Source organism: Weissella sp. ESL1156, assembly GCF_058505625.1.
Genome location: NZ_CP196372.1, coordinates 1,845,487 through 1,903,157 on the forward strand (window position 1 = coordinate 1,845,487; position 57,671 = coordinate 1,903,157).

The following is a 57,671-nucleotide window of genomic DNA, read 5'->3' on the forward strand; positions in this document are numbered from 1 at the left end:
TTTTTCGTTATTTTATTTACGCTTAATGGTTTATACAATCGACGTCGATTACGTAAGCAAGATACATTAACGTTACTATTGGCTAACAAACAAGTTAGTCATCCTAAGCCACATAAAGTATTGGATCCAGTGTTAGGATTTATTGGCTTAGGTCTATTGATTGCAAGTTATGTTCTGATGCCTGATATTGCTAAGGTTGGCTTAGCTGGCTTTATAGTTATTTTGGTATTAAATGTTTGGGGAACGTACTGGTTTATCAGTCGGACGCTGAAGATGGTGACAAATTGGATGCGTCACTCAAAGTATAGTATGCGTGGTTTACGTGCCTTTATTAATGGACAGTTAGCATTTCGGTTACCAGATTACCAACGTATTTTATCATCTATTGCGGTGATGTTTGCCTTGGCACTAGGTGCAATGTCTGTTGGACAAGGTTACTATCAGATGTTGCCACACCAAGCTGAAAAATCTTATCCTTTAACTGCAGCTTATGTGACAAAGCAGGTTAATACAGACAACCTAAAAGATGTTACTTGGCAACAAACTTATCATTACGTTGTTAAGGGACAAAATGTTTACTTTAATGGTGAAGAATTTAACACCCATAAGTTGCCAACCAAGGTTTATACATCAAACAGTTCAACCGGACAGACAAAATGGTTGACCGGTGATTATCTCCGGCAAACACCTGGCTCAGAATATACACTTGATGGTGTTGCCAATCAGATTTTGAATCAACGCTATGGTGCAAAAGTGATCATTACAAAAACATCAGCCGAGATGACAAAACAAGGAACTGTTAAGTCAGTTCAAATGTTTAAAGTAGCTGATATGATGGCAAACCAAAAAGCTTTATCGCACAATATGAAAATGCAAGCCAAGTTAGCGGATGTTGATCCTGAATTTGCTACGGGATCATTTGCAACTTATGGACAATTAAAAGGTGTTTTTGGTGGCATTGAATTTATGGGCATTTTCCTAGGAATAGGTTTCTTGGCAATGTTGGCAGCAACATTAATGTTTAAAACTTTGTCAGGTGTCGCAGATGATAAAAAACGCTATCGTGTGTTAACAATGATTGGAACCAGCAATAAGGTTGTGACAAAAACAGTCGCTAAAGATTTAGGAATTTTATTTTTTATTCCAATGTTAATCGGGACGGTAGATGTTATCTTTGGTCTACAAATGTTTGCACCATTAATGGGTGGACAAAAGAATGCTTATCTTGGCTTTTGGCCATCACTAATAATCATATTTATTCTCTACATAATGTATTATGTTTTAACGGTCTGGATGTATCGCCGACTAATTAAAAACTAATTCGCCATTTTTATGGATAATACGTTATAATAGGAGCATATTCAAAATGTTGTGGAGTAAATGACAAAAATTTGAGACATCGATGCCACAAACTAAAAAACGCCTATCTAAACGCGCAAGATAGGCGTTTTTTTAATAAGGAATAATGATGACAATGTTTTGTCCGAAATAAAGCATGATTTAAAATAATCTAACTACAAAAGCGTAAACGTTTGTAAGCCTTTAATAACAATATTTGTAACCGTTTGCAATTAAATCGAATATCGCTTAAAATATTTGTATACTAATAATTTAGGAGGAATTGCCAAATGGCATTACTTGGTGCAATTGAAGCAGGTGGAACAAAGTTTGTGGTGGCGGTAGCACCCGTTGATGATCCAGAGGCTGTTGTGGCTCGTGAGAGTTTTCCAACAGAAGATGGTGCAACAACAGTTAAGAAAGTACAAGATTTCTTTGATCAATATGAGGATATTGCAGCGATTGGCATTGCTTCATTTGGACCAATAGATGTTAAGCCAGAAAGTGCAACATATGGTTATGTTTTGGACACACCTAAGCGTGGTTGGTCTGGGTATAACTTTTTAGGGGCAATGAAAGCTTGGCGCGACATTCCTTACTATTGGACGACAGATGTTAATGCTGCAGGTTGGGCAGAGTATATATCAGGTGCGGCATCAGATGTGGATAATATTGTCTACTTAACGGTTGGAACAGGTGTTGGTGCAGGTATCATTGCTAATGGTCAATTTGTTGGTGGCTACTCACATCCTGAAGCTGGACATATTATGATGGCTAAACATCCTGAAGATCATTATTCTGGTCACTGTCCATTTCATGAAGATCGTTGCTTAGAAGGATTAGCTGCTGGCCCAGCAATGGAAGAACGTTGGGAAATTTCTGCAAAAGATTTACCTGATGATCATTTGGCATGGCAAATTGAGGCCTTTTACCTTGCACAAGCTGCAGTAACTTATACAGCAACATTGAGGCCAGAACGCATTGTATTTGGTGGCGGTGTTCCTCATCGAGAGATTCTTTTACCAATGGTGCGTGAATCATTTGCTGAACAATTACATGACTATTTATCAGTTCCTGATTTGGATCATTACATTGTATCTGTTGGTAATGGTGATAACGCAGGTATCTATGGCTGTTTCTACTTGGCTAAAGAACTGCTTGCTGATTAAACGAACGATGACTTTTTGGTAATTTGTATAATCTGCGTTATAATTAGTGAGTTGAACAACAAGTGATAAAAAAGTGAGAAGTAATATGTTAACAGTTATTAAGCGGTATGAAGATAGAGATGTAATTGTTTACGATTATTACATGGAAGATCAACAAGATGTTTATGCTGCAACTGGACATATTACCTTTAAATCAATGGGTGGCTCAGCAACTTGGCGTGCAATTAATGATCACAATGAATTTTATTTGAAGCAAGCTTTGACAGCACTCGTCATGAAAAGAAATCAAAATGGCGGTGTTTATCCAGAAATGATTAAAGTGTTATTAGGGGAAAAAGCGTTAGATAGTGATGAAGAGTAATAATTGTTGTTAAATTAAATTTGGGTTAGAAAAATGATTGAGTTTGTCATTTATTATGATATACTTAGCGTAAGTCATCAACTTTATTCATATTTTCTACTCTTAAATAGATGATGAATTGTGATTTCTTGTTACTTTGGTAGCATTGAAATCACTTTTTTTGATTAATTTCGACATTAAAGGTTAGTTTTAGTCAGATTTATATTTTTTTTAAGTCGGTACCTTTACTATAAGTATTGTTGATAAGGAAAGCCCATTCCTATCAATAGCCCACACTCATAGAAATTTACCTATTCGTTTAAAGTACGCTACTTTAAACAACCTACTCCTTAATAGATCGTTGGTTATTTGATAGCCGACTTGATCCGAAACACCTATCAGGATAATCTTGATGGGTGTTTTGTTTTTTAAAAGTTTTCTTTTTTTTATCAATAAACTTGATTTCATGAGATAAAACCGCTATGTTAGAGATTAATTAGAAAAAGTAGGCACACATAAAAGGAAAGCACTAATAATGAAGCACGCAAGCAAATGGCAAATGCTCTTTAAATGGGGGACCCTTTTAATCATTGTTTTGATTGTCCTTATTGGTGGTCATCATGGTTATAAGATATACAGAGAAGCACATCCGAAATTATTAACTGACACCCAAATAAAAAATAACTTAGGGGTTCATCTCAGTAATCAATTAATTAACTAGCAAAAAGGATTAGATAAAACATATACAAACATCGCGACGAATAAGAAATATACAACTAATAATATGTATGTGAAGGTTAATCCATATCGTACGTCACCATTAACGGCATTAGTTATTTTTCATACAGACCGTGCTGCAAAAGTTAGTTATACGGTTGTTGGTAAAACGGCACAGACATCGATTACTAATTCAGTAAACAAGCAAACAAAAAATCATCGTCTTAATGTTGTGGGGTTGTATGCAAACTATGCAAATCAAGTTAAGCTGACTATTACTTATAAAGATGGCCAAACTGAAGAAAAAGTTATCTCAGTACAGACGTCACCATTACCTAAGGCATTAGCAAACGTTAAAATAGCTGTCAAAATGGCAAATAAAGAACAAATGGCCATTGGGAAAAATGGGTTAACTGTTTTTATGCGGACAACAAAGCAACCTTTTGCAATTGATGCCGATGGGGCCATTCGATGGTACGCGACTTACTATAATCAACATATTTTTAAAACGCTCAAAAATGGGCATTTATTGATTTTGCAGAAACAAAATAATACAAAATTAGTGTATAACGATTTAGTTGAAACAAATTACTTGGGAAAAATATATCGCAATTATCAATTTAGTAATAAAGCGTCTTCAACTGAAAATATTAAATCAACAAGTAAATCTGATGGTGAAACAACGGCAATTCATCATGATGTGATTGAATTACCAAATGGGGATATCTTAGCAACTGTATCTGATGGATCAAAATTCACTGAGGATACGATGGTTGAAATTAACCGTAAAACAGGGAAAATTGTACGAGTCATTGATTTAAAACGTATTTTCCCAACAAAAACATATGCACAATATACAACAACAAAACGTTCTGACGGGAAAATTGACTGGTTGCATCAAAATGCAATTAATTATGATCAAAAAGATAATAGTATCATTATTTCATCACGTCATCAGGATCTTGTTATGAAATTAAGTTATAAAACGCTAAAGCCTGTTTGGATTTTATCAGGTAAACTTAAAAATGAATGGCCCAAAAAATGGCAACAATATGTATTGAAATTTGCTAAGGGGACGACTATTAATGGTGGCCAACATGATGCACGAGTCATTCCAGGTTCACAAAAGAATGATCAGGAAACAATCTCTATTTACGATAATAATTATGCAGTAAGCTACGGTGATAAAAAGACAACGAAAAAGTATTCGGCTGGTCGTAAAATTAAAATTAATTTAAAGACCATGACAGCAAAAGAAGTGTGGTCATATGGACAGGCGTTAGGAGAAGCTAATTTTACAGATCGTATTGGTTCTAATAGATTATTACGTAATGGTAATTTCTTAATTGATTTTGGCTATCTCAATGCAAAGAAGGGGGATGCTTCAAATATTATTGAAGTGACACCTCAGGGCTATCAAGCCTTTAATGTCGAATTATCTAATTTGCAGTCGAAGGGTTACGTCTATCGGGCTTATCGGATTCACATTCATTAAGAATTGTTGGATATATTGCATATTAGTTATTAAAGCGCTAAACTTAAATGATTATGAGAAAAAGGTGGTTAAAAAATGAGTGAAATTACCCAAGAACAATTAACAACATTTAAAAAAGCTGTGAATGAAAGCCCTAAGGCGGCAGTTTTGCGTGGTGCTGTAACCACCAATGGTATTTTGAAATCGGCTCGTAATAATCAACGTGCTGGTGAATTAACACCAACGTTTAGTGTTGATTTGGAAAGTTCACCAGTGGCTAATCAATTGCAGTCAGGTCGTTGCTGGATGTTTGCAGCGTTAAATACAATGCGTCATGATATGAAGTCAAAGCATGGATTACCTGGTGATTTTGAATTGTCACAAAGTTATACATTTTTCTGGGATAAACTAGAAAAAGCGAACTATTTCTACAATAACATTGTTGCCACTGCTGATCAGCCAACAACAAATCGTGAAGTTAGCTTTTTATTAGCAACACCACAACAGGATGGTGGTCAATGGGATATGATCGTTGCCATTATTGAGAAGTATGGTGTTGTACCACAATCAGCCTTCCCAGAATCACAAGCATCATCACATTCTGCTGAATTTAACCGTTTGTTTAATGGAAAATTACGCAAGGATGCTATTGTATTGCGTCAATTAGTTGTTGATGGAGCAACAGATGAACAAGTGTCAGCAAAAATTGCGGCATTTAACAAAGAAAATTATCACATGTTATCATTAACATTTGGTGAGCCACCTGTATCATTTGATTTTTCATTCCGTGATACAAATAATGAATATCATCGTGAACAAGCGATTACACCACAAGACTTCTTTAAAAAGTATGTTGGTTGGGATTTAAGTGAGTATATTTCAATCATTAATGCACCAACGTCTGATAAGCCATATAATCAAACTTATGGTGTTAAAATGTTAGGATCAGTAGTCGGTGGTCGTGAAGTTAAACACCTAAATTTGGACTTGAAGACATTTAAGGAATTGGCTATTAAACAATTGTCTGCAGGTGAAAATGTTTGGTTTGGTGTTGATATGGGACCAAAGTTGGATCGTGTTGCTGGTTTAATGGATACAGAATTGTATGATGAGGATAGCCTATTTGATATTGATTTTAGTATGACTAAAGCAGAACGTCTAGATTATGGTGATTCATTGATGACTCATGCTATGGTTTTGACAGGTGTTGATTTAGTAGACGGTCAACCAACAAAGTGGAAGGTTGAAAATTCTTGGGGCGATAAGAATGGTCACAAGGGTTACTTCACAATGTCTGATGAATGGTTTGATCAATTTACGTACCAAGTTGTTATTAAGAAGGAATTTTTGCCTGAAGAATTACGCAATGTGTACGAAAATAATACACCTAAAGAATTGGCTCCTTGGGATCCAATGGGTGCTTTAGCTTAAAATAGGGAAAAATAATACGAGTGTTTTAACTTGTTTGATAAAGGTCGAAGTTTTTCTAATACCTTATGGTAGGAGACTTCGACCTTTTGAATATCATTTATAAAAAGTAGGAAAAGATATGTTGAAAGAACAATTACAACAAATGATTAAGAAGTTAAATCAATCATTAGATGTGAAGTCATTAAATCAAATATTACGACCAATTTTAATGAAAGGTATGCGACAGGGGTATCGGGCAGCCTATTTAGAAATTGTGAGTTTAACTGAAGAAGTACTCATTGAAAATCAATCAGCTGAATGGATTGATAGCATCGAACATTTGGCAGATCAAAAATTTGAAAAGTTAGTGATGCAATCGCCACATGTTCAGCAAATTAACGGTGACCTAGAAAAGCAAATTGCTAGTATGTTGTCAGAAGAATACCATGAGGTGACAGCCCACAATAATAATCAATTGGTCATGGAAAATGTGATTATGCCTTACTTTAATGGCTGGTTCTTGGGATATTATTATGGCATGCGACAATTAATTCAAGCAACAAACGCTGCACAGAAAAAAACAGAAACGACACTGAAACAAGAAATTACTGAACAAGCAACTCAAGCTGTTGAAATTGAAAGAGCAAAGTTTCAAAGACAACAGTTTTATCAACGCGGTGTGTTAGCAGACATTTTATCAGTTTTGAAAAAGTAGTGTCGTTGATACGTTTACTTTTTGGATATATCACTATGGGATGCATAGTGATAAAAGATAGATGAAAATTATTTATTGAAAATTGATTGATCGTTATAGTTGTTTCGAGCACAATCATTGTAAATATTTATCAAGATTGGTATTGTCTAAGTAGTTATTGATTATTTGTTGTGCAATTATAGGGGGATTCAATGAAAAAGGAAAAAGCAAAAGCGAAAACAAGTTTATTAGAAAAAATCTCATTGATAGTCACTGTCGTTCAAATTCTTGCGAGTTTATATAGAACCTTGAGAAGCTATGCTCGTCGGAAACAAAACAGATAAATATTTTCAATAAAAAACGGTAAATTTTAGGAGACCAAATTGATTTATTAGATGGTTGACCAAGCTGGTCAATGAATTTGTTAACTTTATCAACCATTGCTTAAATGGCACCAATTAGTTCATTGAATAGTATAAAACGGTTATAGTCTCTTAGAGATTGAATATTTTGGGGCGTGTTTATAAATACGCCCCATACTTATAACAAGTGTATTTACAAGTACATTTATTAAACTAGTTGAGAGAGTACGAACATACACCGTGGTGGTTCCTTGTAAGTGACCACCATTTTTACAAACTTTAGGTAAACCGATACTTGTAAGAAAAAAATTTTGTACTTGAACAACTGTCATTTGAGGTACATTTTCATATAAAAATTCACAAAATATTAACGCATCTACTACATTGACAGTATATAAAAAGCTCGTAAGGTGTGCGAAAACATACAGGCGTCAAGTGTCCTAAGTTTAGAGTGTTAAGTGTCAGCGTTTAGAACGTTGGCGCTTTTCTTTTGGATGTTGTTTTATAAATAAAGTCTCACTAGATAAATATGTATGCTATTTTAGAGTTTTTTTAGACAAAATAGCAGATATTCAATCAATTTGTATTGATAAACAAAAAGCCTGTGGAACGACTAAATTAATAATCGTTCGACAGACTAAAATTATTAACTAACAAACTGAAGAATAATTCGGCACTAATTGCCACAAATCGTAGCATAAATGCCTTTATATCAACGTTTGTAGCTGGTATTAAATGGAGCCGAGGGGAGTTGAACCCCTGTCCTAACATTTTGCAACTGACACATCTACGTTCATAGCAAAATGATTTGAATTTTACTCACTGCACGCCATTTTGCTAAGCGATCAGATAAGCTAGTCTGATTATCCTCTTCTAAGTATCCACAGACGGCGAACACTCAGCGCAGGTTGCTTTTTTTGAGACTCATACAAGTATGCAACTAATACTAGTACAAGCAACGCCAGCTGTTTTTTAGGCAGCTAATGCGTAGTTATTGTTTGAATTTTTTGCAGTTAATTCTACTGAGTGGATTATAGGGCCACAACCCCTAAACGCAGTACCAGCCCAAACAATGCTAGTCGATTCCGTAACGACCCCGTAACGTAATCATCTTATTTAGTATAACAAGGATTTTATAGTTGCACAAATCGTTAAAATAAAATATTTTTATTGAAAATATTCGGTTTTGAGTTGTTATAAATGTTGTTTATTCTTTTTAGTTCGTGTATAATTTCTAGTTGGTGGTTAAAATAAAAGAAAATAATTAAAAAACACGAACTTTTATCATTAGGAGTATATAATATGGAATTCACAACAGTTTTTGATTATGAAGATATTCAATTAGTACCAAATAAATGTATTATCAATAGCCGTTCAGAGGCAGATACATCTGTTCAACTAGGAAAACACACATTTAAATTACCTGTTGTACCTGCAAACATGCAGACGGTTATTGATGATGCTTTAGCCATGAAGTTAGCAAAAGCTGGCTATTTTTATGTTATGCATCGGTTTAATCCAGAAACACGATTAGATTTTGTGCGTACCTTCCATGATGCTGGTCAAATTGCTTCAATTTCAGTTGGTGTTAAAAAAGAAGAATATAATTTCATTGATGAATTAAAGGTAGCTGGTTTAGTACCAGAATATATTACTATTGATATTGCCCATGGACATGCTGATTCAGTTATTGAAATGATCAAATATATTAAAGAAAATTTGCCCGAATCTTTTGTTATTGCTGGTAATGTTGCAACACCAGAAGCTGTACGGGATTTAGAAAATGCTGGTGCTGATGCAACGAAGGTTGGTGTTGGTCCTGGTAAGGCTTGCATTACAAAGTTGAAAACAGGCTTTGGTACTGGTGGTTGGCAATTAGCAGCACTGCGTTTATGTGCAAAGGCAGCCAAGAAGCCAATTATTGCAGACGGTGGTATTCGTTACAATGGTGACATTGCAAAGTCTGTTCGTTTTGGGGCGACAATGGTTATGATTGGCTCATTATTTGCCGGCCATGAAGAAACACCAGGGGATATTGTTGAAATTGATGGGGCAAAGTATAAAACTTATTTTGGCTCTGCTTCACAATATCAAAAGGGTGAGTATAAAAATGTCGAAGGAAAGAAACTGTTGGTACCTTATCGTGGTGCTATTATGGACACTTTAACTGAGATGGAACAAGATTTACAATCATCAATTTCTTACGCTGGTGGCTGTCAATTACGTGATTTACGTTATGTTGATTATGTTATTGTTAAAAATTCGATTATTAACGGTGATTCTTACTAAAATTTTTCATGACGCATATTTTGTCATGGGAAAGTTCTTCATTACTTTTAAAAAATCTGTTATTTCTGTGATAGTCTCTACTATTCATGTATGATATGGTTATTAAAGGAAGATGAAGGGAGTCATCTATGAAAATTTTACAAAAATGGCTGATCGATAATTTTGATTGGCAAGCCATTGGACTCGCTTTGCTGGTTGTTATTTTAACGATCATTGTCGTTAAGGGCGTTGTACGATTTGCTTTTTTTCAAGTTGAAAAAAGATTGCCAAAACGATTGGACATTTGGCAAGATGTTTTGAAGGCGTTTGAAACGCCAGCAAAGATTGCCATTTTATTTGCAGGTATTGTCTGGGCATTGAATATTGCGCAAGCACCCCATAAAATTTTACAGTTTGCTCATGAAATCAATAAGTCGATACTAATATTTAGTATTGGTTATGGCCTATATTCACTGATGTCTTCATTGACACAATTATTGCAACATTTTGGTGCAAAAATTCATATTGAAGTTGATTCAATTGTCATGCCATTTTTAAAACGAACATTGCAATTTGTTGTTATGGCATTAACAGTGACAATGATTTTGTCAGATTGGGGCATAAATGTAAATGGTGTCTTTGCCGGACTAGGATTGGCCGGCTTGGCTGTTTCAATGGCTGCACAAGACCCAATTAAAAATTTACTCGGTGGTATCGTTATTATTACAGAAAAGCCTTTTCAAATTGGTGACAATATTGAATCACCATCTGTTGCAGGTACGGCTGAGGATATTACTTTTCGTTCAACCCTGGTACGAACACTGGATGGCGCGTTGGTTATTGTTCCTAATGCGACATTGTCAAATGAACCGATTACAAATTGGTCGCGTGTGGCTTCTCGTAAAATTGCCTTAACTTTTTATTTGTCATTAGATACGCATACGAAAGAATTAATTGCAGTTTCAGAAGAAACGATGGCAAAATTAGCAACAGATCAGCGTTTTGAAGAAGATACTGCCAAGGCTTATATTAACCAAGTATTACCCTATGGCTATGAATTTGTGGTAAACGTCGCTCTGAAAATGGGACCAAATACTGATTTTCCTGGTGCTCGTGCTGATGTTAACATGGTTGTTATGCGGATATTAGCCGAGCATGATATTCATTTAGCAGTTAATACACGACAGATTAATTAGTTAATACTTGACTTCATTTTGAGAAATGGGTATAGTCTTATACGATATAGAATTGCTTTTTTAAGGATCAGACGAGAGCTGACTAAGGAGCGCGTCAAAAGATGAGAAAAACAAAGTTGATCGCGCCATGTTTGTGGTGCGATTTTTTCTGTAATTAGGGAGGATAAGATGGCGAAAGAATTTGGGCACGTGCGCGCAATTGGGAAAAACTATCGAACGATGTCAAATTGGGATATGTTTGCCACTTGGATAGGTGCTAATGCGAATAATGGGACATGGTATATCGGTGGTGTAATTGCCGCAGCAGGTATGTACACGGCATCAACGACATTAATTGTAACCGGTATTATTTCTTACATTTTTCTAGCGTTAGCTTCATATATGGGATATAAAACGGGTCTGCCAATGATGGTATTAACACGAGCATCATTTGGATTAAAAGGGTCTTTTGGTCCTTCAATTATTAATATTGTTCAATTCATTGGTTGGGCAGCTGCCAATACATTTATTGCGGCGATTTCTATTTCAGTGATTTTTAAAGATTTGTTTGGTTGGACGGCATATGCTAATGGCGGTAAGGCCGGTTTGGTCGTGGGTATTATTATCATGTCACTACTGCACCTAGCGTCTATTTCATTGGGTGAAAAATCTGTACGGATGATTGAACGTGTTGGCATTATTTTAGTCATTATTTTTGTTGTTTGGGAAGCAATTGTTGTTTTTCAAAATGTTTCATTAAGTCAAATTTTTTCTTGGCAAGCACCACATCGTGTCAAAATTTCTTCAGGGGCAGCCATTGATATATTAGCAGCCTTTAATTTAGCTTGGGTAACAGCTTCGTCAGACTTTTCTAGATTTGCAAAAAAGCAATCCGGTGCAACTGGGTGGTCATTTCTTGGTGCCAATGTTGGGTTATTCGGTTTTGCGTTTATTGGACTTTTAGCAACAATTGGTACGGCTGTTATGAACCAATCATTTGATCCAAATGATTCCGATCCGTCAACTATCGCATCAAAATTAGGGTTAGGAATTATTGCATTGTTAGTAATTGTTATTACGTCTACAACGGCTAATGCAGTTAATTTAATGGCAGCCGGTTCAGCGTTAACCAATGTCTGGCATAAGCTAAAGTTAACGCCAGCATTATGGATAGTGACTTTGATTGCCACAGCTGTATCATTTATTCCATTGTTATTTGGAACCTTCCTAGATGCTTTTACAGCCTTTTTGGATTATATTGGGATGTTTTTAGGACCAGAAATAGCCGTATTTTTAGTGGATTATTTTATCATTCGCAAGGGTCATTATGAAATCAGTGAAATCACTAAAGTTGACGGTAAATATTGGTATCGACAAGGTTTGAACTGGCTAGCGATTATTTCATGGGGACTAGGTGTTGTTCTATACTTTAGCTTGAAATCAGTCCTATGGATCAGTGATACGATTGGTGTGACCTTTGTTGCGATGATTTTGACAGGTATCATCTATTATTCATTAACAAAAGTATGCAATCATCAGGTAAAATAAAGTTGTTAATTCATGGCCAATTGAGGATATAAAACATGGCAAAGTATTTAATTGTGACCGAGAAACCTTCAGCCGCAAAAAATTTCATCAAAGCCTTGGGTGGTCAGTCGGGTAATTTTGCTGGTAATTATTACCATATTGTTCATTTGCATGGCCATATGATGGTATTTAAAGAACCTGAGGACATGGTTGCATCAGAAAAGGCAGCCATATATAAATCATGGGCAATGAAGAATATGCCTTGGAATTTGTCAGAAATGAGCTGGCAACGGACTTTTTTAAAACAATGGCAACCACAAACAAAAAGATTACGATCTACAAGATCAGAATTGCTGGCTTTAAAAGAAGAAAGTCAGCATGATTACGATGCCATTGTGATTGCAACGGATACTGATCCATCTGGTGAAGGTGATTTACTTGCTTGGGAAGTGATCGATGCAATTAATTGGCAAGGTCAAGTATTGCGAGCAAATTTTATTGATGAGGCACCAGATAGTATTCGACAAGCAATGCAAATGTTAACAAATGTTTCTGATAAAACCATACATGGTGCTTATTTAAAGGGTGAAACTCGTAGTCGTTGGGATTTTGCTTCGATGCAATTAACTCGGATTGCGACAACTGCAGCAAAAAAAGCCGGATTTAAAGTTGTTGCTCGTGAAGGAAGATTAAAATCAGTCATTGTTTGGAAAATTTATCAACAACAACAAGCCATTAAAAATTATGTTAAACAACCCTTTTTTGAGGTTAGATTTAAAGATACTACAGGGCATACTTTTAAACGGAGTATTACGAAAGAAAAAAAGGTCAATTGGCGCTATTTAGATCAGCAGCAAGCACAACAAGAGTTACAGGGTTACCAAATTGCAGATGTGGTTAATGAAAAGCACACGAGAAGACAACAAGCGCCTGATAAGTTATTAGATCTTGCAGGATTAGCAGCCATTTTGGCCCCACGTGGTTTTGATAGCCAAGAGGTGCTACAAACATATCAACGTTTATATGAGGCACAAATTGTGTCATATCCTAGAACAGATGATAAAACAGTGACCCCTGAGCAATTTTATGCATTATTACCTAAAGTTGATCAAATTGCGACTTTAGTAGGCGTCGATACAAAATTATTGACACATCGTAAACCACGATCGACACATGTGACAGCTACCGGTTCTCACGGTGCAAATCGACCAGGTGAAAATGTGCCGGCAGATTTAACAATGTTATTAAAATATGGGAAAAGTGCTCGTGCAATATACGAAATTTTAGCTAAAAATTATCTGGCAATGCTAGCAGAAGATTATATCTATGATCACGTGACAGCTAATTTGAAACAATATCCATTGTTTCAAACATCGTTCAATTTACCAATTTCCTTAAATTATCGATTGGTATATGATGCACAGGCAGCGTTACAAGATAATCAGAAGCCCAATAATTTGGAAAGTACTCAGCTTGGTCAAACGGCGTCACCGTTTGTTTTTGAAGGTGTTAATCCAAAACCAGTTTACCCAACAACAAAATGGTTAATGGCCTTTTTAGAGAAAAATAATGTTGGTACAGGGGCAACGCGTGTCTCAACATTATCGGATATCAGTCGTGGAACACGAAAGATGATGCAGGAGTATAAAGGACGTTTGACTTTAACAGACGTTGGAAATGTGTCAGCGGTCATGGTACAAGATACATGGATTGCATCACCTAAGATTACCAAACGTTTATTTGAAATTATGAATGAAGTGGGTGAATTTAAAACAGACATGTCTCAGGCGCTTGACTCAGTAACACAAGTTGTGCAACATGATATGCCAATCATGATTAATAATGCGCAAAAATTGGAAACGCTATTAGGAAAACCAAAAATACAAACAAAGCGCAAATCCCGAAAACAAGTGACTGAAAAAGTAATGGCCCACTTTGATGGACAAGAGATTAGTTTTTCTCGAATATGGAGTAATCATACTTTTTCAGATTCAGAGATTCAACAACTTTTAAGGGGGCAAACGATTCATTTTGAGACAAAGACGAAGCGTGGAAAACCATATATTGCTGAGGGAAAATTAGCGCAACAAACATACAAAGGACACAAATATTATGGGTTTAAGTTAAACCCACAAAAACATAAAAAAGCGTAGTCTTTAAGGAGATAATCAAATGTTAATCAAACAAGTTGTGATAGAAAATGCGCAAACGCGACAAGATGTTCGGATCATGAATGGTCAATTTGCAGAGATTAGTGATCATATAGAGCCACAACAGGGTGAGCAAATGATTGATGCAACAGGAAAGTTGATGATTCCACCTTTTGTTGATCCACATGTTCATCTAGACTCTACAATGACAGCTGGACAACCAGAATGGAATGAAAGTGGTACATTATTTGATGGTATCCGCATTTGGAGTGAGCGCAAACAAACGTTGTCTCATGAAGACGTTAAGGAGCGGGCAATTAAAGCGTTGAAGATTCAGGCTGCTCATGGACTGCAGTTTGTTCGTTCACATGTTGATGTCACCGATCCTAATCTGGTTGCGCTAAAAGCATTGTTAGAAGTACGTGAAGAAGTTAAGCCATGGATGACATTACAATTAGTTGCGTTCCCACAAGAAGGCATTTTGTCATTTCCTAATGGCAAGGCATTAATGACTAAAGCTGCAGAAATGGGGGTGGATGCCATTGGTGCCATTCCACATTTTGAATTTACACGTGAATATTCGGTTGAATCATTGCATTTTGCATTTGAATTAGCTGAAAAGTATCACTTGTTAATTGATGCGCACACAGATGAAATTGATGACCCTGCTTCACGCGGTCTAGAAACACTTGCAATGCTTGCATTAGAGACTGGCTTAAAAGAAAAAGTCACAGCATCTCACACAACAGCAATGGGATCTTATAACGATGCGTATGTATCGAAGTTGATGCGATTATTAAAGATGTCTGATATTAATTTTGTTGCTAACCCATTAATAAATATGTACTTGGGCGGTCGCTTTGATACCTATCCAAAACGTCGTGGTTTAACTCGAGTCAAGGAGTTAGATCAAGAAGGATTAAATGTTGCTTTTGGTGAAGATGATATTAAAGATCCATGGTATCCAATGGGAAATGGTAATATGATGGATGTCTTACATATGGGCTTACATGCAACGCAAATCATGGGTCATACAGAAATTATGAATTCATACCACTTTATTACTAGCAATGGTGCTCGTGCTCTCCAAGTAGAAGATAGTTATGGTATTGCAGTTGGTAAACCGGCTAATTTCTTAATTTTCAATGCTGATAATTGGTATAATGCGCTCAATGAACGTGTTGAATTATTGTATTCTGTTCATGAAGGCAATATATTAGTAGAAACAAAACCGGCAGAAATGAAATTTAATTTACCAAAATAAACATATGGCAACGTTCAAAGCGTTTGTTATGAACAAGATGAAACGTATCAGTCTCGTTTCATCTTTTTTAGTGTTTTTCTATGTATTTATATGACTTGAAAAATAAATCTCTCTTATTTTGGTATATATGTGCTTTTAGTGTTGCAGTTATGAAATAACTTATTAAAAAGTTTTAAGAAACATCGTTGTATAATAAGAGGTAAAGATTTACGAAAGAAAATAAGCGCTATTAATAGAATATAGGTAAGAAAATGAAACTGTTAATGATAGAAGATAATGCCTCTGTATCAGAAATGATGGGGATGTTTTATAAAAAAGAGAAATGGGATGTGACGAACGCCTATGATGGCGAAGAAGCATTACAATTATTTACTGAAAATGCTTCGGCATGGGATGTTGTTATACTTGATTTAAATTTACCAAAAATAGATGGTATGCAAGTAGCATTAAAAATTCGGGAAATATCAACAGATGTACCATTATTAATGTTGACTGCTCGTGACTCAGATTCAGATCAAGTACTTGGTTTTGAGGTTGGCGCAGATGACTATGTCACAAAGCCATTTAGTCCAATTACTTTAATTGCGAGAATTAAGGCCCTTCATCGACGTGCGACAATGCAACCAGCAAATCATGATGAAGATGCTGTTGATGATTTTGATATTCAGACACGCACATTTAAATTGAATTCACGGACACGTGAAGCTTATTTAAATGGTGTGCTGATTCCAGATTTAACACCAAAGGAATTTGATTTGCTACGTGTATTGTCAAAAAAGCAACGCCAAGTATTTTCACGAGATCAATTATTACAGTTGGTGTGGGATTATGAATATTTTGGTGATGAACGGACTGTTGATGCACATGTTAAAAAATTGCGCCAAAAAATTGAAAAAGTTGGACCACAAATTATTCAAACAGTGTGGGGAGTTGGCTATAAATTTGATGATTCAAATGTCCCTGAAACACCAATGAAATAAATGATTGAGATGAATAGATGAAAAATAAGTGGGCTAAAGTCTTGCCAGTAAGCGTTGTTATGCTACTAATTTTATTAATGATCATGCTAGTAGTCGATACAATGAAACTTGCCATTATTTTAATTGTATTAATAACCTTTGTGATTGGTCTAGTTAACGTAATCATTTTCCATAGACAAATGACTATTGTCGCACGACAGAAAGATGAAATAGCAACATTAAAAGAAAAAATTGCTACCCAAAAAAATGAAGAAGCAGCAATGTTGTCAAATGCTTCCCATGAAATGCGAACCCCACTAACAACAATTGCAGGTATTGCTGAAGGATTGCAGTATGGTGTTATTAGTCCAGAAGAGCAACAACATTCATATGACATGATTAAAGAAGAAGCTGATCGATTAACACGATTAATTAAATCAACACTATCGTACGAACGATTAAGACAAAAGCATATTGAAAATAAACCGGAAAAATTTTATATTTTGCCGGTGATTGAACGTTTAATGACACAATTAATGCAGCAAGCCGAAGAAGTTGGTGACGAAATTCAAAATTTAATACAGGATGATATTTGTGTGTACGCAGATCTAGATCAGACTGAGCAAATATTAATGAATGTTTTCGCGAATGCGATTCAATTTACAACGAATGGGATTATTACTGTAGAAGTTTATCAAAAAGATACACAAGCGCATATTGTGATTACTGATACTGGTATTGGTATGACGCAAGACGAGTTGTCTAAAATTTGGCAGCGATATTATAAAGCAGACCCATCAAGAACAAAGCGTGGCGAATCAGGCTTGGGTATGGCAATTGTGCAACAATTGGTTAGAGTAAATCAAGGTGATATTCAGGTATCGTCAAAATTAGGCATTGGCACAAAATTTGATATTTCACTACCAACAAAAGCAAATTAGTGAATACTTGTATCATTTACAAGTTCATTGTTATACGAGGTCTCTACCTAGACTATTTCTGTGGTTGAGGCCTTTTTTATTTTACGAAGTTCTAATCGTTATGAAAACGGTTTATTTATGTACAATTGTAAACAAAAGAATATGTTAAAATACAACTATATTGTAAATTTATATATGTTTATTTTAGGGGAATGAAAGAGGGAAATAAGATGACAATATCAGTTCATGAAATTGGTAAAATGCCAAATGGAGAAGTTGCAAAGCAAATTGTACTTGAAAATAAAAACGGTCATAAAATTGGTGTGACAACATGGGGTGCAACTTGGCAATTCTTTAAAACAAATAGTGGACAAGATTTAATGGTCGGCTTACAAACGACAGATAAACTTTGGGAGCAGCTTTATTCAGTTGGGGATATCGTGGGTCGTGTTGGTAATCGTATTACTGGTGCTACTTTTACATTAAATGGTAAAACATACCATTTGAAGGATAATGAATTAGGAAATGCTTTACATGGTGGTAAAGATAATTTCTCAAATAGAATGTGGGATTATACACTGAACGAAGCAGAAAATTCAGTGACATTTACAACAACAATGACTGAGGAAATTGATCATTTTCCAGGAACGATGCCAACATCAGTGACTTATAAGTTTTCAGACAATGATGAGGTTGTTTTGACATTTTGCGCAGAATCGGATGAAGATACACTATATAATCCAACTAGTCATGGCTACTTTAATCCAGCAGGTATTGATACTGATGCACGTGATTTGTATTTACAGATTCATTCACAACGTCGGTTGGAATTGCGTCCAGAAGATACGACGCCAACTGGTAATTTTTTGGACAATGTAAATACCCCGTTTGATTTTAACGAACCAACTAGAATTGGTGATAACCTATCAAAATTAGATGGTCCGTATGATGTAAAATTTGATAATGCATTTGAAATTAATCAAGTTGCTGGGCGACCAGCTGCTGTTGTTTCAGATCCAAAATCAGGACGTAGTATTGAAGTGTATTCTGATAGAAATGCAATTATCTTTTTCATTGCTGATCCAGCAGTTGCTTACCATGAAGGTGATCGAGAATGGTTTGACAAGCATCCATATAATGCTGTTGCATTGGAAGCACAAACATTATCAGATGCCATTAATCATGAAGGCTTTGGTGATATTGTTTTGCCAGCTGGTAAGAAACAAACATATCAAACGGTATATAAGTTTAATAATTTAGATTAGTATCAAAAGATTGTGTAAAATAATACATGGAAACTCTTTCATTTTTAATCGTTAAAAGTTATAATTGGTCTATACCGCAAAGAGAGATAGCGATAAACAGACAAACGATATAGAGGAAGAGGGATTTAATTATGACCACATTATCATTTGATACTTCAAAATTGGCATCTTTTGTTGGAGAAGACGAATTATCAATGATGCAACCAATGGTTAATGTTGCTGACGAATTATTACGTCAAGGAACTGGTGTTGGTGCTGAATACACTGACTGGCTACATTTACCAACAACATACGACAAAAATGAGTTTGCTCGTATTCAAACAGCTGCAAAAAAGATTCAAAAAGATTCAAAAGTGTTAGTTGTTGTGGGTATTGGTGGTTCTTATTTAGGTGCACGCGCAGCAACTGATTTTCTAAATGATTATTTTAATAACTATTATGGTGACGAAGATCGTGATTTTCCACAAGTATTGTTTGCAGGAAATTCAATTGCACCAGCATACTTAAATAGTTTGATCAAATTGATTGGTGATCGTGATTTCTCAGTTAATATTATTTCAAAATCAGGGACAACAACTGAGCCTGCTATTGCTTTCCGAGTATTAAAGCAATTACTAGAAAAGAAGTATGGTGTTGAGGGTGCACGTGAGCGTATTTACGCAACGACTGATGCAGCACGTGGTTCTTTAAAGACGCTAGCTGATGAAGAAGGTTATGAAGAGTTTGTTGTGCCTGATGGTGTTGGCGGTCGTTTTTCAGTATTAACAGCTGTTGGTCTACTACCTATCGCAGCTGGTGGTGGTGATATTGAGCAATTAATGGCTGGTGCAGCAGCTGGTGAAAAAGCGTATGCAGATGCCGATTTGACAAAGAATCCTGCTTATCAATATGCTGCTTATCGTAATATTTTGTATCGTAAGGGATATACAACCGAATTATTGATTAATTATGATCCAACACTTGCACAATTTGGTGAATGGTGGAAGCAATTACAAGGTGAGTCTGAAGGAAAAGATGGTAAGGGTATTTTCCCTGCATCAGGAAACTTCTCAACTGATTTACATAGTTTTGGTCAATATATTCAAGATGGCCGTCGTAATCTGTTTGAAACATTGGTTCGAGTTACTGAACCAGTTACTGATATTACAATCCCAACAATGGACGCTGATGACGGCTTGGGCTATTTGCAAGGGGAGCAGATGAGCTACGTTAATCGCACGGCTTCTGAAGGAACAATGCTAGCACACGTTGATGGTGGTGTACCAAATATGGTTGTTGAGATTGATAAGCAAAATGAATTTGCTTTAGGTCAAATGATTTATTTCTTTGAAGTTGCTGTTGGTATATCAGGTTACTTAAATGGTATTAATCCATTTAACCAGCCTGGTGTTGAAAACTATAAGCGGAATATGTTTGGTTTGTTAGGTAAGCCAGGTTATGAAGAATTAACAGAGTCATTAAAAGCACGTCTATAAAAAACATTTTAAAAGAATCGAAACATATGTTTCGATTCTTTTTCGTAGACTATGAAAAATATTTTCTTTATAAAAAAATAAAAGACACCTTGCTGAAAATAGTGACAATACTAGTTTTTAGCAACAAAATCTGATAGTATAATTCAGAAAGACATAAATTTAGGAGAACTCAATCATGGCAACTATTGGTATGAATGACTTGAAAACTGGTTTAACAATTTTGTATAACCAATCAATCTGGCGCGTATTGGAATTCCAACACGTTAAGCCTGGTAAAGGTGCAGCCTTTGTACGGTCAAAGTTGAAGAACCTGCGTACAGGTGCTGTTAATGAAGTAACATTCCGTCCTGGTGACAAGTTTGAAACGGCAAACATTGATCAGACAGATATGCAATACTTGTATGCAGATGGTGATCAACATGTATTTATGGATAACGAAACATACGAACAAATTTCTATTCCAGCAGATAAAATTGCTGATGCATTGAAGTTTTTGCTAGAAAACATGAATGTTAAAATTACAACTTATAATGGTGAGATTTTAGATGTTGAGCTACCTAAGACGGTTACGTTAACTGTTAAGGAAACGCAACCAGGTATTAAGGGGGCTACTGCCAATGGGGGTGGTAAGCCAGCAACAATGGAAACTGGCCTAGTTATTATTGTGCCTGATTTCATTAATGAAGGTGATAAGCTAGTTGTTAATACTGACAATGGTGGATCATATACTTCACGTGCCTAGTCTTTACTGACAAAATTGGGTATAATAGATATATTGATTTAGAAAGCGCCGACCGGCTGCCGGCCGGCGCTTTCGTATTTAGGAGGTCGGTTCCGTATGGCAGAAGAGGCAATCGTATTAACACACTCAGATGAAGACTCTGGTGAAACCTTGGTTAGTATGCGTGTATTAGAGATTATCGCAGGTTTAGCTGCGCAAGAAGTCAAAGGTGTTTCTCGTTTAAGTGGTTCATTATCAGAACGGGCACAAGAAGCATTTGGACGGCATGTACATGGTAAAGGAGTTGCGTTACAACAAACAGAAGATGGCCTCATTGTAGATGTCTATGTATACCTAAATTATGGTGTTAGTGTACCCAAGGTAGCACATGATATTCAACAAAAAATTACATCTCAAGTTGCAGCAATGACAGAACTCGTTGTGACATTGGTTAATGTTCATGTGCAAGGTGTTGTATCGCAAAAAACAACGAGTACTGTTGATGTGAACAATCTGTTTGATGAAGAACCAGACGTGGAAGGAACAAAATAATGAGCGAACTAAATCGACACCAAATTCGTCAAGCTGCTTTTCAATCACTTTTTGGATTAGCATTAAATGCAACTGCTGATGTAGACATGACAATTTCACAAGTATTATCTGGTGATCCCGAAATTGCTTGGCAGGATGAAATACCAGCAGATTTAACAGCTATTGTTTTAGGTGTTGTCGCTCATCAAGACGAATTAGACTTAATTATTTCTGACCATTTGACTACTGGTTGGACGTTAGAACGACTAAATACGACAGATTTAGTTTTGATGCGCTTAGCATTGTATGAGGCGAAATATACAGAAGTACCAACAAAAATAGCAGTAAATGAGGCAATGCAGTTAGCCCATGATTTTACTGATGATAAGTCACGTAAATTCATCAATGGTGTACTAAATAAAGCCTTGACTTTAGATTAGTCGAGTGTATAATAAGGATTTGTTAGGAAATAAAGTAATGGCTGCCCGCTATTCACCTCGTTAAGATTACTTATCAGGTTAATCATTTTATCATACAGATGATAGATAGCGGGTTGTTGTGTTTCACGACAAGCCGCTTTTACTTTATCGCAAGTTTTTTCGGAGGTAAGGATCATAGCAAACGCACGCCAACCACAACAACAAAAAGATTTAATCAATGATCGCATTCGTGCACGTGAAGTTCGTCTAATCACAGATGACGGTGACCAAGGTGTTATGTCTAAAGCAGACGCACAACGCCTTGCTGACGATGCTGAATTGGATTTGGTATTGGTGCAAGCCAACGCTAAGCCACCTGTTGCCAAGATTATGAACTATGGAAAGTTTAAATTCGAAGCACAGAAAAAGCAACGTGAACAACGAAAGAATCAAAAAGTTGTTAATGTTAAAGAAATTCGTCTTAGCCCAACAATTGATGTCAATGACTTTAATACAAAAAAGAACAATGCAATCAAGTTCTTGAATAAAGGTAATAAAGTGAAAGTATCAATTCGTTTCCGCGGACGTGCTATTACGCACAAGGAAATTGGGCGTGAAGTGATGAATCGTATGGCAATGGATCTTGAAGAAATCGCAAAGGTTGAATCAAGAGCTAAGATGGAAGGGCGCAGCATGTTTATGGTGCTTGCACCCAAAGAAACTAAGTAATTAAACCAGTTTGGAGGACATATCAATGCCTAAGTATAAGACACACCGCGCTTCAGCAAAGCGTTTTAAGAAAACTGCTAATGGTGGGTTGAAGTCAGCTAACGCCTATACGTCACACCGTTTCCACGGTAAGACTAAGAAGCAACGTCGTCAATTACGTGGTACTTCAATGATGAACCACACAACTTTGAAGACATATACGCACTTGTTGAGCCGTTAATTATTACTATTTCTAATAGTTATAACTGGTTCCAAATAAAAATAGAAATTACTGGAGGAAATACCCATGCGAGTTAAGGGTGGTAACGTTACGCGTTCACGTCGTAAGAAGATGATTAAGTTGGCCAAGGGTTACCGTGGTCAACGTCACATCAACTACAAGGTTGCTAAGCAACAAGTTTGGAAGTCATGGTTCTATGCATTCCGTGATCGTAAGCAAACAAAGCGCAACTTCCGTAAGTTATGGATTGCACGTATCAATGCTGGTGCACGTATGAACGGTTTGTCATACTCACGTTTTATGAACGGTTTGTCATTGATGGGTTCAACTTTGAATCGTAAGATGTTGGCTGAACTAGCTGTATCAGACTTTGAAGCATTTTCAGCTTTAGTTGAAGATGCAAAGAAAGCTTTGGCAGATGATGGACAAGTTGTTGCAGAAAAATCAGCGGCTACTTTAGAAAAGGGTGTTACGATTAACGCAGCTACCCCAAAGCAAGCAGCTTCTACTGCAAAGCCAACTGAAAAGAACACCGTCGCTGAAATCAAAGCATACTTATCAGAAAATGGTATTGAATTTGCTTCTTCAGCAAAGAAAGCTGAATTATTAGCATTGGTTTAATGCTTAGTAAAATATAAATTTGTCAATAACAATTGAAAAATTTATTCGAAGAAGTTGGGACAGAAAATATGTCTCAGCTTCTTTTTATTAATTAAGACACTAATGTTAATAATAAACAAATGGTATAACTAAAAGATAGGGCTGGGACGAAGGCGATTTTTTTCACATGCAAAATGAGATGATATATTAATTGACAAGCACAGGCAATGCAACATGCTAACCAAAAATGTTGAAAATCTAAATACAATGCTAAAATTGCTAACACATCAAGATCGCCATTACCAATGAATTGTTCCTGGTTATAAGTATTGATTATAAGAATAGAAGTATAGATAAAAAAGATCCACCAAATTGGTACGCGATAAAAAAGCATGCCTATCATTAATGGGAGCGCAAGCCATAAACTATTGATCGTTTGTTGATGAATGTCTTGGTAAGCTAAGTAAATGAGAATAATTAATAATAGTAAATCAAAAATCATATGGTTGACTCGTTTCTAAAAAATTTGATTATTTCAATAAGGACGTTTTACTAATTCGATTGGACAAAAATGATACGCCCGGGATTGTTTGCAAACTAAAAGCCAATCTATCAACGTTTTTATACAATAAAAAGTTGCATAATATGGCGTAGGGTGGTATATTATTAATTGTGCTTTTAGTTAGCAGGGTGTTTGCGGTTACGCGACGTGCTGAACTCGTGAACGAGAAGTACCACATAAGTCCCTCTTTCTGGGTTATTGTTGCTTAATTAATGATACGCCTGGAAATGTGGATTAAATACTATAATAAAGAAAATTTGAAAGGGGACTCTTCGAAATGCCTACAATTAACCAATTGGTTCGTAAGCCTCGTAAGTCACAGAGCACAAAGTCAAAGTCACCTGCTTTGAACTTTGGTTATAACTCACAATCAAAGAAAGCTACTCGTGTTTCTTCACCACAAAAGCGTGGTGTTGCTACTCGTGTTGGCACGATGACACCTAAGAAGCCTAATTCAGCTTTGCGTAAGTATGCTCGTGTACGTTTGTCAAACTTGATTGAAGTTACTGCATATATTCCAGGTATTGGACACAACCTTCAAGAACACTCAGTTGTTTTGATCCGTGGTGGACGTGTTAAGGACTTGCCTGGAGTTCGTTACCACATTATCCGTGGTGCACTAGATACTGCTGGTGTTGATGGTCGTATGCAATCACGTTCTAAGTATGGTGCAAAGCGCCCTAAGAACAAGAAAAAATAATCAGGGAGGACTTAAATAATGCCACGTAAGAGTTACACTAAGCAGGCTGAAGTTCTGCCAGATCCAATTTATAACTCAAAGCTTGTTTCACGCTTGATCAACCGTTTGATGCTTGATGGTAAGCGTGGAACTGCTTCAACAATTTTATACGATGCTTTTAACCGTATTAAGGAAGCTACTGGTAATGAACCATTAGCTGTCTTTGAAGAAGCATTGAACAATATTATGCCCGTATTGGAAGTTAAAGCTCGCCGTATTGGTGGTTCTAACTACCAAGTTCCTGTTGAAGTTCGTCCTGAGCGTCGTGTGACACTGGGATTGCGCTGGTTAGTGCAATACTCACGTGCCCGCGGTGAACATACGATGGAAGAACGTTTGGCAAAGGAAATTATGGATGCTGCTAACAATACTGGGGCATCTGTTAAGAAGCGTGAAGACACACACAAGATGGCTGAAGCCAACCGTGCCTTTGCACACTACCGTTGGTAATAATCCAATTTTGTGGCTGCAGTCAAATGACAGTAGCCACTTTTGGTGTATTTACGGTATAATATATTTAGACAACCAACATGCGGTGGCATAAGGCATTGCATGTTAAGAAATTCAAGGAGAATTACTCATGGCTAACAAGCGTGAATATCCTTTGCTGCGTACTCGTAACATTGGAATCATGGCTCACATCGACGCTGGTAAGACAACGACGACAGAGCGTATTTTGTATTACACTGGTAAGATTCATAAGATTGGTGAAACACATGATGGTGCTTCACAAATGGACTTTATGGATCAAGAGAAGGAACGTGGAATCACGATCCAATCTGCCGCAACGACAGCTGTTTGGCATGGTTTTTACGATCAATATAAGAACGAACCATACCGTGTTAACATTATTGACACCCCAGGTCACGTGGACTTTACTATTGAAGTTGAACGTTCATTGCGTGTACTTGATGGTGCCGTAGCCGTATTGGATGGGGCTGCTGGTGTTGAGCCACAAACTGAAACTGTTTGGCATCAAGCTGAGACTTATGAAGTACCACGTATCGTCTTCGTTAACAAGATGGATAAGTTAGGTGCAGATTTTGCAATGTCTGTTGATTCATTGAAGGAACGTTTGGATGCAAACGCTAAAGCCATTCAATGGCCAATTGGTGCTGAAGATGATTTTGCTGGTGTTATCGATTTGATCGAAAAGAAGGCAATGTATCCAACAACTGAACTTGGTGAAGAATGGGAAGAACGTGAAATTCCTGATGAGTACAAAGATTTAGTTGAAGAAAAGTACAACGAATTGGTTGAAGCTATCGCAGATGTTGATGATGAAATCATGGATAAGTACTTAGAAGGTGAAGAAATTTCTGAAGCCGAGTTAAAGGCTGCTATTCGCCGCGCAACAATTTCACTACAATTCTACCCAGTTCTTGCAGGTTCAGCTTACAAGGATAAGGGTGTCCAAATGATGTTGGACGCAGTTGTTGAGTACTTGCCATCTCCACTAGATGTTAAGCCATATGTTGCTAACGATCCAGATACTGGTGAAGAAATTGATTTGGTTGCTAACGACGAAGATCCATTCGCTGCTTTAGCCTTCAAAGTTATGACTGACCCATTCGTTGGTCGTTTGACGTTCTTACGTGTTTATACTGGAACTTTGGAGTCAGGTTCATACATCATGAACACTTCAAAGGGTAAACGTGAACGTGTTGGACGTTTGCTACAAATGCATGCAACTGACCGTAAAGAAATCCCTGAGGTATTCTCAGGTGATATCGCTGCTGCTATCGGTTTGAAGGATACAACAACTGGTGATTCTTTGACATCACCAGATCGTCAATTGATTTTGGAATCAATGGAATTCCCTGACCCAGTTATTCAATTGGCTGTTGAGCCTAAGACAAAAGCTGACCAAGAAAAGATGGCTGTTGCTTTGCAAAAGCTTGCTGAAGAAGACCCATCATTCCGTGCAGAGACTAACCCTGAAACTGGTGATACTTTGATTTCAGGAATGGGTGAGTTGCACTTGGACATCATCGTTGATCGTATGAAGCGTGAATTCCACGTTGATGTTACTGTTGGTGCACCTCAAGTTGCTTACCGTGAAGCATTCACGAAGACTGTTCAAGCTCGTGGATACTTCAAGCGTCAGTCTGGTGGTAAAGGACAATATGGTGATGTTTGGATTGAGTTCTCACCAAACGAAGAAGGTGCTGGCTTTGAATTCGAAGATGCCATTGTTGGTGGTGTTGTTCCTCGTGAATATATTCCTTCAGTTGAAGCTGGCTTGAAGGAGTCATTGAACAACGGTCCTTTGGCTGGATTCCCATTGGTTGATTTGAAGGCTAAGTTGTATGATGGTTCATACCATGATGTCGACTCATCTGAAGCTGCCTTTAAGATTGCTGCTTCATTAGCTTTGCGAGAAGCTGCAAAGACTGCAGGAGCCGTTATTTTGGAGCCAATCATGAAGGTTGACATTGTTGTTCCTGAAGATAATTTGGGAGATGCAATGGGTCACGTTTCAGCTCGTCGTGGTTTGCTTGAAGGTCAAGAGCAACGTGGTAAGCAAATGTTAGTCCATGCTAAGGTGCCATTGTCAGAAATGTTTGGTTATGCAACTACTTTGCGTTCAGCTACGCAAGGTCGTGGTACTTTCCAAATGTCATTTGATCACTATGAAGCTGTACCTAAGAATGTACAAGAAGAAATCATTGCTAAATACGGTGAATCAAACGCTGAATAGTTTGATTTTCAAAAAGATATAAGAAGGACGCCAATAATATTTATTGGCGTCCTTTTTTGTTCTTACAAGTAACGATGGCTTTACGTATCGACTATTTTTTGATTAATTTGTATAATTAAGGTTATGTAAAGAAAGGTGGTACTGATATTGGCACAACCAATTATTGAATTTAAACATGTCGCAAAACAATATGATGATAATATTGTTCTAAAATCTGTTGATTTAGAAATAGAAGCGGGTAAATTTTATACCTTACTTGGACCATCGGGTTCAGGTAAAACAACAATTTTAAGGTTGATTGCTGGGTTTCTAGAGGCAACTTCTGGTGACATTTTATTTGAAGGACAACGTATTAATGATTTACCACCTGAAAAACGGCGAGTGAATACGGTCTTTCAAAATTATGCACTATTTCCGAATATGAATGTCTTTGATAATGTGGCATTTGGCATGTCAATTAAAGGGAAAAATAAAACTGAAATAAAAACGAAAGTTTCCGAAATGCTGTCATTAGTTAAGTTGGAGGGTTTTGAAGATCGCGAAATTTCCGAATTGTCTGGTGGACAACAACAACGAGTGGCTATTGCACGAGCATTAGCTAATGATCCTGAAGTCTTATTATTAGATGAGCCACTCTCTGCATTAGATTATAAATTACGTAAAGATATGCAATATGAGCTACGTGAAATTCAAAAAAGATTAGGCATAACATTCATTTTTGTGACACATGATCAAGAAGAGGCATTGGCCATGTCTGACTGGATTTTTGTGACAAATGATGGTGAAATTGTACAAAATGGGACGCCAGTCGATATTTATGATGCACCAATTAATCATTTTGTTGCTGATTTTATTGGTGAATCAAATATTTTACCTGGTGTCATGCGTCAAGACTATTTAGTTTCATTTGCTGGTAAAGAATTTGAAAATGTTGATGGTGGGATGAGACCAAATGAATCCGTTGAGGTGGTTTTACGACCAGAAGATTTGGACTTAGTCACTGTAGAAGAAGGAAAATTAGTCGTTACTATTGATGATCAGTCATTTCGTGGTGATTATTATGAAATTACGGCACACGACGATGATCAGAATAATTGGCAAATTCAAGCGACAAACCCAGCTGTCATCGGTGAAAGAAGAGGCTTGTTCTTTGATCCAGAAGATATTCACATTATGCGGTTGAACGAATCTGAAGAAGATTTCGATGCGCGTATGGAAGAATATGAAGATGTAGAGGAGGAAATTGAATGAAGCGTCATGGCACTTTTAGTTACACCATCCCCTATATATTATGGTTAGTTTTATTCGTTATTGCACCACTTATCTTATTAATTGTACAATCATTTGGCAATCTTTCCGGACATTTTACATTAGCAAATTACGCGACCTATTTTGGTTCGGGTACTTATTTGCGAATGACATTTAATTCAGTTTTTTTTGCTTTTATTGTGACGGTCATTACATTGCTTATTAGCTATCCAATGGCATATATTATGAGTCGGTTGAAACATGCACAATTTTGGTTATTGTTAGTCATTTTGCCAACGTGGGTGAATTTATTATTAAAAGCCTATGCCTTTATTGGCCTATTTTCAAAATCAGGAACTGTCAATAATTTTTTAACGCTGATTGGTATTGGACCACATCAGATTATGTTTACGGATTTATCTTTTTTGATTGTTGCGGCTTATATTGAAATACCATTTATGATTATGCCTATATTTAATTCCTTGATTGAACTTGACCAAAGTTATGTTAATGCGGCTCGTGATTTAGGGGCAACATCTTGGCAAACTCTGATTAAGGTGATTTTTCCATTGTCCATGAGTGGTGTAAAAGCCGGTATTCAAGCCGTTTTTATTCCAACACTGTCATTATTCATGATTACGCGTCTGATTGGTGGTAACCGTGTCATCACTTTAGGAACAGCAATTGAGGAGCATTTCTTAGTGACACAAAACTGGGGAATGGGCTCAACAATAGGTGTTGTTTTAATTGTGGCGATGATTTTGACGATGGTGTTGACTAGAGATCGCAAAAAGAAGGGAGTAAAGCATGGCAAATAAGACCAAAAAATGGGCAAGTATTTACTTAGTATTTGTTTTTATATTAATGTATGCACCAATTTTTTATTTAATTTTTTATTCCTTTAATCAAGGTGATTATATGGCTAACTTTGCAGGTTTTTCTCTGCGACACTACGTTGATATGTTTGCTGATACACGTTTGATGCAAATGTTGATAAATACGTTTATTGTTGCCTTATTATCAGCGTTAATTGCGACATTAATTGGTCTGTTTGGTGCCATTGGCATCTATAATACACGGCAACAAACAGTTAAAAACCTTCTATTATCATTGAATAATGTTTTGATGGTATCACCCGATGTTATTATTGGTGCGAGTTTTTTGATCTTTTTTACAATGATTGGATTAAAACTAGGTTTTGGGTCAGTGGTCTTATCACATATTGCTTTTTCGATTCCAATCGTTGTGTTAATGATTTTACCAAAGTTGAATGAGATGAATCCCGCATTAGTAGATGCAGCTCGTGATTTAGGTGCTAATAATTATCAAGTACTGTCACGTGTTATTCTTCCGTATGCTTGGCCAGGTATCTTATCAGGTTTTTTCATGGCAATTACCTATTCACTTGATGATTTTGCAGTAACTTTTTTCGTCACTGGTAATGGGTTTTCAACGTTATCTGTAGAAATATATTCACGAGCACGACAAGGTATTGATTTGTCAATTAACGCGATGTCCGCATTGATGTTCTTGTTATCACTATTGTTGGTGATTATTTACTATTTTATTTCTAACTATAGTTCAAAAAATGGTAAGAAAAAGCGCAACACTAGAATGGTGGTGCATCAATAATGAAGAAAATTATTTGGTTAACAAGTATTATTTTAACAGCTGTTTTAATTTTGTTTGGTATCAATCTGACATTGCAACATACTGATGATGCTGGTGTGAAGGGGAAAGACAGTCAAAAATTAACGATTTATAATTGGGGTGACTATATTGACCCGGCTTTAATTAAGACGTTTCAAAAGGAGACAGGGTATAAAGTTGATTATGAAACATTTGATTCAAATGAGGCAATGTTTACTAAGATTCAACAGGGGGGTACCCACTATGATTTAGCTGTGCCATCTGATTATATGATTCAAAAAATGAAGGCAGCTAATTTGTTGGTGCCATTAGATCATCGACGCCTAACTGGTCTGCAAAATTATGATAAACAGTTTTTAAACCAACCATTTGATCGCGGTAATAAGTATTCCATACCTTATTTTTGGGGTACGTTGGGGATTGTTTATAATGATAAGTATATCAAGCCTAATGAAATAAAAACTTGGAATGATTTATGGCGTCCTCAGTATAAGAAAAGTATTATGTTGATCGATTCATCTCGAGATATTATGGGGATGGCATTGGCTTCTAGTGGACAATCAGTTAATACGAAGAGTATTCCAGAACTAGCAGCAGCAAAGGGAAAGTTGGATACGCTGATGCCTAATGTCAAAGCCATAGTTGCTGATGAAATTAAGATGTATATGGCACAAAATGAAGCTAAGATTGCTGTTGATTACTCGGGTGATGCTTCAGAAATGATGGCAGAAAATAAACATTTGCATTATATTGTGCCAAGTGATGGTGGTAATCTTTGGTTTGATAATATTGTTATGCCAAAAACAGTTAAAAATAAAAAAGCAGCTTATGCATTTTTGAATTTTATGAGCGAACCGAAACATGCTGCTCAGAATGCAGAGTACGTTGGGTATGCGACACCCAATAAAAAGGCGCTAACTTTGTTACCAAAAGCAATTAGAAATGATAAGGCTTGGTATCCATCAAAGAAGACTTTATCAAACCTGGAAGTGTATGAAGATTTAGGACCTACTTGGGTTGGAAGATATAATGATTATTTCTTAGAGTTTAAAATGACAAATCGTTAATTCAAAAAAATATTTTATCTTTAGGCTAAGTAAAAGGTTATACAATAATGTTTATAATTTATGCTTTAAAGTTAATACGGAATGGGAGTTAACAAATATGAAGAAGGGTCGATCAGAGATAATCGTGGCAAGTGTCATTATCATTGTCATGGCTGTTGTTATTGGGATTGCATATCAATCATCACATTCAAGTCAACAGACGACAACGAAAGCAAGTCAGCAATTGTCAAAGAAACAATTAAATAAAATTGCTTTACCACAGTTATCAAATACTATTCGTAAAAATGAGACAGTTGTGGATATTAAAACAACGGTTGGCGATATTAAAGTAAAGCTGTTTGATAAATATACCCCCTTAGCAGTTAAAAACTTTGTGAAGCACGCGCAAACAGGGTACTATAACAATACGATCTTTCATCGTGTAATTAGTGACTTTATGATTCAGGGTGGTGATCCAACTGGTACCGGAACAGGTGGTTCATCTATTTGGAAAAATAAGAATAAAAAAATTGATTCTGGCTCTGGGTTTAAAAATGAAATTTCTGCATCTTTGTATAATATTAGAGGGGCTTTATCGATGGCAAATTCTGGTAAAGATACTAACGGATCACAATTCTTTATTAATCAGAATCATGAAGATGCTTCGACACAGTTAAAGAAAAAGAATTATCCAGACAAAATCATTAAAGCGTATAAAAAGGGTGGCAACCCATCATTGGATGGAAATTATACAGTCTTTGGGCAGGTCATTAGTGGTATGGAGGTTGTTGATAAAATTGCTAGTGCTAAGGTAGAGAACAATGCAGATGGCTCAGAAAAGTCGTCACCAGTTGATCCAGTTAAAATTTTGAGCACAACGGTGATAAAGAAATCTTAAACATAATAAAAACGCTAGCAAACTTTTTTATATATCGTTTACTAGCGTTTTTTCAATTATTTAACAAAATTCTGATGTGAAGAATTTGAGTAGGCGATGGCAGTGTTTGTCACAATCAATTGGAAATAGTTGTCAAAACCAGGTTGATTGTAACTACGTAGTAAGCCGTCAAGGTCAGCAGGTGTCCATTCGGAGACACTGATTGCACCATCACGATATTGCAAAGAATGGGCAATTGCTGAAGTGCTTTCCACTAAATAAAAAGTATCATTAGTGTCTAAGTATAAGAGTTGTAATTTAACGTTACGATTAGCACCTAATGAGGCAGTTGATGTTAAAAAGGGATCTTCTAACCAACGTTTACTAAGGTGTCCATGGCGAAACTTGTGAATTGTTTCTAGTGTATTGCCTATAATTTTCATAATGCACCCTCTAATTCTTCTTATGATTAAAAATATAAAATAATTATAACTTAATTTTAATAAAAATCCATTGTGACTATTAATAGCAAGCAAAATATTTATAATTGGATAATAAAAATACCAACCGCAATCGGGCTGGTATTTTTATGTTTATTGCACAATCAAAACATCTACTTTTGCATTTTGAACAACGAAAGCTGCAACTGAACCAACGAGTAAACGCTCCAAAGTGTTCAACCCTGACTTACCTAACATAATCAAACCGGTATCGTGATCCTTAGGGAAGTCACGTGCAATGACAGTCTTTGGTGATCCAAATCGGACATGGATATTAACTTCTTGAGCGCCTTGTTGATGCGCAATTTCTGCATACTTACCTAACTTTTCTTCAGCATCTTGTACCAATTGATAAACAACATCGCCGGAAATTGACATGCCAGCCAATCCAGAAATTGAATTAGTATCAATGACGTATAATATATCTAAAGCAGTTTGGTTACGTATCGCAACAGCAGCAGCTTTTTCAACTATTGCCTCAGAAATTTTTGAACCATCAAGTGGCGCCAAAATATTCTTATATGCAATCTTATCTTCTGTCATGGCAGTCACCATCCTTATAAATAATTGTTATTCACATAAATCACTTTATATACCTATATTATATACCTAATAACTGGTTATTGTAAGCGCCATCTTAAAATTTAGATAGTAATGGTACATGTATGTAATCCGTATTTAGGTGTCAAATATAAAAAAATTTGCTTTTTAAATTTCACATGGTATAATTTACTTTATGCGATGAGTCGAGAGGATCATTTTAAATGATCTTTGATAAACGGTCTTCATTAACAGCCGAATTGCTGGAGGATGTTAAGGAAGTTGTGGAACTTGCTTAACTGCACATGACTACCTTTGAATTTTTCAATGGGTGTACGTTGACTGATGGGTAACCATCACGTGAGCTAAGACGCGTCAATCTTAGCAATGCCAAATGAAATACACCGTCTTTTAAAAGACGGTGTATTTTTTTATAAAAGTGCAAAACCTTAATAAGTTGTATTTTAAATCTATACTTGATTAAGTTATTTTCTGTGAAATGGTATATAATGAGGTGTGAGTTGAATATATCTGATAAGATACAGGGGGACGTATCACATGGAAAAATTAATTCAAATTCGCGTTGAAGAGGATGTTCGTAATGCAGCAGATGCTGTATTCAAAGAAAATGGGTTAACGACACAACAAGCAGTTAAGATGTTTTTAACCCAGGTTGCTCACAGTGGTGAATCACCATTTAATGATTTATTTAGAGCTAAAAACAATTAATGTCATCAAGAATTTGCCATCATACTAGGAATGGATATTTCCATTTCTGGTTTTTATTTTGTATTAGATAAATTGTAGGATATTTAGCCAAATATAGGCATAATTTTGATATACTGATGCTAGGAATAACTGGAGGATTTACATGAAAGCAGTTACTTTTAAAAATTTTTCTTTTTGGCAACGAATTATTATTAACACGATTATGCTATTAGCAATGGCCGGATTATTTAGAGATGGTCTATATATTAGAAGTATTTGGACCGCAATATTAGCTGCAGTTATTTTGGGAATTTTAAATGCGCTCGTGAAACCAGTCTTACATTTGCTTGCATTGCCATTTACCATTTTATCGTTTGGTTTATTTGGCTTAATTATTAATGGGCTGGTGTTGTGGCTGACAGCCTGGGTTGTCGGTGATGGCTTTCGATTTGCTAGCTTTGGATGGGCTGTATTCATTGCAATCATTATGTCTGTCGTAAATATGATAATTTCGAGTTATTTTAGTAAAGACAATAATCAATAGTTAAGATAGGTGTTGGAAAATGGCAAAAGAATTAACAGTAAAAGATTTATTAGATAATACGCGTCTAAAAATCGTCACCGGTGAAAAATATTTAGACCGTAAAATCACAACCCCAGATATTTCAAGACCTGGTCTAGAAATGACGGGTTATTTTAATTATTATGCACCTGAACGAATTCAACTAATGGGCATTACAGAAACATCATTTGCTCATCGAATGAATCATGCAGAGTTATTACTCATTGCAAGAAAAATGATGCAACCAAACACACCAACATTTGTTGTTTCAACAGGTCGACAACTACCAAAAGAATTTATGCAGGTGGCGGACGAAACACATATTCCAGTATTAGCTACTGAATTAACGTCTTCAAAAATTTTAGCTAATATGACTTATTTCTTAAGTGGTGGTTTAGCTGAACGTCAATCTATTCATGGTGTCTTAGTAGATATGTATGGCTTAGGTGTTTTGATTACAGGCGATTCAGGTGTTGGTAAATCTGAAACGGCATTGGAGCTTGTGCAACGTGGTCATCGTTTAATTGCGGATGATCGTGTTGATGTTTATGCACAAGATGATGAACGTTTGGTAGGGGAACCACCTGCAATTCTCCGAAATTTGATGGAGTTACGGGGTGTTGGTATTATTGATGTCATGGATTTGTTTGGTGCCGGTGCTGTTCGTTCTCATGCAACGATCGCCTTTAATTTGCATCTAGCAAAATGGCATGATGATCAAGAAGTTGATCGTTTAGGAAATGGTGAAGAAATTATTAATATTCAAGGTGTCGACTTACCTCGGTTCGTTTTACCTGTACAAGCTGGACGAAATCTAGCGGTGTTGATTGAAACGGCAGCAAAAAACTTCCGAGCTAAGAAAATGGGCTTTGATGCCACTGAAACTTTTAATAATAATTTGAATAATCTTATTGCTGAAAATTCAAAGTAAGTAGAATATTGTTGATTTATGGCAGTTGATTAATGATAAAATTGCGAAGATATTAGAATATGGTATTATTATGATATTGCCATTCATGCAATAAGAAGGAGGAATCTCGTGGGTAACGAAATTATTGCAGTTTTAGGTGCTGGATCGTGGGGAACGGCATTGGCAAATGTTGCTGCTGAAAATGGACACGATGTTCGTCTCTGGAGCCATCGCGCATCACAAGTTGATGAAATCAATCAGAAGCATCGTAATAGTAAGTATCTTGGTAACAGTCTAATTAATAAAGGCGTTGTTGCGACAGCAGATATGAAATTTGCTATTCAAGATGCGGACATTGTATTGAGTGTCGTGCCAACCAAAGCAACACGTGAAGTTGCAAAGCAATTGGTAACGGTTCTTAAACAATTAAAACAACCGATTATTTTGATGGCTGCAACTAAGGGATTGGAACCAGAAACATACAAACGTGTGTCAGAAATGTTGACTGAAGAAGTACCAGTAGCCTATCTACAAGGCCTGGGTGTTATTTCAGGACCATCACATGCAGAAGGGGTTATGGTTCATGATCCAACACTAGTTACAGCAGTTAGCACCGATTTAGCAACTGCTGAGCGTGTGCAATTAGCACTAAGTAATCAAGTTTTCCGTGTTTATACAAATACAGATATTATTGGTTCTGAATATGGTGCTGCACTAAAGAATGTGATTGCTATCGGTGCTGGTGCACTTGAAAGTTTGGGTTATGATGCAAATGCCAAAGCGGCATTGTTCACTCGTGGACTAGCTGAAATTAGTCGTTTAGGCCAAGCCTTTGGTGCTAACCCAATAACCTTTATGGGATTATCAGGGGTTGGTGACCTATTTGCAACCGCAACATCGGTTCATTCTCGTAATTATCGAGCGGGTGTGCAATTAGGCGAGGGTAAGCGATTAGACGAAATTATTGACAATATGGGGATGGTTATTGAAGGTATTTCAACAACCAAAGTTGCTCACGAATTAGCACAGCAAAAGCACGTTGAAATGCCAATTACATCAGCTATTTATCATGTGTTATATGAAAATCAAGATGTTAAAGAAGCAATTCAATTATTAATGGGACGACCAGTCTCACAAGAAGGGAAGTAGAATTATCATGAAACCAGTACGTAAAGCAATTATTCCAGCTGCCGGATTAGGAACACGTTTCTTACCAGCAACAAAGGCATTAGCAAAAGAAATGCTACCAATTGTTGATAAGCCAACAATTCAGTTTATTATTGAAGAAGCATTAGCTTCAGGCATTGAAGATATTGTTATTGTTGATGGTAAGTCAAAGCGTTCTATTGAAGATCATTTTGATTCAAATCCGGAATTAGAGAATAACTTACGTGAAAAAGGCAAAGATGAATTGTTAAAAATCGTTCAAGAGACAACGGATATCAATTTATACTTTATTCGTCAATCACACCCACGCGGGTTAGGTGATGCTGTTTTGACAGCTAAGTCATTTATTGGTGACGAACCATTTGTTGTTATGCTTGGAGATGATTTGATGAGTGATCAAGAACCATTGACTAAGCAATTGATTGATCGTTACAATACAACTGGTGAGTCAACTTTGGCTGTCATGCGAGTACCACATGATCAAGTGTCAGAATATGGTGTGATTGCTCCTGAAAAAGAAGTTGAACCTGGTTTGCACCAAGTGAATACTTTTGTTGAAAAGCCAAAGCCAGAAGATGCACCTTCTGATTTAGCGATTATTGGTCGTTACCTATTAACACCTGAGATTTTCGAAGAATTAGAGAAAACAAAGCCAGGTAAGGGAAATGAAATTCAATTAACTGATGCCATTGATTCATTAAATAAGCGTCAACATGTTTATGCGCATGAATTTAAAGGTGACCGTTATGATATTGGGTCAAAGATTGGTTTCTTGACAACTAATATTGAATTTGGGCTACAACACCCACAAACTGGTGAAGCTTTGAAAGCATATATTAAAGATTTAGCTAAAAAATTGGATTAGTGTTATTAGTTATTAAGATAACGACAATCTTGTGCAACACAGTCAAAGGTTAACAACTGACCATATTAGGTGGTTACGCTGTTAGCCTTTTCTAATGTGATCAAGTGGTAGATTGGTTATCATTCTATATTGATTACAAAAAGTAAGTTAAAGTTCTTGCTTTCTTGATAAAAGCATGTAAAATATAGTAGATAGTTAAGAAGACTTCTATTAGAAGTACTTGAAGGGGGAGGTGTTGTTATGACCCAACACTATGACACAATAATTTTAGGTGCTGGTCCTGGTGGCATGACGGCAGCAACTTATGCTTCGCGCGCAAATTTATCTGTATTAATGATTGATCGCGGTATTTATGGTGGTCAGATGAATAATACGGCAGAGGTGGAAAATTACCCAGGCTTTAGCAGTATTTTAGGACCAGATCTTGCCGAGAAAATGTATCAGTCATCAACACAGTTTGGTGCTGAGTATGCATTTGGCACTGTTTTACATGTGCAGGCTGAAACTGATGGCTCATGGCGTGTTGTGACTGATATGGACGAGTACACAACCAATACAGTGATTGTAGCGACAGGCTCAGATTATAAGAAGCTAGCAGTTCCAGGTGAAGATCAATATACAGGACGAGGTGTCTCATATTGTGCAGTCTGTGATGGTGCCTTTTTCCGTGGCCAACATGTTATCGTTGTTGGTGGTGGTGATTCAGCCGTTGAAGAAGCAACATATCTTGCTGGCTTAGCCGATAAGGTGACAGTTTTCCATCGTCGTGACAAATTACGTGCACAACAAATTTTGCAGGATCGTGCCTTTGCAAACGACAAGATTGAATTTGTTTGGAATACAGAAGTTGAAGAAATTCTAGGTGATGATAAAAAAGTTACTGGTGTTCGAGTGCACAATAATGTCACTGATGAAGTTTATACGGTTGATGCAGCCGGTGTGTTTATTTATGTTGGTGTTTTACCAGTTTCAAGTGTTGTCACTGATTTAGGTATTACAAATGAACAAGGCTGGATTCAAACAAATGAACGTATGGAGACGGCACAACCAGGTATTTTTGCGTTAGGTGACGTTCGTGAAAAAGAACTACGTCAAATAACAACTGCAGTAGGTGATGCTGCGATTGCTGGTCAAAATGTTTTTTCATATAATGAAAACTTTAAAATGCAACAACATAAAATGACAGAACATAGTTAAAAGTTTTAGAGTTGGATATTTGGTATCACGTGCCAATATTTGTAGACTTTTTTGTAAGGTTGGGACATCTGGTTTGTTCCAACCTTTTTATTTCATAAAGGATGTGTAAATGACAACTTTTTATTTTGTACGTCATGGACAAACTAATGCTAACGCTGAGAATCTAAAACAGGGACAAATTAATACGTTAATAACGCAGTTAAACGATTTTGGTGTTGCACAGGTAAAACGCTTGGCAGATAAATTTGATTTTTCCTTTGCTGACCAGTTAATAGCAAGTCCGTTAGATAGAACGATCCAAACAGCTAAAATTCTTAATCACCGTAAACGATTGCCACTGACAACTGATGATCGGCTATTAGAAATTTCATACGGGCAATGGGATGGGCAGTCGAATGGCTTACTACAAAATCAATATTCTGATGTATTTGATCAAGTCATACATGATGTCACCCCTGATTATGTAAAATATGCTGGTGATGGCGAGACCTTTGAACAAGTTGTCCGTCGTGTAAAAGCATTTTTGGATGACATGACAAAGCAGTGGCCAAACGATCAAATTGTAGTAGTGACACATGGCTTTACAATCAAAGCTGTTGTGATGACAATTTTTGGCATCACAAGCGCGACAAAAAAATTACCTGAACCAGATAATGCGAGTGTGACAAAATTAACACAAACGTTAGCTGGTGATCGTTATTTGTATTATTACAACCGTGCATAGTGGCTAAATATTTTTTTTATTAAAATATTAATGTTTTTTTGTGGTTTGCATGAGTATAATTGTTTTAATAGTACTTAGGAGGAAGCAGAGCATGACGCAAGGCGTAAGATTAGTTGCTTCATCGCATTATGTCCCGCAAGATATTGTGACTAATGATGACTTAGCCACAATTATGGATACGAATGATGAATGGATACAAACACATACCGGTATCAAAACGAGGCATGTTTCGTTGCAAGGAGAAAATACGTCGGATTTAGCGACTAAGGCAGCTAAACAGGCACTTGCTCAAACTGAACTAACGCCAGCAGATATTGATTTAATTATCGTCACGACATTTACACCAGATGGCTTGGCACCTTCAACAGCGGCTTTGGTACAAAAAAATTTACAAGCAGAAAATGCATGGGCTTATGATATTTCTACTGCTTGTGCTGGTTTTATTTTTGGTTTAAGTACAGCAGATAAATTTTTACGCTCTGGTGTGGCAAAACATGCATTAGTTATTTCAGCAGAAGTAAATTCTAAAATGATGGATTTTAAAGATCGCGCATCATCTGTCTTTTTCGGGGACGGCGCTGGCGCATTTATTTTAGAAGCAAGTAATCAATCATTGTTGGTTGCAGAAGAGATGCATACGATTGGTAATGATGAAGTTGTTCATTCAGGTCGCATTTCGCCATTACGTGAATTATCGGCGGAAAATTATCCAAAAACAGAAGCATTTCACCAAGAAGGTCGTCAGGTATTTAGTGAAGTCGAACGGTTAATTCCAAATCACATGAGACACTTTTTAACAGAAAATGGTCTAACGCCAGATGATATTGACTACTATATTCCACATCAGGCTAATCTTAGAATTATTGAAATGATTGCTAATCAATTGCGACAACCTATGACCAAATTTACAACGAATGTGACAAAGTATGGTAATACTTCTTCGGCGGGAATTGCGATGGGGTTAGATGAATTAAGACATCAAGTATCATTAAGCGGTAAGAAAGTCTTACTAACAGGTTTTGGCGCTGGATTTACTTACGGTAGTCTCTTGTGTCAGTTTTAATAATCGCTGTATAATGTATATTGAGGAGGCAAAATGGATTATAGTCAAATGTTAGATCAATTAAGATCAGGCGAATTAGATCAATTTATCGTCACTTCAAAAGAGTTTTCCGATTTTTATGTGGTATGGCGAGATTATCCGTACCAAAATGCGATTAGGGGCATTGCCGAGCGTGGTGGTACAATTACTTATACAGCAAAAAATGACGAAGCATCATAGAATAAAATTTAGAGGTTAGCTATTCCAAATTATATTTTATGAAAAAAATATGTAAGCGCTTGCGATTATATCTTAGACCTGATAAAATGTACCTATGAAGGTTGGTTAAAAAAGATTGTTGAAAGCATGACTTAACTTAACCCAAAGTAAAAGAATAATATTTAAATTTAGAGGAGATTATCACCATGGAATCACGCGAATTTCACATTGTAGCCGAAACTGGTATTCACGCTCGCCCAGCAACTTTGTTGGTTCAAGCAGCTTCAAAGTTTTCATCAAACGTTACTTTGTCATACCAAGGCAAGGATGTTAACTTGAAGTCAATTATGGGTGTTATGTCATTAGGTGTTGGTCAAAATGCTGATGTTAAGATTTCTGCTGAAGGTGATGATGAGGCAGATGCCTTAGCAGCTATTGCAGAAACGATGTCAGCTGAAGGTTTGACAGAATAATTTTGTAACTGAATTAAACAGATTTTAAGGGAAAATAAAATGACTAATAAAATTACAGGAATTGCGGCTTCAAACGGTGTTGCAATTGCGAAAGCATATAAGTTAGTTGACCCAGATCTGTCTTTTGAGACTCGTAAAGTTGACGATTCTCAAAAGGAAAAAGACCGCGTTCAAGCGGCCTTTTTGTCTTCTAAGGCAGATTTGGAAACAATTCGTACAAAAGCTGAAAAATCAATGGGTGCTGATGAAGCAGAAGTTTTCACTGCCCATATTATGGTACTGGAAGATCCAGAACTACTCAGTGGTATTAATGACAAAATTGATAGTGATAAGATAAATGCGGAAGCTGCTGTTAAATCAGTGACTGATATGTATATTAGTATGTTTGAAGGTATGGCAGATGATAATCCATACATGGCAGAACGTGCAGCCGATATTCGTGACGTGACAAAGCGTGTCATGAGTCATCTGTTAGGAAAGAACTTACCAAATCCAGCATTAATTGATGAAGAAGTCATTATCGTTGCACAAGATATGACACCATCTGATACGGCTCAATTAGATCGTCGTTTTGTGAAGGGCTTTATTACTAATGTTGGTGGGCGAACAGCGCATGCTGCCATTATGGCTCGTACATTGGAGATTCCTGCTATTGTCGGTTCTGATGTTGCAACGGCAGAAATTGCTGAAGGCGATACAGTCGTCTTAGATGGTTTGGATGGGGTTGCTTTGGTAAATCCAACGACGGAAGAAGTCAAAGTTTACCAAGAAAAAGGAGACCAATATATAGCTAAGAAGGCAGAGTGGGCGAAGTTAAAGAATGAACAGTCTGTTTCTGCTGATGGCAAGAATTTTGTGATTGGTGCTAATATTGGTACGCCAAAAGATCTTGATGGTGTCAATGAAAATGGTGCTGAGGGCGTTGGCCTTTATCGTACAGAGTTCTTATATATGGATTCGTCAGAACTACCAACTGAAGAAGATCAATTTGAATCATACAAGAAAGTTCTAGAAAGCATGGATGGTAAGCCAGTTACTGTTCGTACAATGGATATTGGTGGAGATAAGCATCTGCCATACTTGCCATTGCCAGAAGAAGACAATCCATTTATGGGTTATCGTGCTATCCGTATTTCATTAGATCGTGATGACATTTTCCGGACGCAGTTGCGTGCGTTATTGCGAGCTTCTGTCTATGGTCAATTGTGGATTATGTTCCCAATGGTCGCAACATTACCAGAATTTCGGGCTGCTCGTAATATCTTTAAAGAAGAAAAAGCAAAATTAGTCGAAGAAGGTATTGCCGTTTCAGATGATATCAAGTTGGGTATCATGATTGAAATTCCTGCAGCAGCAGTTTTAGCTGATAAGTTTGCACAAGAAGTAGACTTTTTCTCAATTGGAACAAATGATTTAATTGGTTATTCAATGGCTGCTGATCGTGGCAATGATCGTGTGTCATATTTGTATCAGCCATACAATCCATCAATTTTGCGATTGGTTAAGAATGTGATTGATTCTGCACATAAGTACGGCAAGTTTGCTGCAATGTGTGGTGAGATGGCGGGGGATCCAATTGCCTTGCCAATTCTTGTTGGTATGGGATTGGATGAATTCTCAATGTCAGCAACGTCTATTCTACAGGCACGTTCTTTAATGAAGAAGTTGGATACAAAGGATATGGCTGAACTGGCCGCAAAGGCAGTTGATGCTGAAACAAATGATGAAGTCATTGCTTTAGTAAAAAGTACTGTAACAGTCGAATAATTATGCTGATTAATAAGACTGTCTTGGTTAAGTAACTGAGACAGTTTTTTTTATCTGTAAAATTAACTAGGAAATAATCATATCAGGGGATCCTTATTAAGGCTTAATGACATTAATCATTTTTTAATGAGGCACATGATTGCCACGTTGCAAAATGTTATCGGTAACATGAAATTCCTTGAAATGATGGTTAATTAAACTTTATAAATATATTTAAAATTAAATTGTATTTATAAAAAAAAATATACAATTCATTAATAATAAACGAGTTTTATCTTTATTTGGAAGCGTTTTCTTTGATGGGTAGCAGAGTATTGAATGTTCAGTCAAACTCCGATATGCTAAAACCATTAATAAATATTTGGGGAAACATGTAGATGTCTACAAAATGGTGGCAAAACGAGGTTGTTTATCAAATTTATCCACGATCTTTTCAGGATACAAATCATGATGGGATTGGTGATATTCAAGGGATGATTGATCATTTAGACTATATCCAAGAATTAGGGGTCACAATGATTTGGGTATCGCCAATCTACAAATCACCGATGGTTGATATGGGGTATGACATTTCTGATTACCGAGATATTGATCTACAATTTGGTACGTTGGCTGATTTTAAACGATTCTTATACGAAGCAAAAAAAAGAGGAATCAAGGTTATCATGGACTTAGTGGTAAACCATACTTCTGATCAGCATCAATGGTTTATTGATGCGTTGGAGAATCCTGATAGTGAGTATCGTGATTACTATATTTTTAAGCAAAGTGATAACGGTAAAGCGCCAAATAATTGGCGCAGTATTTTCGGTGGTTCAACTTGGAAACCCGTCCCTGGAGAACCAGGGAATTATTATTTTCACACATTTGCATCACAGCAACCAGACTTAAACTGGGAAAATCCGAAATTAAGACAAGCAATTTATCAAATGATTAATTGGTGGCTTGAACTAGGTGTTGCTGGTTTCAGAGTTGATGCAATTACGCATTTGAAAAAAGATTTGGACTGGGCAAGTCTGCCAGCTGATGGTAGTGATGGCTTAGTTTCTGTTATAAAGAAGGGGCAAAATCGCCCGGGTATTGATCTTTTCTTAAATGAATTAAAGGCGACAACATTTGATAAGTATGATGCAATCACTGTTGGTGAAGCATATGGTGTGCCTGAAGAAGACTTAGGTAAATATATTGGTCCAGATGGTTACTTTTCAATGATCTTTGATTTTTCATATATGAATATTGATGTGAAAAACTCTGATGAGTGGTACCGAGGTCGTCGACAGTGGACAGTAAAAGAGCTACGTGAGGCATTATTTGAATCACAACGAGTTGCGTTCCAAGATAAGGGTACCTTGGCAAATGTGTTGGAAAATCATGATCAACCACGTGTCTTGTCAAAATTAATTCCTAACAAAAAATATCAGACGTCAGATGCAGCAAAAGCTTTAGCAACGATGTATTACTTTTTACCAGGTATACCATTTATTTATCAAGGACAAGAAATTGGAATGAAAAATTTTGAGCGTCATGATATTACTGAATTTAATGATGTGTCATCGATTAATAATTATCAAATGGCACTCAAAGATGGTTATTCAAAAAAGGATGCTTTAGCAGCAATCAATGATAAATCTCGTGATAATGCCAGAGTACCAATGCAATGGGATGATTCAAAATTTGCAGGTTTTTCTGATGTGACACCGTGGTTAACGATGGGAACTGATAGGGAGGGTGTCAATGTCCGAGAAGAAATAGATGAACCACGATCGGTTCTAAATTACTATAAGCAACTAGGACAATTGCATCATGATCAAGACTGGGAATCCGTGATAACGACTGGTGATTTTGAACCGATGGTATCATTACCTGATACAGTCGTTGGATATCAAAGAAAACTCAAAAATCAAATATTAACAGTCCTTGTTAACTTAAGTCCGAAAACAATACAATTTGGTAGTGATAGATATGGTAAGGTACTTAGCCAAGTTGGAGACATCACAATGAAGGAAAATACGATTGAGATGTCTGGTTATTCAGCTATCGTGATAGGCCAGTTTTAATTAAAAAATTTTAAGGCTCGTTATCATAATTGTCTATATGTTTAAAAAAAAAAATCAATTCTTTTTTACACGCAACTAACTTCTTTACATAGGGGTTTTCGCCCAAATTTATTGTCTGATTAATAATTTTTATTCATCGTCAAATCTGAATTGGTACATAAGCGTGGTATAATCAAGACAAGCACGATGAGGGGTGGTAAAAGATAATGTTACGACGACCAATTGTTATGGCAAATTGGAAAATGAATAAATTGCCAAGTGAGGTTAAACAATATATTGCAGCAGTAACACCAAAATTAGCTGATTATCCAAACGTTGATGCAGTGTTAGCGGGACAGGATGTTTTATTGAATGCAATGGTAATTGCTGCAGCAGGGACATCAATTGAAATTGGTGCAGAGAATATGTATTGGCAGGATAAGGGAGCCTATACGGGGGAAACTAGTCCAGCAGCACTTGCTGATTTAGGAATCAGCAAAGTTATCATTGGTCATTCTGAACGTCGAAATTATTTTCGCGAAACAGATGAGATGGTTAACTTGAAGACATTGGCTGCATTACGTAATGGGTTATCACCAATTATTGCAATTGATGAAGCTGTGCAATTAGAATCTTTAAACGACCATGCGCATTGGATCGTTAACCAAGTTGTTGAATCCTTAAAAGGAGTCACACGTGAAGAAATGGGACGATTAATGTTAGCGTATGAACCAACGGCAGCAATTGGCTCAGGACAAGCCATGAGTCCAGAGATTGCACAAAAAAGTTTACGTGTGATTCGTCAAACGGTTGCTGATATGTTTGACCAAGACATTGCTGATCATATTCGCATTTTGTATGGTGGTTCAGTGAAACCGACAAATGCCTATGACTTGCTAAAGCAACCAGACATTGATGGTGTATTAGTGGGGGATGCTGCATTAGATGCAGCGACTTTTCTTGAATTAATCAGCCTCGCTGAGCAAGCAAAGCGAGAATTAGCATAATCAATATCAATTGAAAAGAGAGTGAGACAAAAGACGTTCTGAAATTAATTGTTGTTACAGCGATGTTTCAGTCTTTTAGAACACGTTTAAGGGCGTCAATCTACCGACTAATAGATTGACGCCCTCTTCAGTTGGACATAGCAACTGATGTTCCAATTCTTTTTATTCTTTTTAGGGGATTAGATACTACCCAACCGATGAGATAGCTGTGTCTGGATTTGGAATAACGACGGCAGATCCATTATCTGAGGCATCTGAGTCATTGTTGCTCGAGACAGATGATGAGCTTTCAGAACTATCGCTAGATGAATTGCTAGTTGAACCGCTCATTGAAGAACTAGAACTATCTTCAGATTCGGAACTAGCATCTGAACTAGAACTATTTGAAGAACTATCACTAGAAGAACTGGAACTACTACTTGTAGACGATGTGTTGGTACTAGAAGAACTAGGTATATTTGATGAATGAGAGGCAACTGAGCTCGTCTCACGACTTGATGTTGCACTGCTTTGGCTTTGTGAGCTCATTGCAGGTGAACTGTCATTCGGTGGACTTTGCATCGCTGAATTGTGCGAAGACTTTGAAGAAGTCATTGCAATAGTGCCAGCACTGGCACCAACTTGATTACTACTAGAAAATTTTGAAATACCATTAGCAACCAATCGAGAACTAAAGCGTTTCAAATTTGATGATGATTCAACAGCCGCTTGTTTTTGTGATTGTAGATGAGCTGCTTGTTCGATAGGATTGGTTAACCAACCCGAAAAAGCTTGTGAAGTGCTAAGAAAGCCAATTGGAATAATAATTGATAAAATGATTAATAATGAAATGGTGAAAAATGCGCGCTTCATAAATCCTCCTTTCCAAAATAAAATAATATGATTAATATAGTTTAACGTGCTTAGCAATTACATGATAGTCAATCGTATGACAAAATAGCAACAAATAACTTGCAAAATAATGACTTGTGCCAAATAATGAGTGATATTAGTGACTTTGATCGTGAAATATGAAAAAAATATGATTTTTTAGTAGCGCTTATTAAACTTACAGACGTCGTTGTTAGCATATACTGTGAATTATGTTACAATAAGTTTCGAGGGATATTCCCATATAACTATACTTTCAAGAATAAGTAAGGAGAAGACAACATGTCTGCAATTACTGATATTTATGCACGCGAAGTTTTAGACTCACGTGGTAACCCTACTGTTGAAGTTGAAGTTTACACTGAATTAGGTGGCTTTGGTCGTGGTATCGTGCCATCTGGTGCTTCAACTGGTGTTAACGAAGCTGTTGAGCTACGCGATGGTGACAAGAGCCGTTTCCTTGGTAAGGGAACTTTGAAGGCTGTTGAGAATGTTAACAAAGTAATCAAGGACAAATTGATTGGTATGGATGTGACTGATCAAGTTTTGTTGGATCGTACAATGATTGACTTAGACGGTACACCAAATAAGGGTAAGTTAGGTGCTAACGCAATCCTAGGTGTATCAATCGCTGCTGCACGTGCCGCTGCCGATGAATTAGGAACACCATTGTATAACTACCTTGGTGGTTTTAACTCAAAGGTTTTGCCAACACCAATGATGAATGTTGTTAATGGTGGCGCTCACGCTGACAATTCTGTAGATTTCCAAGAATTTATGATTATGCCAGTTGGTGCAAAGTCGGTTGCTGAAGCTATTCGTATGGGTTCAGAAACATTCCATGCATTGCAAGCGCTGTTGAAGGAATCAGGTCACTCAACTGCTGTTGGTGATGAAGGTGGATTTGCACCTAACTTCACTTCAAACGAAGAACCATTCCAATACTTGTTGAAGGCCATTGAACGTGCTGGTTACAAGCCAGGTAAAGATGTTGCTATTGCTTTTGACGTTGCTTCATCAGAGTTTTACGATCATGATAAGAAGATTTACACATTAGCTGGTGAGCCTGATAAGAAGGAATACACAACTGATGAGTTTATTGATTATCTAGAAAACTTGATTGAGAAGTACCCTGTTGTTTCTGTTGAGGATCCTTTGGCTGAAGCTGAAGACTTGAACGATGAAGAGCAATGGGATAACTGGGCTAAGCTAACTACTCGTCTAGGTAACAAAGTACAAATCGTTGGTGATGATTTCTTTGTGACAAACACAGATTTTTTGGCAAAAGGAATTGCTAAGGGTGCTGCAAATGCAATTTTGATCAAGGTTAACCAAATCGGAACTTTGACTGAAACAGTTGAAGCAATCGAAATGGCTAAGGAAGCTGGTTATACTGCGATTGTTTCACACCGTTCAGGTGAAACTGAAGATACAACGATTGCTGACTTGGTTGTGGCAACAAATGCTGGTCAAATTAAGACAGGTTCAATGTCACGTACTGACCGTATTGCTAAGTATAACCAATTGATGCGTATCGAAGATTTGTTGACTGATAAGGTTGCTGAGTACAAAGGTATTAACAGCTTTTACAATATTGACAAGTCTGCACGTGATGCAATTGTTAATTACGAAGCAAAATAATTGATTTAAAAAAATGGAACTGGCTGTTTTTCAGCTAGTTCCATTTTTTTATTGAGACAATTAAGTACCTATGTTATGCTAAATAGGTATATATGATTGAGATTAAAAATCGAAGAAAGAGGAGGCACCAAAAATGTACGACATATTATTAACAGCAATGATTATCGTTGGTGCATTAATTATTATTGCGGTTATGATGCAGCCATCTAAACAACAAGATGCGTTGTCAGCATTGTCAGGTGGTGGCGGTGGTGATTTGTTTGCAACCCAAAAGGCCCGAGGATTTGTTGCGGTTATGCAACGAATTACAGCAGTCCTTGCAGCAATCTGGTTTATTTTGGGATTGGCGCTAGTTTACCTTTCTTCACATTAAAAAATTACCAGTGCGCAAGACCTCTCGTGACAGATATGACGAGAGGTCTTTCATTTTAAGAATAGTGAGAAATAAATGGATTTACAAAATTTACAAAATCAATTATTTGTTTTTTTGAAAGGTAATCCAACCCAAGCTTATCCAGCACAAACGTTGACAGATGGGTTGCGATTAGATGATACAAACGCTTTTAAGTTAGTGGTCCAGGCTCTAGCTGCATTAGAGCGTGATGGCAAAGTGAAAGTAAATGATCAGGGTGCATTTCAATATAATGCCATTCATGAAGGTATCATTGGTATTTTTAAAGCTAACGACAAAGGCTTTGGATTTGTTCATTATGATGAAACAGCGCCTGATGTATTTGTTAATCCTGATAATACAGCATTTGCAACGCAAGGTGATGAAGTACGTGTGAAACTCTTAAATAAGGGTGATGATAAACGTGGTCCTGAAGGAAAAGTTGTCGAAATTGTCAGTCGAGGTCGTGAACAAATTGTTGGTGAATTTTCTTTAGGAAGTGCTTATAAGGGTTATGTTGGGAGCATTCATTTAACCGATAAGAAATTAGCTTCTTTTGAATTTTTGGTAAAAGAGGGGGGCTTGGTTGCTACTGACGGTGAAGTTGTGGTGGCTGCCATTGCAACATATCCTTCTGCAGAAATGCCAAAACATTTTACGGGAGTTGTAACAGATAAAGTGGGTTATAAAGATGATCCGGGTGTAGATATTTTGGAAATTGTCTATAATCATGATGTCCCACATGTTTTTCCAAAAGCAGCGCTAGCACAAGCAGAAAAAATTCCTGACGAAGTTTTAGATAGTGAACGTGAAGGTCGCGAAGATATTACGGATCAATCCCTAGTGACAATTGATGCGATTGAATCAAAGGATTTAGATGATGCGGTCGTTGTTTGGAAGCTACCAAATGGTAATTTCCATTTAGGCGTGCATATCGCAGATGTGTCACATTATGCAGTTGAAGGTACGCCACTAGATGAGGAAGCGTATAACCGAGGCACGTCTGTTTACTTGACTGATCGTGTGATTCCAATGCTACCTCGTAAAATATCAAATGGCATTGCTTCTTTGAATCCAGGTGTTGATCGTCTTGCAATGTCTGCAGAGATGGAATTTACGCCAAAAGGGAATCTAGTTAATCATCGCTTACATACTTCAGTGATGCGTTCACATGCACGCATGACTTACAAAGCAGTTAATGCTATCTTGGATGGTGATGAGGAAACACGCTCAGAATATTCTGAATTAGTGCCAATGTTTGAAGATATGGCTGAATTGCATGAAATTTTAGCTGCAAAGCGCACAGCACGGGGAGCAATTGAGTTTGATGCACCTGAAGCAAAAATTATTGTGGATGAGCAAGGCAAACCAACAGATATTGAGCTGCGTGAACGTGGTTTATCTGAACGAATGATTGAATCATTTATGTTAGCTGCTAATGAAACTGTGGCGATGCATTTCGATTTAGCAAAAGTGCCATTTTTGTATCGTGTTCATGAGACGCCAGATGCAGATCGTGTCCAAAACTTTATTGAGTTTGTGAAAGCTTTAGGTGCGCCAGTTAAGATTGATCCTGAAAAGGTGAAATCTACTGATTTGCAAGCCATTCATAATTTCTTTGTTGACCGACCGGAAGAACAAATGGTTTCTACGATGATGTTGCGCACCATGAAACAAGCAAAATATTCTAATGAACCATTAGGACATTTTGGTATTGGTGCACAATATTATACACACTTTACTTCACCAATTAGACGGTACCCTGATTTGACAGTCCACCGTTTGATTAAATGGTATGAGAAGAATGGTCTTAACGAGGAAGCACAAGCCAAATATGCGGATAAACTAGCCCAAATTGGTGAAGATACATCAACGAAAGAACGTCGTGCAGTAGATACTGAACGTGACACAGATGCCATGAAGAAAGCCGAATTCATGATGGATAAGGTAGGCGAAGAATTTGATGGTGTTGTCAACGGTGTGTTGAAATTTGGTATGTTTGTCTCATTAGAGAACACAGTTGAAGGACTGATTCATATCTCGAATTTTACAGACGATCAGTATGTTTATGATGAAACGCATATGGCATTGATTGGTCGTCGTTTACATCATATTTATCAAATTGGTCAACCAGTTAAAGTTCGGGTTGTTCGAGTTGATAAAGAGCAGGCATCGATTGATTTTGTGCTAGTTGATCCTGATGATGCACCTGTAACAGATATTAAGGTACCAGAAGAGCATCGCGGTGCATTTGGTCGTAATCGTGGTGAACGTCGTCATAACGATAAGAGAAATCGATCGTCAAAAGGAAATAAAACGCATAATGATGGTAAGTCATTTGGTGCTTATCAAAATAAACGGACACCAGAAGCAAAACATCAAAATGTTAATCGTAAGGGTCGTCATAAGTAATTCATTTAGGAGGTTGTCATGGCAAAAAAAAAGCGCCGTGTGAATGATGCGTTGGCAACTAATAATAAAGCACGTTACAATTATGCAATTGCAGAAACCTACGAGGCTGGTATTGAATTAACAGGTACTGAAATTAAATCAGTACGAGCTAGTAAAATCACAATTGGGGATGGTTTTGTGCAAATTCGAGACGGGCAAGCCTGGTTAGATAATGTTCATATTAGTCCTTTTGAACAAGGAAATCGTTTTAACCATGAGCCATTACGTAGTCGTCGGTTACTTTTACACAAAAAAGAAATTCGATCATTGCAGGCAGCTGTTTCACAGCAAGGGAAAACGATTGTACCGTTACGTGTTTATTTGAAACATGGCTTTGCCAAGGTTTTAATTGGGGTAGCAACTGGTAAACATCATTATGATAAACGAGAAACGATAAAGAAACGTGATCAAGATCGTGATTTACATCGGATGTTAAAAAAAAGATACTAAAATATCATCAAAAAAAATATTGATAAGATTCTTATGAATGAATGTTTTCTTGACAGATAATGTCATAAGTTTCTATCAATTTTTTTTATTTTTTTAAAAAACATGTTCCAAAAATGTTAGAAAAGCTAACATGAATTATCCTCATTCAGTTTGAATAGCGTACAATAAGTTGATATGAATATACAGAGAAGAGTCTTGGAGGAATAGACAATGCGCAAGTGGTTAATCAGTTTAGTGGCATTAATTGGGCTAACAGTTGGCATAATGGTTAGTTCGCCAGCTGTACATGCAGCGACACCTCATTACACCATTACAACAGATACGACTTTTCCACCGTTTGAATTTCAAGCTGATGGTGGCAAGTATCGTGGTATTGACATGGATATGCTAAAAGAAATTTCTAAACGTGAAAATTTCACTTATACACTCAAGCCAATGAGTTTTAATGCTGGTGTACAGGCTGTGCAAGCTGGTCAAGTGGATGGTATTGTTGCAGGAATGTCAATTACTGATGAACGTAAAAAAACATTTGACTTTGGGACACCTTATTACAAAAGTGGTATTGTGATGGCTGTCTCGGATAAATCAAAAGTCAAAGGTTTATCTGACTTAAAAGGTAAAACGGTTGCTGCAAAGACCGGTAGTGCAGGTGCCGATTATGCGCGCTCAATGGCTAAGAAATATGGATTTAAAATTACTTTCTTTAATGATTCAAACACGATGTATAATGATGTTTTGATTGGTAACACTGTTGCTGCTTTTGAAGATCAACCTGTTATGGCATATGCCATTCAACAAGGAACTAAATTAAAAATTGTGACGAAGCCAGCAAATGGTAACTGGTATGGTTTTGGTGTAAAAAAGGGTGCTAATACAACTTTATTGAAGAAATTCAATAAAGGATATGCCGCTATTGTTAAAGATGGTACTTATGATAAGATAGTCAATCGTTATCTTGGTAAGGGCGGTTATAATTATAAGAAAAATGCGAATAACCAACATGAGACGACTATTTGGGACTTGTTTAATGAAAATAAAAGTGCGTTGTTTACTGGTTTAGTGAAAACTTTAGAATTGACCTTAGTTGGTATTATTCTAGCAGCTATTTGGGGCATTTTCTTGGGAATTCTTGGTGTGATGCCAAGTAAGTTGGCACGTGGATTTTCAACAACCATTATTTATATTTTTCGTGGTTTGCCAATGCTAGTTTTGGCCTTCTTTATTTACATTGGGATACCAAATCTAACAGGTCAAAAAATTCCAGCCTTTACAGCAGGTGTGATAACATTGATTCTTAATGAGGGTGCCTATATTGGCGCATTTGTTAGTGGTGGTTTTAAGTCGGTTGATTCTGGGCAACTTGAAGCAGCTCGTTCATTAGGGTTACCATATGGTAAAGCAATGCGTAAAGTCGTTATGCCACAAGGTATTCGTTTGATGGTACCAAGTTTTATTAATCAATTTATTATTACGTTAAAGGATACTTCAATCTTATCAGCAATTGGTATTATTGAATTAACACAAACCGGTACGTTAATTATTGCCCGCAATTTGCAAGGATTCCGAGTTTGGTTAATGATTGCAATACTGTATCTTATTGTTATTACACTATTAACTTGGTTATCAAACTGGGTAGAAAAGAGGATCAAATAATGGCGACGATTGTTGAAGCACGCAATGTTCATAAGAGTTTTGGTAAAAATGAAGTGCTAAAAGGTTTGAGTTTGGCCGTTGAAGAAGGTGAAGTTGTTGTGATGATTGGCCCTTCAGGTTCTGGAAAATCCACCTTTTTACGCTCTTTAAATAAACTTGAAGCGATTAATAGTGGTGAAATTACGATTGATGGTCAAAATATTAATCAACCAAAGGTCAATATTGATAAAATTCGTGAGAAAGTTGGTATGGTTTTCCAACATTTTAATCTATTTCCTCATTTAACAGTTATGGAAAATATGATTTTAGCGCCATTACAATTGGGCAAGATGACGAAGGATGAGGCCGTTGCAAATGCTGAAAAGTTATTAAATCGGGTTGGACTTGCTGATAAAGCTGATGTTAAACCAGATACACTTTCAGGTGGTCAAAAGCAACGGGTAGCCATTGCACGTGCATTGGCTATGAATCCTGAAATCATGTTATTCGATGAACCAACCTCGGCACTGGATCCTGAAATGGTCGGTGATGTTCTTTCAGTTATGAAGGAACTTGCTGAAGAAGGGATGACAATGATAGTTGTGACTCATGAAATGGGCTTTGCAAAACAGGTTGCTGACCGTGTGGTTTTCTTTGCTGATGGTTATATTCGTGAAGAAGGTACGCCAGCAGATATTTTTGATCATCCTCAAGATGAACGAACCCGTGATTTCTTAGATAAAGTGTTGAACGTCTAATAAATGAAATAAAAATGCTGAAAACTAGTCATACAATTAAGTGTGGCAGTTGTCAGCATTTTTTATATGGTTATTTTTTTGAAATTATATTTGACATATCGTCATTAGTAAAAGGTACCATGATTGGCTTGGAATTGTTAAAAATACTAGGCCAATCAAGCGGGTGACCATGAGCAATGAATTCCCAACGGTCCAAGAAAGCAATAATGAGTAGTAGTAAAGGCTCTTGGTTTGTTTTTAAAATTTTAATTGATAAACGTTGATCTCTAATTGGTTTTGCAGTTGCTAGTTGTTGACTAACTGTTTTTATCTGAAAATATCTTTTTTCTAGACTACCGAGGACAAACCAATTTAAAGTGCTGACAAATAATAGTTCATGCAATTTTAATGACAAGCCAATTGAACCAACCTGTTGTTGTTGGTTAGTGAGGATAAATCTTGGCAATAAGCCACCAGAAATTTGGGTTATCTCTGCCAAAGGTTCAGAGGACTTATTAAAAATGGTCAGTTTATCATTACGCTGACCAATTTGTCCTGAAATAGTGTATTTTATACGATTGGTAGATGTCGTAACAGTGGTGATACCATCAAGTTGTTTGTGAACTTTAGACATTAATAAATCATGCATGAAAATACCTCTTTATGACATGAAAGAAAAATAATTTTACTTTTATTTTATCATAATCCAGCGCAACAAAGGTTTAGTCGTTATAATAAGGATAAACAAATTGCAATTGAAGTGAATAGGAGTCGCATTATGCCAGAACTATTACCCGAAGACTGGGCAGAAGCATTACAACCAGTTTTACAACCTAATTATGTTGGACGTATGCAAGAATTTTTAGATACAGTTTATTTAGTTGATACAGTTTTTCCCAAGCGCCAGAATGTATTTGCAGCGTTAGAGGCGACGCCGTTAGATAAAGTCAAAGTTGTCATCTTAGGTCAAGATCCTTATCCTAATCCAGGTCAAGCACAAGGATTAAGTTTTTCTGTACCGACAACAATGGCTTTACCAAAATCATTGATTAATATTTATAAAGAATTAGCAGATGATTTACAGATACAAGCACCCAAAACGGGAGATTTACATTATTGGGCGAAGCAAGGCGTGCTACTATTGAATACTGTTTTAACAGTACCAGCTCATCAAGCTGGTGGCCATGCTGGCGAAGTTTGGGAACCCCTAACAGATGAAATCATTAAATTAGTGGCCCAGCGTGAACAACCAACGGTCTTTATTTTATGGGGGAAACAGGCACAAGCAAAACGACCATTGATTAATGGTAATCAAAATCTTGTATTGATGTCACCGCACCCTAGTCCATTATCAGCATATCGTGGTTTTTTTGGCTCAAAACCGTTTAGTAAGACGAATGCATTTTTAAAAAAATATCATTGTCAACCCATTAATTGGGCATAATATGTATTGTTGTGAGTGATGGCAAAAGAAGTGCATGATTTGTTGCTTGAATGGAACATCTTAATCAGAATGATGCACATTGTCACTGAAAGCGATATGCTATAATGAATGTGTAGTAAAAAATTATTTTAAGAGAGACGGGGGTTTGTCCATCATGGAGTTGTTTGAGCAATTAGCAAATAAAATTAAAGGGCAAAACAAGACACTTGTATTTCCAGAGGGGGAAGATAAGCGTGTGCAAGGAGCGGCGATTAGGTTAGCCGCAGACGGGTTAGTAGTGCCGATTTTGTTGGGGAAAACGGCAGCCATTCAAGAAACAGCCGAGACAAATCATTTTGACTTGTCAGGTGTGACAATTATCGATCCAGCGAGTTATCCAGAAGATAAAATGAATGTGATGATTCATGAATTAGTTGAGCGTCGTCATGGTAAGACTGATACAGCAACTGCTAAGAAGTGGGTTGCTGATGTTAATTATTTTGGTACGATGTTGGTTTACATGAATTTGGCTGATGGTATGGTTTCTGGTGCAACTCATCCAACGGGTGATACTGTACGACCAGCATTACAAATCATTAAGACAGCACCAGGTTCTTCACGTATTTCAGGAGCTTTTGTGATGCAACGTGGTGATGAGAGATATATTTTTGCGGATGCGGCAATCAATATTGATATTGAAGCGCAAACAATGGCAGAAATTGCGGTGCAATCTGCGAAAACGGCCCATGTCTTTGGCATTGATCCTAAGGTTGCGCTATTAAGTTTTTCAACCAAAGGTTCTGCAAAAGCACCGCAAGTAGATAAGGTTGCTGAAGCAACAAAAATTGCGAAGCAAATGGATCCAACCTTAGCACTTGATGGTGAGTTGCAATTTGATGCAGCCTTTGTTCCCGAAGTTGCTAAGTCGAAAGCACCTGATTCAGACATTGCAGGTCATGCAAATGTCTTTATTTTCCCTGATTTGCAATCTGGTAATATTGGCTACAAAATTGCACAACGTTTAGGTGGCTTTGAAGCCGTTGGTCCAATTCTACAAGGATTGGCAAAGCCAGTTTCGGATCTTTCACGTGGTGCAAATGAAGAAGATGTTTACAAGGTGGCCATTATCACGGCCGCACAAGCGTTTAACAATTAAAAAATAAAAGTGCAGTTTAACACGTTTGATGTATTCATTTATTAAAGGCGTCATGTGTTTAAAGCGGCACTTTTTTATTATATTATGACAGATTGATTTGAAAGGAGATGAGCAACATGTGTACGAGTATTTTACAAATTGCCCAGGATGGTGTGCATGTGTTATCACGGACAATGGATTGGCCAAGGTTAGAAAATTCACCAATGTTTGTACCCAGAAACTATCAGTGGCAATCCTCATTTAATCAGCACTTCATTCAAAATAAATTTGCCTTTATAGGTGGAGGTGAATTAAGTCATAAACGAACAGACGTAGCAGATGGCGTAAATGAATATGGTTTATGTGCTCAAAAGCTCACCTTTGGCAATGGTGCGCAATATATGGACGATATTAATGATGATAAAGTTCAGATTGCACCATTTGAATTTATTTTTTGGTTATTAGGAAATTTTAAATCAGTCGCTGATATTTCAGCACATATTTCAGACATTCAATTAATGTCCGAAAAACAAAGTGTTGTAAAATATGGTAATCCGGAATTGCACTTTGCTGTAACAGACCCAACTGGTGCAATCGTCGTCATTGAACCAACAACATGGCCAATGAAAATTGTCCCTAATCCACTTGGTGTTGTAACGAATAGTCCGCATTTT

The 57,671-nt window shown here is 36.8% G+C and carries 57 protein-coding genes, 1 other RNA gene and 1 pseudogene (2 of these 59 only partly in view); 53 read left to right on the top strand and 6 right to left on the bottom strand.

The genetic code is table 11. The features are described from left to right. The 7 genes from ACSKY2_RS09180 to ACSKY2_RS09210 all read left to right on the top strand — a co-directional run. Positions 1–1,320, top strand: partial view of an FtsX-like permease family protein gene (locus ACSKY2_RS09180; RefSeq protein ID WP_489877540.1) — the 3' portion only. It extends 471 nt beyond the left edge of the window; only the last 1,320 of its 1,791 coding nucleotides appear in the window; the start codon falls outside the window, past its left edge; the stop codon is at positions 1,318–1,320. Between the two features lie 308 nt (positions 1,321–1,628). Then, entirely contained in the window at positions 1,629–2,507 is an 879-nt protein-coding gene (locus tag ACSKY2_RS09185) for an ROK family protein (RefSeq protein ID WP_489877541.1), read from the top strand. Positions 2,508–2,592: 85 nt separating this feature from the next. Beyond that, entirely contained in the window at positions 2,593–2,868 is a 276-nt protein-coding gene (locus ACSKY2_RS09190; RefSeq protein WP_489877542.1) for a hypothetical protein, read from the top strand. 763 nt (positions 2,869–3,631) lie between these two features. Continuing rightward, complete coding sequence (locus ACSKY2_RS09195; protein ID WP_489877543.1) at positions 3,632–5,059, top strand: aryl-sulfate sulfotransferase; 1,428 nt, start codon at positions 3,632–3,634, stop codon at positions 5,057–5,059. Between the two features lie 75 nt (positions 5,060–5,134). Then, the gene (locus tag ACSKY2_RS09200) at positions 5,135–6,469 is read left to right on the top strand and encodes a C1 family peptidase (RefSeq protein WP_489877544.1); all 1,335 of its coding nucleotides are present in this window, start codon (positions 5,135–5,137) and stop codon (positions 6,467–6,469) included. Positions 6,470–6,587: 118 nt separating this feature from the next. Continuing rightward, positions 6,588–7,163, top strand: a complete 576-nt coding sequence (locus ACSKY2_RS09205) for a hypothetical protein (RefSeq protein ID WP_489877545.1) — start codon at positions 6,588–6,590, stop codon at positions 7,161–7,163. Positions 7,164–7,354: 191 nt separating this feature from the next. Beyond that, the gene (locus ACSKY2_RS09210; protein WP_489877546.1) at positions 7,355–7,486 is read left to right on the top strand and encodes a hypothetical protein; all 132 of its coding nucleotides are present in this window, start codon (positions 7,355–7,357) and stop codon (positions 7,484–7,486) included. Positions 7,487–8,237: 751 nt separating this feature from the next. On the opposite strand, the gene ssrA is transcribed toward ACSKY2_RS09210, so the two are convergent. Beyond that, positions 8,238–8,602: a transfer-messenger RNA gene (gene ssrA / locus ACSKY2_RS09215) on the bottom strand. A gap of 204 nt (positions 8,603–8,806) precedes the next feature. Between ssrA and ACSKY2_RS09220 the strand changes: the two genes are divergently transcribed. The 16 genes and pseudogenes from ACSKY2_RS09220 to ACSKY2_RS09295 all read left to right on the top strand — a co-directional run bounded on the left by ACSKY2_RS09220 (position 8,807) and on the right by ACSKY2_RS09295 (position 23,748). Further along, positions 8,807–9,793 (top strand): GMP reductase, encoded by a 987-nt coding sequence (locus ACSKY2_RS09220; protein WP_489877547.1) that lies wholly within the window; start codon positions 8,807–8,809, stop codon positions 9,791–9,793. Positions 9,794–9,921: 128 nt separating this feature from the next. Further along, positions 9,922–10,968, top strand: a complete 1,047-nt coding sequence (locus ACSKY2_RS09225) for a mechanosensitive ion channel family protein (RefSeq protein ID WP_489877548.1) — start codon at positions 9,922–9,924, stop codon at positions 10,966–10,968. A 168-nt stretch (positions 10,969–11,136) separates the two neighbouring features. After that, positions 11,137–12,495, top strand: a complete 1,359-nt coding sequence (locus ACSKY2_RS09230; RefSeq protein ID WP_489877549.1) for a cytosine permease — start codon at positions 11,137–11,139, stop codon at positions 12,493–12,495. 35 nt (positions 12,496–12,530) lie between these two features. Then, positions 12,531–14,627, top strand: coding sequence for a DNA topoisomerase (locus ACSKY2_RS09235; RefSeq protein ID WP_489877550.1), 2,097 nt, complete (start codon positions 12,531–12,533; stop codon positions 14,625–14,627). Between the two features lie 19 nt (positions 14,628–14,646). Further along, the gene (gene codA, locus ACSKY2_RS09240) at positions 14,647–15,888 is read left to right on the top strand and encodes a cytosine deaminase (protein WP_489877551.1); all 1,242 of its coding nucleotides are present in this window, start codon (positions 14,647–14,649) and stop codon (positions 15,886–15,888) included. A 251-nt stretch (positions 15,889–16,139) separates the two neighbouring features. Next, positions 16,140–16,868, top strand: a complete 729-nt coding sequence (locus tag ACSKY2_RS09245; protein ID WP_489839994.1) for a response regulator transcription factor — start codon at positions 16,140–16,142, stop codon at positions 16,866–16,868. Between the two features lie 17 nt (positions 16,869–16,885). Next, entirely contained in the window at positions 16,886–17,788 is a 903-nt protein-coding gene (locus ACSKY2_RS09250; RefSeq protein ID WP_489877552.1) for a sensor histidine kinase, read from the top strand. A 209-nt stretch (positions 17,789–17,997) separates the two neighbouring features. Further along, entirely contained in the window at positions 17,998–19,032 is a 1,035-nt protein-coding gene (locus tag ACSKY2_RS09255) for an aldose epimerase family protein (RefSeq protein ID WP_489839992.1), read from the top strand. 131 nt (positions 19,033–19,163) lie between these two features. Next, positions 19,164–20,507 (top strand): glucose-6-phosphate isomerase, encoded by a 1,344-nt coding sequence (locus ACSKY2_RS09260; RefSeq protein ID WP_489877553.1) that lies wholly within the window; start codon positions 19,164–19,166, stop codon positions 20,505–20,507. 175 nt (positions 20,508–20,682) lie between these two features. Next, the gene (gene efp, locus ACSKY2_RS09265; protein ID WP_489839990.1) at positions 20,683–21,249 is read left to right on the top strand and encodes an elongation factor P; all 567 of its coding nucleotides are present in this window, start codon (positions 20,683–20,685) and stop codon (positions 21,247–21,249) included. A 96-nt stretch (positions 21,250–21,345) separates the two neighbouring features. Beyond that, positions 21,346–21,780 carry an Asp23/Gls24 family envelope stress response protein gene (locus ACSKY2_RS09270; RefSeq protein ID WP_489877554.1) on the top strand — a complete coding sequence of 145 codons (435 nt, stop codon included), beginning with the start codon at positions 21,346–21,348 and terminating at the stop codon, positions 21,778–21,780. Further along, positions 21,780–22,199 (top strand): transcription antitermination factor NusB, encoded by a 420-nt coding sequence (nusB, locus tag ACSKY2_RS09275; RefSeq protein ID WP_489839988.1) that lies wholly within the window; start codon positions 21,780–21,782, stop codon positions 22,197–22,199. The genes ACSKY2_RS09270 and nusB overlap by 1 nt, the downstream gene beginning before the upstream one ends. 174 nt (positions 22,200–22,373) lie before the next feature. Beyond that, positions 22,374–22,907 carry a translation initiation factor IF-3 gene (infC, locus tag ACSKY2_RS09280; protein WP_489840600.1) on the top strand — a complete coding sequence of 178 codons (534 nt, stop codon included), beginning with the start codon at positions 22,374–22,376 and terminating at the stop codon, positions 22,905–22,907. A gap of 25 nt (positions 22,908–22,932) precedes the next feature. Beyond that, positions 22,933–23,127 carry a 50S ribosomal protein L35 gene (gene rpmI / locus ACSKY2_RS09285; RefSeq protein WP_002828932.1) on the top strand — a complete coding sequence of 65 codons (195 nt, stop codon included), beginning with the start codon at positions 22,933–22,935 and terminating at the stop codon, positions 23,125–23,127. Positions 23,128–23,193: 66 nt separating this feature from the next. Further along, positions 23,194–23,607 (top strand): annotated as a pseudogene (gene rplT, locus ACSKY2_RS09290) (50S ribosomal protein L20); the annotation flags it as partial. A 63-nt stretch (positions 23,608–23,670) separates the two neighbouring features. Then, the gene (locus ACSKY2_RS09295; RefSeq protein WP_489878206.1) at positions 23,671–23,748 is read left to right on the top strand and encodes a HeH/LEM domain-containing protein; all 78 of its coding nucleotides are present in this window, start codon (positions 23,671–23,673) and stop codon (positions 23,746–23,748) included. A 91-nt stretch (positions 23,749–23,839) separates the two neighbouring features. On the opposite strand, the gene ACSKY2_RS09300 is transcribed toward ACSKY2_RS09295, so the two are convergent. Beyond that, entirely contained in the window at positions 23,840–24,229 is a 390-nt protein-coding gene (locus tag ACSKY2_RS09300; RefSeq protein WP_489839987.1) for a prepilin peptidase, read from the bottom strand. A 337-nt stretch (positions 24,230–24,566) separates the two neighbouring features. Between ACSKY2_RS09300 and rpsL the strand changes: the two genes are divergently transcribed. The 8 genes from rpsL (at position 24,567) to ACSKY2_RS09340 (ending at position 32,571) form a co-directional block, all read left to right on the top strand. Beyond that, entirely contained in the window at positions 24,567–24,989 is a 423-nt protein-coding gene (gene rpsL, locus ACSKY2_RS09305; protein WP_489839986.1) for a 30S ribosomal protein S12, read from the top strand. Positions 24,990–25,007: 18 nt separating this feature from the next. Next, positions 25,008–25,478, top strand: coding sequence for a 30S ribosomal protein S7 (gene rpsG / locus ACSKY2_RS09310; protein WP_074427543.1), 471 nt, complete (start codon positions 25,008–25,010; stop codon positions 25,476–25,478). A 130-nt stretch (positions 25,479–25,608) separates the two neighbouring features. Then, the gene (fusA, locus tag ACSKY2_RS09315; protein WP_489877555.1) at positions 25,609–27,729 is read left to right on the top strand and encodes an elongation factor G; all 2,121 of its coding nucleotides are present in this window, start codon (positions 25,609–25,611) and stop codon (positions 27,727–27,729) included. Between the two features lie 147 nt (positions 27,730–27,876). Further along, the gene (locus tag ACSKY2_RS09320; RefSeq protein WP_489839984.1) at positions 27,877–28,980 is read left to right on the top strand and encodes an ABC transporter ATP-binding protein; all 1,104 of its coding nucleotides are present in this window, start codon (positions 27,877–27,879) and stop codon (positions 28,978–28,980) included. After that, positions 28,977–29,795, top strand: coding sequence for an ABC transporter permease (locus ACSKY2_RS09325; RefSeq protein WP_489877556.1), 819 nt, complete (start codon positions 28,977–28,979; stop codon positions 29,793–29,795). The genes ACSKY2_RS09320 and ACSKY2_RS09325 overlap by 4 nt, the downstream gene beginning before the upstream one ends. Then, positions 29,785–30,609, top strand: coding sequence for an ABC transporter permease (locus tag ACSKY2_RS09330; protein ID WP_489839982.1), 825 nt, complete (start codon positions 29,785–29,787; stop codon positions 30,607–30,609). The genes ACSKY2_RS09325 and ACSKY2_RS09330 overlap by 11 nt, the downstream gene beginning before the upstream one ends. After that, the gene (locus ACSKY2_RS09335; RefSeq protein ID WP_489877557.1) at positions 30,609–31,694 is read left to right on the top strand and encodes an ABC transporter substrate-binding protein; all 1,086 of its coding nucleotides are present in this window, start codon (positions 30,609–30,611) and stop codon (positions 31,692–31,694) included. The genes ACSKY2_RS09330 and ACSKY2_RS09335 overlap by 1 nt, the downstream gene beginning before the upstream one ends. 97 nt (positions 31,695–31,791) lie before the next feature. Beyond that, positions 31,792–32,571: a peptidylprolyl isomerase gene (locus ACSKY2_RS09340; protein ID WP_489877558.1), complete on the top strand. Its 780-nt coding sequence runs from the start codon at positions 31,792–31,794 to the stop codon at positions 32,569–32,571. Positions 32,572–32,627: 56 nt separating this feature from the next. Here the strand turns inward: ACSKY2_RS09340 and ACSKY2_RS09345 are convergent, their stop codons facing one another. After that, the gene (locus ACSKY2_RS09345; protein ID WP_489839979.1) at positions 32,628–32,993 is read right to left on the bottom strand and encodes a hypothetical protein; all 366 of its coding nucleotides are present in this window, start codon (positions 32,991–32,993) and stop codon (positions 32,628–32,630) included. Between the two features lie 150 nt (positions 32,994–33,143). After that, positions 33,144–33,593 (bottom strand): universal stress protein, encoded by a 450-nt coding sequence (locus ACSKY2_RS09350; protein ID WP_489877559.1) that lies wholly within the window; start codon positions 33,591–33,593, stop codon positions 33,144–33,146. Positions 33,594–34,148: 555 nt separating this feature from the next. Here ACSKY2_RS09350 and ACSKY2_RS09355 point away from each other — a divergent pair. The 13 genes from ACSKY2_RS09355 to tpiA all read left to right on the top strand — a co-directional run bounded on the left by ACSKY2_RS09355 (position 34,149) and on the right by tpiA (position 46,267). Then, a complete protein-coding gene (locus ACSKY2_RS09355) occupies positions 34,149–34,319 on the top strand; it encodes a type II toxin-antitoxin system RelB/DinJ family antitoxin (protein ID WP_489839977.1) in 171 nt (56 codons plus the stop codon). 142 nt (positions 34,320–34,461) lie between these two features. Continuing rightward, complete coding sequence (locus ACSKY2_RS09360; protein ID WP_489877560.1) at positions 34,462–34,842, top strand: phage holin family protein; 381 nt, start codon at positions 34,462–34,464, stop codon at positions 34,840–34,842. Positions 34,843–34,861: 19 nt separating this feature from the next. Next, a complete protein-coding gene (gene hprK, locus ACSKY2_RS09365) occupies positions 34,862–35,791 on the top strand; it encodes an HPr(Ser) kinase/phosphatase (protein ID WP_489877561.1) in 930 nt (309 codons plus the stop codon). A gap of 108 nt (positions 35,792–35,899) precedes the next feature. Continuing rightward, positions 35,900–36,919: an NAD(P)H-dependent glycerol-3-phosphate dehydrogenase gene (locus ACSKY2_RS09370; RefSeq protein WP_489877562.1), complete on the top strand. Its 1,020-nt coding sequence runs from the start codon at positions 35,900–35,902 to the stop codon at positions 36,917–36,919. Positions 36,920–36,926: 7 nt separating this feature from the next. Further along, the gene (galU, locus tag ACSKY2_RS09375; RefSeq protein ID WP_489877563.1) at positions 36,927–37,802 is read left to right on the top strand and encodes a UTP--glucose-1-phosphate uridylyltransferase GalU; all 876 of its coding nucleotides are present in this window, start codon (positions 36,927–36,929) and stop codon (positions 37,800–37,802) included. A 240-nt stretch (positions 37,803–38,042) separates the two neighbouring features. Then, entirely contained in the window at positions 38,043–38,999 is a 957-nt protein-coding gene (trxB, locus tag ACSKY2_RS09380; protein ID WP_489877564.1) for a thioredoxin-disulfide reductase, read from the top strand. 109 nt (positions 39,000–39,108) lie between these two features. Beyond that, positions 39,109–39,723 (top strand): histidine phosphatase family protein, encoded by a 615-nt coding sequence (locus ACSKY2_RS09385; RefSeq protein ID WP_489877565.1) that lies wholly within the window; start codon positions 39,109–39,111, stop codon positions 39,721–39,723. Positions 39,724–39,814: 91 nt separating this feature from the next. Continuing rightward, entirely contained in the window at positions 39,815–40,786 is a 972-nt protein-coding gene (locus tag ACSKY2_RS09390) for a beta-ketoacyl-ACP synthase III (RefSeq protein ID WP_489877566.1), read from the top strand. Positions 40,787–40,819: 33 nt separating this feature from the next. Further along, a complete protein-coding gene (gene ykzS, locus ACSKY2_RS09395; RefSeq protein ID WP_489839969.1) occupies positions 40,820–41,005 on the top strand; it encodes a protein YkzS in 186 nt (61 codons plus the stop codon). A 185-nt stretch (positions 41,006–41,190) separates the two neighbouring features. Next, on the top strand, positions 41,191–41,457 hold the full coding sequence (locus tag ACSKY2_RS09400; protein ID WP_489839968.1) for a phosphocarrier protein HPr: 267 nt from the start codon (positions 41,191–41,193) through the stop codon (positions 41,455–41,457). Between the two features lie 39 nt (positions 41,458–41,496). Further along, positions 41,497–43,224 (top strand): phosphoenolpyruvate--protein phosphotransferase, encoded by a 1,728-nt coding sequence (gene ptsP / locus ACSKY2_RS09405; RefSeq protein WP_489877567.1) that lies wholly within the window; start codon positions 41,497–41,499, stop codon positions 43,222–43,224. A 377-nt stretch (positions 43,225–43,601) separates the two neighbouring features. Then, positions 43,602–45,281 carry an alpha-glucosidase gene (locus ACSKY2_RS09410; protein ID WP_489877568.1) on the top strand — a complete coding sequence of 560 codons (1,680 nt, stop codon included), beginning with the start codon at positions 43,602–43,604 and terminating at the stop codon, positions 45,279–45,281. Positions 45,282–45,487: 206 nt separating this feature from the next. Beyond that, complete coding sequence (tpiA, locus tag ACSKY2_RS09415) at positions 45,488–46,267, top strand: triose-phosphate isomerase (protein ID WP_489877569.1); 780 nt, start codon at positions 45,488–45,490, stop codon at positions 46,265–46,267. A 186-nt stretch (positions 46,268–46,453) separates the two neighbouring features. Here the strand turns inward: tpiA and ACSKY2_RS09420 are convergent, their stop codons facing one another. Beyond that, the gene (locus ACSKY2_RS09420; RefSeq protein ID WP_489877570.1) at positions 46,454–47,119 is read right to left on the bottom strand and encodes a hypothetical protein; all 666 of its coding nucleotides are present in this window, start codon (positions 47,117–47,119) and stop codon (positions 46,454–46,456) included. Between the two features lie 300 nt (positions 47,120–47,419). Here ACSKY2_RS09420 and eno point away from each other — a divergent pair, with 300 nt between their 5' ends. From eno to ACSKY2_RS09450, 6 genes are all read left to right on the top strand, one after another. Next, a complete protein-coding gene (gene eno, locus ACSKY2_RS09425; protein ID WP_489839963.1) occupies positions 47,420–48,778 on the top strand; it encodes a phosphopyruvate hydratase in 1,359 nt (452 codons plus the stop codon). 133 nt (positions 48,779–48,911) lie between these two features. Beyond that, entirely contained in the window at positions 48,912–49,151 is a 240-nt protein-coding gene (gene secG, locus ACSKY2_RS09430) for a preprotein translocase subunit SecG (protein WP_092462720.1), read from the top strand. Positions 49,152–49,226: 75 nt separating this feature from the next. Continuing rightward, positions 49,227–51,581: a ribonuclease R gene (gene rnr / locus ACSKY2_RS09435; protein ID WP_489877571.1), complete on the top strand. Its 2,355-nt coding sequence runs from the start codon at positions 49,227–49,229 to the stop codon at positions 51,579–51,581. Between the two features lie 18 nt (positions 51,582–51,599). Further along, entirely contained in the window at positions 51,600–52,070 is a 471-nt protein-coding gene (gene smpB / locus ACSKY2_RS09440) for an SsrA-binding protein SmpB (RefSeq protein WP_489839961.1), read from the top strand. Positions 52,071–52,280: 210 nt separating this feature from the next. Beyond that, positions 52,281–53,723, top strand: a complete 1,443-nt coding sequence (locus ACSKY2_RS09445) for an amino acid ABC transporter substrate-binding protein/permease (RefSeq protein WP_489877572.1) — start codon at positions 52,281–52,283, stop codon at positions 53,721–53,723. Then, positions 53,723–54,460: an amino acid ABC transporter ATP-binding protein gene (locus ACSKY2_RS09450; RefSeq protein ID WP_489877573.1), complete on the top strand. Its 738-nt coding sequence runs from the start codon at positions 53,723–53,725 to the stop codon at positions 54,458–54,460. The genes ACSKY2_RS09445 and ACSKY2_RS09450 overlap by 1 nt, the downstream gene beginning before the upstream one ends. Positions 54,461–54,530: 70 nt before the next feature. Here the strand turns inward: ACSKY2_RS09450 and ACSKY2_RS09455 are convergent, their stop codons facing one another. Further along, positions 54,531–55,088 carry an LURP-one-related/scramblase family protein gene (locus ACSKY2_RS09455; RefSeq protein WP_489877574.1) on the bottom strand — a complete coding sequence of 186 codons (558 nt, stop codon included), beginning with the start codon at positions 55,086–55,088 and terminating at the stop codon, positions 54,531–54,533. A gap of 129 nt (positions 55,089–55,217) precedes the next feature. On the opposite strand from ACSKY2_RS09455, the gene ACSKY2_RS09460 reads away from it, so the two are divergent. The 3 genes from ACSKY2_RS09460 to ACSKY2_RS09470 all read left to right on the top strand — a co-directional run. Continuing rightward, positions 55,218–55,883 (top strand): uracil-DNA glycosylase, encoded by a 666-nt coding sequence (locus ACSKY2_RS09460; protein WP_489877575.1) that lies wholly within the window; start codon positions 55,218–55,220, stop codon positions 55,881–55,883. A gap of 154 nt (positions 55,884–56,037) precedes the next feature. After that, the gene (gene pta / locus ACSKY2_RS09465) at positions 56,038–57,018 is read left to right on the top strand and encodes a phosphate acetyltransferase (protein ID WP_489877576.1); all 981 of its coding nucleotides are present in this window, start codon (positions 56,038–56,040) and stop codon (positions 57,016–57,018) included. 116 nt (positions 57,019–57,134) lie between these two features. Then, positions 57,135–57,671, top strand: partial view of a linear amide C-N hydrolase gene (locus ACSKY2_RS09470; RefSeq protein WP_489877577.1) — the 5' portion only. The gene runs 441 nt beyond the window's last position; 537 of the gene's 978 nt are visible here — the first part of the coding sequence; the start codon lies at positions 57,135–57,137; the stop codon falls past the right edge of the window.

Excerpts from the sequence above, each read along its gene's own strand:
- ACSKY2_RS09185 (WP_489877541.1), top strand. The coding sequence starts at position 1,629 with ATGGCATTACTTGGTGCAATTGAAGCAGGTGGAACAAAGTTTGTGGTG.
- ACSKY2_RS09190 (WP_489877542.1), top strand. The coding sequence starts at position 2,593 with ATGTTAACAGTTATTAAGCGGTATGAAGATAGAGATGTAATTGTTTAC.
- ACSKY2_RS09195 (WP_489877543.1), top strand. The coding sequence starts at position 3,632 with ATGTATGTGAAGGTTAATCCATATCGTACGTCACCATTAACGGCATTA.
- ACSKY2_RS09200 (WP_489877544.1), top strand. The coding sequence starts at position 5,135 with ATGAGTGAAATTACCCAAGAACAATTAACAACATTTAAAAAAGCTGTG.
- ACSKY2_RS09205 (WP_489877545.1), top strand. The coding sequence starts at position 6,588 with ATGTTGAAAGAACAATTACAACAAATGATTAAGAAGTTAAATCAATCA.
- ACSKY2_RS09210 (WP_489877546.1), top strand. The coding sequence starts at position 7,355 with ATGAAAAAGGAAAAAGCAAAAGCGAAAACAAGTTTATTAGAAAAAATC.
- ACSKY2_RS09220 (WP_489877547.1), top strand. The coding sequence starts at position 8,807 with ATGGAATTCACAACAGTTTTTGATTATGAAGATATTCAATTAGTACCA.
- ACSKY2_RS09225 (WP_489877548.1), top strand. The coding sequence starts at position 9,922 with ATGAAAATTTTACAAAAATGGCTGATCGATAATTTTGATTGGCAAGCC.
- ACSKY2_RS09230 (WP_489877549.1), top strand. The coding sequence starts at position 11,137 with ATGGCGAAAGAATTTGGGCACGTGCGCGCAATTGGGAAAAACTATCGA.
- ACSKY2_RS09235 (WP_489877550.1), top strand. The coding sequence starts at position 12,531 with ATGGCAAAGTATTTAATTGTGACCGAGAAACCTTCAGCCGCAAAAAAT.
- codA (WP_489877551.1), top strand. The coding sequence starts at position 14,647 with ATGTTAATCAAACAAGTTGTGATAGAAAATGCGCAAACGCGACAAGAT.
- ACSKY2_RS09245 (WP_489839994.1), top strand. The coding sequence starts at position 16,140 with ATGAAACTGTTAATGATAGAAGATAATGCCTCTGTATCAGAAATGATG.
- ACSKY2_RS09250 (WP_489877552.1), top strand. The coding sequence starts at position 16,886 with ATGAAAAATAAGTGGGCTAAAGTCTTGCCAGTAAGCGTTGTTATGCTA.
- ACSKY2_RS09255 (WP_489839992.1), top strand. The coding sequence starts at position 17,998 with ATGACAATATCAGTTCATGAAATTGGTAAAATGCCAAATGGAGAAGTT.
- ACSKY2_RS09260 (WP_489877553.1), top strand. The coding sequence starts at position 19,164 with ATGACCACATTATCATTTGATACTTCAAAATTGGCATCTTTTGTTGGA.
- efp (WP_489839990.1), top strand. The coding sequence starts at position 20,683 with ATGGCAACTATTGGTATGAATGACTTGAAAACTGGTTTAACAATTTTG.
- ACSKY2_RS09270 (WP_489877554.1), top strand. The coding sequence starts at position 21,346 with ATGGCAGAAGAGGCAATCGTATTAACACACTCAGATGAAGACTCTGGT.
- nusB (WP_489839988.1), top strand. The coding sequence starts at position 21,780 with ATGAGCGAACTAAATCGACACCAAATTCGTCAAGCTGCTTTTCAATCA.
- rpmI (WP_002828932.1), top strand. The coding sequence starts at position 22,933 with ATGCCTAAGTATAAGACACACCGCGCTTCAGCAAAGCGTTTTAAGAAA.
- ACSKY2_RS09300 (WP_489839987.1), bottom strand. The coding sequence starts at position 24,229 with ATGATTTTTGATTTACTATTATTAATTATTCTCATTTACTTAGCTTAC.
- rpsL (WP_489839986.1), top strand. The coding sequence starts at position 24,567 with ATGCCTACAATTAACCAATTGGTTCGTAAGCCTCGTAAGTCACAGAGC.
- rpsG (WP_074427543.1), top strand. The coding sequence starts at position 25,008 with ATGCCACGTAAGAGTTACACTAAGCAGGCTGAAGTTCTGCCAGATCCA.
- fusA (WP_489877555.1), top strand. The coding sequence starts at position 25,609 with ATGGCTAACAAGCGTGAATATCCTTTGCTGCGTACTCGTAACATTGGA.
- ACSKY2_RS09325 (WP_489877556.1), top strand. The coding sequence starts at position 28,977 with ATGAAGCGTCATGGCACTTTTAGTTACACCATCCCCTATATATTATGG.
- ACSKY2_RS09330 (WP_489839982.1), top strand. The coding sequence starts at position 29,785 with ATGGCAAATAAGACCAAAAAATGGGCAAGTATTTACTTAGTATTTGTT.
- ACSKY2_RS09335 (WP_489877557.1), top strand. The coding sequence starts at position 30,609 with ATGAAGAAAATTATTTGGTTAACAAGTATTATTTTAACAGCTGTTTTA.
- ACSKY2_RS09340 (WP_489877558.1), top strand. The coding sequence starts at position 31,792 with ATGAAGAAGGGTCGATCAGAGATAATCGTGGCAAGTGTCATTATCATT.
- ACSKY2_RS09345 (WP_489839979.1), bottom strand. The coding sequence starts at position 32,993 with ATGAAAATTATAGGCAATACACTAGAAACAATTCACAAGTTTCGCCAT.
- ACSKY2_RS09350 (WP_489877559.1), bottom strand. The coding sequence starts at position 33,593 with ATGACAGAAGATAAGATTGCATATAAGAATATTTTGGCGCCACTTGAT.
- ACSKY2_RS09355 (WP_489839977.1), top strand. The coding sequence starts at position 34,149 with ATGGAAAAATTAATTCAAATTCGCGTTGAAGAGGATGTTCGTAATGCA.
- ACSKY2_RS09360 (WP_489877560.1), top strand. The coding sequence starts at position 34,462 with ATGAAAGCAGTTACTTTTAAAAATTTTTCTTTTTGGCAACGAATTATT.
- hprK (WP_489877561.1), top strand. The coding sequence starts at position 34,862 with ATGGCAAAAGAATTAACAGTAAAAGATTTATTAGATAATACGCGTCTA.
- galU (WP_489877563.1), top strand. The coding sequence starts at position 36,927 with ATGAAACCAGTACGTAAAGCAATTATTCCAGCTGCCGGATTAGGAACA.
- trxB (WP_489877564.1), top strand. The coding sequence starts at position 38,043 with ATGACCCAACACTATGACACAATAATTTTAGGTGCTGGTCCTGGTGGC.
- ACSKY2_RS09385 (WP_489877565.1), top strand. The coding sequence starts at position 39,109 with ATGACAACTTTTTATTTTGTACGTCATGGACAAACTAATGCTAACGCT.
- ACSKY2_RS09390 (WP_489877566.1), top strand. The coding sequence starts at position 39,815 with ATGACGCAAGGCGTAAGATTAGTTGCTTCATCGCATTATGTCCCGCAA.
- ykzS (WP_489839969.1), top strand. The coding sequence starts at position 40,820 with ATGGATTATAGTCAAATGTTAGATCAATTAAGATCAGGCGAATTAGAT.
- ACSKY2_RS09400 (WP_489839968.1), top strand. The coding sequence starts at position 41,191 with ATGGAATCACGCGAATTTCACATTGTAGCCGAAACTGGTATTCACGCT.
- ptsP (WP_489877567.1), top strand. The coding sequence starts at position 41,497 with ATGACTAATAAAATTACAGGAATTGCGGCTTCAAACGGTGTTGCAATT.
- ACSKY2_RS09410 (WP_489877568.1), top strand. The coding sequence starts at position 43,602 with ATGTCTACAAAATGGTGGCAAAACGAGGTTGTTTATCAAATTTATCCA.
- tpiA (WP_489877569.1), top strand. The coding sequence starts at position 45,488 with ATGTTACGACGACCAATTGTTATGGCAAATTGGAAAATGAATAAATTG.
- ACSKY2_RS09420 (WP_489877570.1), bottom strand. The coding sequence starts at position 47,119 with ATGAAGCGCGCATTTTTCACCATTTCATTATTAATCATTTTATCAATT.
- eno (WP_489839963.1), top strand. The coding sequence starts at position 47,420 with ATGTCTGCAATTACTGATATTTATGCACGCGAAGTTTTAGACTCACGT.
- secG (WP_092462720.1), top strand. The coding sequence starts at position 48,912 with ATGTACGACATATTATTAACAGCAATGATTATCGTTGGTGCATTAATT.
- rnr (WP_489877571.1), top strand. The coding sequence starts at position 49,227 with ATGGATTTACAAAATTTACAAAATCAATTATTTGTTTTTTTGAAAGGT.
- smpB (WP_489839961.1), top strand. The coding sequence starts at position 51,600 with ATGGCAAAAAAAAAGCGCCGTGTGAATGATGCGTTGGCAACTAATAAT.
- ACSKY2_RS09445 (WP_489877572.1), top strand. The coding sequence starts at position 52,281 with ATGCGCAAGTGGTTAATCAGTTTAGTGGCATTAATTGGGCTAACAGTT.
- ACSKY2_RS09450 (WP_489877573.1), top strand. The coding sequence starts at position 53,723 with ATGGCGACGATTGTTGAAGCACGCAATGTTCATAAGAGTTTTGGTAAA.
- ACSKY2_RS09455 (WP_489877574.1), bottom strand. The coding sequence starts at position 55,088 with ATGCATGATTTATTAATGTCTAAAGTTCACAAACAACTTGATGGTATC.
- ACSKY2_RS09460 (WP_489877575.1), top strand. The coding sequence starts at position 55,218 with ATGCCAGAACTATTACCCGAAGACTGGGCAGAAGCATTACAACCAGTT.
- pta (WP_489877576.1), top strand. The coding sequence starts at position 56,038 with ATGGAGTTGTTTGAGCAATTAGCAAATAAAATTAAAGGGCAAAACAAG.